Raw genomic sequence first — 57281 nt, 5'->3', positions numbered from 1 at the left:
GCAAGGCGTGCTGCTGCTTAATACCGTATTAACCGTCGAGGCGGGCCGGGCGCACTCTCATGCCAATCTGGGCTGGGAAACCTTTACTGATAAGGTGATTGCCGCGCTGAATGAACACCGTGAGGGATTGGTGTTCCTGTTGTGGGGTTCGCATGCGCAGAAGAAAGGGAATTTTATCGATCGCCAGCGCCATCACGTGCTGAAAGCCCCTCATCCATCACCGCTTTCTGCACATCGTGGTTTTCTCGGCTGCCGCCATTTCTCACAGGCCAACCAGTTGCTTGAACAGCAAGGCTCAGCCCCTATCGACTGGACTCCACGCTTGCCGCAGGAATAAAACTACGTTGCCTATGCCCCTGGCTGGGGCATAGGGAGATCCATGAGCGTCACCACGGCCTAGGTTATCTCCGCTCTTCCCGCTCCACATCAGTGCGCCTGAGCCCGATGTCCCGCAGTTGCGCATCGCTTATTGCCGCCAGAACGTTCCTTGCCGCATGCCTATTCCACCAAGCCCGCTAGCGCAATAACTGCCAAGCACCTTATCTTCTGATTCTGGCAGCACCGAGCCGTTCACTGGGCTCTTCCAATAAGTTATCCATTTCTCCCTTCCCTTCCCTTCCCTTCCCTTCCCTTCGTTTCTCTCACTGCCCATCAGTGTGCCGCTCGGCCCAAAAGGAATACAGATGTAGAGTTTCAATTTTTAAAGCATACAGATAGGAAAAATAGGAAGCTGTATCACAAATAAAGGTGACATCTGTAATGGATTAGCCAAGAAGAGGAAAAAACTTGTAATGAGGTAGGGAAATTGTTGCCGCTAAACAACAAAGGCACCTTGCGGTGCCCTCACTTATCGCCAAAAACTTACGCCTTGGCTTTAGCCACCGCGACCATTGCCGGGCGCAGCAGGCGGCCATTCAGCGTATAGCCTTTCTGCATCACCATCATCACATGGTTCGGTTGATGTTCGTCGGACTCCATCATGCTCATCGCCTGATGCACGTCTGGGTTGAACGGCACATTGGTATCGCCCACCACTTCAATGCCGTACTTGCGTACCGCGTCCAGCAGTGACTTCAGCGTCAGTTCGATACCTTCGATCATCGCAGCCAAATCTGGGTTGTTCTTGTCTGCCAGCTCCAGCGCACGCTCAAGGTTATCGATCACCGGCAGCAGATCGCCTGCAAATTTCTCTAACGCGAATTTGTGTGCTTTTTCAATGTCCAGTTCGGTGCGGCGACGGACGTTTTCCATCTCAGCCTTGGCACGTAACAGGCTGTCACGCTCACGTTGCTGGGCTCCTGCCAGTTGGGCTTCCAGCTCAGTAATGCGTTCGTCGCGCAGATCGACACCTTCCATCATCTCCGGCAGGGTTTCCTCGTGCTGGGCTTGCTGTTCCATCTCTTCCGAGACTTGCTCGTTTGGCGTCTTCTGTTCTTTACTACTCATGGATATCTCCGCGTTTTAGCATTAATCTCGCAACTTGGCTTATTATGGGGATCAAAACCGGGGTTTCAAGTCAGCCGGTCACAATGTGGGGCATAATCCGGCCCCGGTGAGGAAAATCACAACAATGAATAAAAAATTTACCTGTATTGGCATTGTTGGCCACCCGCGTCACCCTTCTGCTTTGGCAACACATGAGATGTTGTTTCACTGGCTGGTCGCCCGTGGCTATTCGGTAATCCTTGAGCGCCAGATCGCCCACGATCTCGGGCTGAAAGACGTGATTACCGGCAGCCTGGCAGATATTGGCCAGCAGGCCGATCTGGCGGTGGTGGTGGGTGGCGATGGCAACATGCTGGGGGCGGCGCGTGTACTGGCGCGTTACGATATCAAGGTGATCGGGGTTAACCGCGGCAATCTGGGCTTCCTGACCGATCTCGATCCTGATAACGCACTGCAGCAACTGGCCGACGTGCTGGAAGGCGAGTATATCGACGAACAGCGGTTCCTGCTGGAAACCATCGTGCATAAAGAGCACCAGCAATGCCGTGTCAGCACCGCGATTAACGAGGTGGTGCTGCACCCGGGCAAAGTGGCGCATATGATCGAGTTTGAAGTGTATATCGATGACCGCTTTGCGTTTTCCCAGCGTTCCGACGGCCTGATCATCGCCACGCCAACCGGCTCTACCGCCTATTCACTTTCCGCCGGTGGGCCAATACTCACGCCTTCTCTGGAAGCCATTGCGCTGGTTCCGATGTTCCCGCACACGCTTTCTGCCCGGCCATTGGTCATCAATGGCAGCAGCACCATCCGGCTGAAGTTTTCCCAGACCGGGCGCGATCTGGAAATCAGTTGCGACAGCCAGATCGCCCTGCCCATACAGGAGGGTGAAGAGGTGCTGATTCGCCGTAGTGACTTCCATCTGAATCTTATTCATCCAAAGGATTACAGCTATTTCAATACATTGAGCACCAAGTTGGGGTGGTCAAAAAAATTGTTCTAAAAATAGCGCCAGCTACTTTACTGTATATAAAACCAGTTTATACTGTATGAAATAACAGTTGTGTTTTTATACACAGGAAGGTCCCTATGCTGGCACAATTAACCATCAGCAATTTTGCTATCGTTCGTGAGTTGGAGATCGACTTTCAACCGGGTATGACGGCGATTACCGGTGAAACCGGTGCCGGTAAGTCGATCGCCATCGATGCGCTTGGCCTGTGTCTCGGCAATCGTGCCGACGGCAAAGTGGTGCGTTTGGGGGCCACCCGTGCCGATATCTGCGCGCGCTTTTCTCTGGCAGATACCCCCTCCGCCCGCGAATGGCTGGAGCAGAATCAGCTTGATGACAGTAACGAATGCCTGCTGCGCCGCGTGATTGGTGCCGATGGCCGTTCACGCGGTTTTATCAACGGCACTGCCGTCCCGCTTTCGCAATTGCGCGAACTGGGCCAACGGCTGATCCAGATCCACGGCCAACATGCACACCAGTTGCTGTTAAAGCCCGAACACCAGAAACAGCTGCTGGATGCCTATGCCAGCGAACCTGCGTTGCAAACGGCCATGCGTCAGGCTTACCACCAGTGGCACCAAAGCTGCCGCGAACTGGCACATCATCAGCAGCAATCCCTCGAACGTGATGCCCGCAAACAACTGCTGCAATATCAACTGAAAGAGCTGAATGAATTTGCCCCGCAGGCGGGTGAATTCGAGCAGATCGATACCGAATACAAACGCCTGGCTAACAGCGGCCAGTTGCTGACGCTAAGCCAGCAGGCATTGCAGCTGCTGGCGGATGATGAAGAGCACAATATGCTCAGCCAGCTTTATAGCACCAAACATCTGTTGACCGAGTTGGCAAGTATGGACGAAAAGCTCAGCGGGCTGTTGGACATGCTCGAAGAAGCGTCGATCCAAATCAGCGAGGCCAGTGACGAACTGCGTCATTACACCGATCGCATGGATCTCGATCCCAACCGGCTGTATGAGCTGGAGCAACGCCTTTCCCGGCAAATCAGCCTGGCGCGCAAACACCATGTTTCGCCAGAAGAGCTCCCCAACCTGCATCAGCAGTTGCTCGATGAACAACAACTGCTCTCCCAGCAGGAAAGCGATCACCAACATCTCAGTGCAGCGGTTGCCCAGCATCACCAGCAAGCGCTGGCACTGGCTGAACAACTGCACCAAAAACGCCAACATTATGCCGCTGAGCTGACCACATTGATTACCGACAGCATGAATACGCTCTCAATGCCGCACGGTAAATTCCAGATTGATGTCCGCTTTGAGCCTGAGTATCTCAGTAGCGAAGGGGCAAGCCGCATCGAGTTTTACGTTTCCACCAACCCGGGGCAACCGTTGCAGCCGTTGGCCAAGGTGGCATCTGGCGGTGAACTTTCCCGTATCGCATTAGCAATTCAGGTGATCACCGCGCGTAAAATGGAAACCCCGGCCTTGATCTTTGATGAAGTTGATGTGGGGATCAGCGGCCCAACCGCTGCCATCGTTGGCCGCCTGCTGCGCCAATTGGGTGAATCAACACAGGTGATGTGCGTCACCCACCTGCCGCAGGTTGCCGGTTGTGGCCATCAGCATTTCTTTGTCAGCAAACAAACCGACGGCACAGAAACCGAAACCCAGATGTCCTCCTTGGACAAACGGGCTCGCTTGCAAGAGCTGGCGCGCCTTCTTGGTGGCAGTGAAGTCACTAAAAATACGCTGGCAAACGCAAAAGAATTGCTGGCTGCATAACTTTTTTACTTTCCTGAGGTCATATTGGAGCCCTGTAAAGGTTTCCAACTGCTGCAAGGTCTATTATCATCGGCATCCTATGCCCTAAAGGAATGTGATTACTATGCGCTGTAAAACGCTGACAGCTGCCGCTGTGGTTCTTGTGATGCTGACTGCAGGCTGTTCTACTTTCGAGAAGGTGGTTTACCGGCCTGATATCAACCAGGGTAACTACCTGACACCTACCGATGTGGCGAAAGTCCACAAAGGAATGACACAACAACAGGTTGCTTATACATTGGGCACACCAATGATGCAGGATCCGTTTGGTTCTCAGACGTGGTTCTACGTGTTCCGCCAGCAACCTGGCCATGAAAAAATTACCCAGCAAACGCTGACGCTGACCTTCGACAGCGCAGGCGTATTGACTGATATACAGAATAAAACCGCGCTGACGGCACAGTAAGCCAAGCCGGAGCTGTCATCCGGCCCGTGAGGGAGTGCAGAACCCGTCACGACAGTTCAGGCTGCAACTCGGAAGATAATATTCTGATAAAAAATAAGGCGCTGAGTGCGCCTTATTTTTTTGCTTTTTCCGCCCGCTGGCGACGTAGTTCTTTAGGATCGGCAATCAATGGCCGATAAATCTCCACCCGGTCACCGTCATTCAGCACATCACCCAATTTTGCGGGGCGGCTGTAGATCCCGACTTTATTGCTGTTTAAATCGATATCACTACGCAGCTCAAGCAACCCAGAGGCCAGGATTGCCTGTTCGACGTTACTGCCCGGCGCTAATTTCACCTGGCGCACATACTGGCGCTCTGGCAGCGCATACACCACCTCGACCTGTATATCAGACACTGTAAATCTCTTTTGCACGCTGAGTGAACGCCTGCACCATATTGCCTGCCAGTTCTTTAAACACTTTGCCGAAAGCCAACTCAATCAGCTTGTTGGTGAATTCAAAATCCAGATGTAATTCAACCTTACAAGCCTCTGGGCTCAACGCGGTGAACTGCCAGCCCCCCATCAGCTTACGGAACGGGCCATCAACCAATTGCATATTGATACGTTGGTTATCATGCAACGTATTACGCGTGGTAAACGTCTTGCTGATACCGGCTTTCGCAACGTCAACCGCCGCGGTCATCTCATTAGGGGAAGCGGCAATCACCCGGCTACCGATGCAACCTGGCAGAAAATCGGGATAAGAATGAACATCATTAACCAACTGATACATCTGCTCGGCGCTGAACGGCACCAATGCAGATCGACTGATCTGGGGCATATCATTTCCTGTGAGGCATAAAACGTACAGATAATACCATTTATCTATCGTCAGACAAAAAATCCGCGGCACATTTAATGGTTCAAAAATCTATGAAATTGCGCAGGTACCGACCGGGAAAGGATTTCTTTCGCTGTCGCATCCAGTATAATGCTTACACTATGACAAAGAAAAAAGCATACAAACCCGGTTCCGCTACCATTGCGCAAAATAAGCGAGCACGTTTTGAATACTTCATCGAAGAAGAGATCGAAGCGGGCTTGGCTCTGCAAGGTTGGGAAGTAAAATCACTGCGTGCTGGCAAAGCTAACATCAGCGACAGCTACGTGATGTTTCGTGACGGTGAAGCCTATCTGTTTGGTGCTACCATCTCGCCACTGAACGTTGCTTCGACTCATGTAGTATGCGATCCCACACGTTCCCGCAAACTGCTGCTGAAAAAGCGTGAGCTTGACTCACTGATTGGCCTCGTTAACCGCGATGGTTACACCCTCGTTGCTTTATCCATGTATTGGAAAAATGCTTGGAGCAAAGTGAAGATCGGTGTTGCCAAAGGTAAGAAAGAACACGATAAGCGCGATGACATCAAAGATCGTGAATGGCAGACGGCGAAAGCCCGTATCATGAAGCATGCCAATCGTTAAGCCGCTGGCTTAACAGGGTAAACTTCTGTTATACTGCTCACAGTTACTTGGGGCTGATTCTGGATTCGACGGGATTTGCGAAGCCCTAGGAGCATGCCGAGGGGCGGTTGGCCTCGTAAAAAGCCGCAAAAAAATAGTCGCAAACGACGAAAACTACGCACTAGCAGCTTAATACCCTGCTTAGAGCCCTCTCTCCCTAGCTTCCGCTCTTAAGACGGGGATCAAGAGAGGTCAAACCCAAAAGAGATCGCGTGGATGTCCTGCCTGGGGCTGAAGCGTTAAATCCAATCAGGCTAGTTTGTTAGTGGCGTGTCCATCCGCAGCTGACCGGCGAATGTAAAGATTGGACTAAGCATGTAGTGCCGACGGTGTAGTAATTTCGGACGGGGGTTCAAATCCCCCCAGCTCCACCAAAATTCTCCATCGGTGATTACCAGAGTCATCCGATGAAGTCCTAAGAGCCCGCACGGCGCAAGCCCTGCGGGCTTTTTTGTGTCTGCAATTTGTCCCGCGAAGTCTGATGCCAACTAATTAAATCCAAACCTTTTAGGCACCTTGTTAGGCACCTCATAAAGCATTATTGTTTTTGAGGTGCCTAAAACTATGGAAACCCGGCAATGGCAAGACAAACCAAACCTCTCTCCGTTAAGGAAATCGAATCTGCCAAACCTAAGGAAGCGGACTATGTGCTCTATGATGGCGATGGCCTTGAGCTACTGATCAAATCCAGCGGGAGTAAAATCTGGCAATTTCGCTACATTCGCCCCGTCACCAAGAAGCGAGCGAAAAAGAGCATTGGCCCCTACCCGTCAGTTACGCTTATATGTTTGAACGCCGGGCCCTTCAACGCCAGAACAACAAAGGACAGGCATACCGTCCACTCACATTTGAGGCGTTGATGGCAATCAAGCACGACGAGCCACCGCGCACAGGAGCTGATTTGTTGGCCTTTATGCTCGAACAACTGGATGTTGTGCAGCAACGGATTAAGAATGATGAGCTCAATTCTTGGAAACTTTTTTACAAGGACGATGGTAGTACGCCACAGGGAGAAGAATGTTGCCGAGATCGTTTGATTGGTATGCTTGAAAATACAGGGGGAAGTATCCGATACGTTCCCGAAAGTCGCGTTGTAGATCAAAAACGCGTGGATATCATGTGTGAAACCATGGATTTCAACCTCCCTATAGAAATCAAAAGTTCCTGGAATCGGCAACTTTGGAGCGCAGCAGACCAGCAGCTCCATGACGGATATGTCAGCTTTCATAAAGGCTCAAAGTTAGGCATATACTTGGTATTGTGGTTTGGCGATCAACCCAAGAAACCTCCCCGCCCAGCAGATAAAAGTCCGCTCCCCAGCTCCCCGGAGCAACTAAAGACGATGCTCGAAGAACGTAGCGAGGCCGTTAAGACGGGACGCGTAAAGGTGATGGTAATGGATATGACGCGCAGCCATTAAAGTTACAAGTACTCTCTAAACCTATATTACCAACTGATCGTTCGATCTAACACTGGGGATAGCTCACAGCAATTAAGAGCATTAGTGTAATTACCAGCTTCTTGTAGATACAATGCTCCCCCCAAGCAAGAGCACAAAATTATCACTTAAACCATTGTTAAATAGATAAAAAATGTTGTATAACTAGCTTAATGAATTTATGAACAGGCTTACTGGAAAGCCTTGGAAGTGATTCCTTGGGTGTGGGTTAAATTCCCATCCTGTTCACCCATTTTTCTGGAGTAATGATGAAATATTGCGTCAGACTTGAATGGTTAGTTATCACAAAATTACCATATTCAAATATCTACAACTCTGGCGATAATAAGATATTATTCAACCCTAAAAGTGGTAGGAATTTCCTCAGAGGGATCGGTGGAAATATTTGCTCTCAGTATTCTCCTATAGTATTAGAGCCAACAGCACTTTTTCATTCCACGCTATCAACCTTCAGAGAACAGTATGAGTTTACAGGGAAAAGATTTCCATATGTATCAAGCACTTTACTCCCCGGAATTTCAGCGCGAGTAAACATCAATCTTCATCTATTTGATAATGTCTTGTGTGTTAAAGTGTCTATTAATGACACAGAGATAGACGTGGATAAAAACTTTTCATTTAAGAATATTCAGGATCTCAATAAAAATAATAACATAGCAAAATTAATTAAAAAGATTATTGCAATGATTCTTGATGGGAATCGCAACGCAGTACCTATTGGAACATTACCTAAAATATACCCAGCAATTAGAATTGTTCCACAAGAAAAAGAACACCATAATTGGAAGCTAGAAATGGTGGAATTAGTAACACGTCATGAAAAATTACTTAATTCTGTTGCGGATTTAGTTTTAGAAAAAAACAACGCTCATCAAGTTGATCAATCGCTTATATTGATCGACAAGCAAGGAATTGTTTCATATGTACCTTATGCTGCACCTGAAACAGCCTCAGGAAATCTTCAGAGATATAAAAACTCGGTATCCATATTAGAGCTTGCAGCTATATTAAAAGCACAAATTGAATCATATCAAGTATTGGGTGAAAGAGAAAGTCAGTTAATTAACAATCCTGATGAAGCTATTCCTGACAGTGTTTCCTCACAAAAAGTTTGGACTTTAGTTAATAAAGAGTTGAAGCTTGCAGCCACTTTACAAAGAAATAATAAAAAAATGAATAATTCGCCTATAAAACGTAAGATACTTTTAGTTACTGTAACAGGTATAGAGAGTAAAGCTATTATAAATAATGTATTCCAAATTACCCAGAAAAAATATACATCTTTTACTATTAAGGATACTTCTTATCAGGCTCTTGGGATCATTGGTCAGTCCGAATGCTTTTTATGCATGTCTGAAATGGGGAGTAGTGGTGTTGGGGGGTCCCATACCTCCGTTGATAAAGCAATTCAGAATCTTAATCCAGATGCAGTTATCATGGTAGGTATTGCTTTTGGAGTTGATGAGAATTCACAGTCTGTCGGAGACATACTAGTTTCGCAACAACTTCAATTGTATGATTTACAGAGAATTAATGCAGACAGCTCAATAACGCTCAGGGGCGATAAACCGCATGCATCGTCTAAAATCATAGGCTGGGTTCGTAATGCAATGCTTAGCTGGCCGGATAGCAATGCAAAAGTTGATGTCGGTTTGATTTTGAGTGGGGAAAAATTAGTAGATAATTTCAACTATCGTGATGAGTTGAAGAGATTGGTACCCACCGCCTTAGGTGGTGAAATGGAAGGGACTGGAGTATATTCAGCATGTTTAAATGAAAAGAAAGACTGGATTTTAATCAAAGCAATCTGCGATTGGGCTGACGGAAATAAAAGCGAGAATAAAAAATCACAACAAAACTTAGCTGCAAATAATGCTGCCGAATTTGTTGTTCATTTACTAAACTCCTTGGAAAGCTAGCCTTAGCGAAAGAAAAGAGTCTACAGTTTCCGCACATGGCACAGAACAAACTATGGCATATATTACTTTGATAAAACCACTGATTCTCTGCTAATACTGCAAATAATTTCAGACAGATATCATCTCAATGAGTTCCCCGCATCCTTACCGGATCGCGGGGATTTTTTATTTTCACTCTGAGATATCTGTATGAGCAAATCTGACGGCCTTCAGGCCATCGAGAAGCCGCTGGCTTCCCTCCCTGCCACTGTTCGAAATCTTATTCTCGACCACTTTCACACACTCACCAGATACGAACCTGTGATTGGCATCATGGGGAAAACGGGAGCGAGAAAAAGCAGTCTCTGTAACGCACTATTTGCTGCCAACATTACTTCAGTGAGTGATGTCACCACCTGTACCCGAGAGGCACTACGCTTTCGTCTTTACAGCGGCGAGCACAGCCTGATACTGGTCGACTTGCCCAGCGTTGGCGAGAGTCAAATGCACGATGAGGATTACGAAGCTCTGTACCGCAATATTCTTCCTGAGCTGGATCTGATCCTGTGGGTTATCAAAGATGGGTACACGATTATGGAAGAAAGCTAGTTATGGCATGCCTAGCACGCCCTCTATCCCACAATGAAATCCTCAAAGCCAAGCCTCAAGACAAATACTACACGCTGGCGATGGCCTGTTTCTACTGATCAGAGCAACGGCAAAAAACTTTGGTGGCGAAGCCGATTAGCTGCCCGAATGCGAAGCAAACTGAGTGAAAGCGATCACGAATCGCTTTCGTCTATCAATTAGCGGTTATCGATCTTTATAACCTATTGCAAGCTGACGCAACAGGGCATTTATAGTTTCAGGGTATAAACCGCATACAATCCAAAGCAAGGGAAATTGTATTTGTTCTCCTTCCGGCCTGCTTGCGAGCCTCATCTTTCACATCGTTTAATCAAACTGCGAAACCGGCTCGGCCGGTTTTTTGTGCGGGCTGGCTACCACTGCTATCGGATAACTCAACACTCACTAATATACTAATTTATATATAAAAAAATCAAAAAGTGTGATCGACTTTCCTATGAATCTTTTTTTCTTGGCAGCTTTACCGTAACGTAATGCCTATGCCCCACACCACAGGATTGATGATGACCGCACGAATACCAACCACTGTTTTTACTATATGCGTCTCTATGAGTGACTGGACATATTGCACTGATGAGCACGGCCCTTTTTTCCCCAATGCAGATTTAAAAGCAACGCTGGAGGCCATACACATCAATCTCAATCTCTGTGGTCTATGCGATTACTATTTTGACGATATTGCGGTAGGGACGGGTGACATTCTGGTGTTCAAATCATCAAAACTTACAGATACCTACTTCATCGCAGATCTGTATCGTGGAATGACCGATCAGGTGGATAGTGTCACTTTTTACATCAAGTGCCCTCACCAAGAGGTTATGGAGCAAATAAAATATTATCTACGATGCTTCTTCGATAAGGCTGATTGTCAATTAGCCTATGAGGAAAACAGCGCATCAATAGTGGTCAATAACATTGTTAAGAGCAAATCAGGTGGTGTTTACTGTGTCATAGAAGAAACGGATTACAGGCAAAAAGTTATTTTCAATCTGGATGTTTTATTAATTAAACGATAATCATCAGCATGGAAGGGTTACCACTGCCCTCACAATTCATTGGTCGTGGCCAAGGTGACGATGCTTTATTTGAAATACTGGATGGAAGCGGCCACCGTGGCCAATCACCATTTTTATTCGAGCCTTCATGAATGGGCTGAGAAGCGCATGCAACCAGAACATGAGGAATGGAAAAATTGATAAGGTACTTCGTAATTATCAATGACCGATTTGGCCGTGAAGTGAGAATTAAAACCGCGCTCACAAATTCCCCCAGCCAGGTAATTTTTTCACTTTCCTTAGCCAGTAGTAATATAAAGCCATCCACAAACCAAAAAACAGCCCAGCAAAGCAACTCGTCTGCAACGCCATTAATGCGCCACAACCTTCACTTTTCCAGAGTGTAAACCACATAAATGTGCCCCACAGAGAGCCAAAAAAGCCACCAAAGCAAAGTACATTCAGCCAGAACGGCGCAAAAGGTGGCGGTGGAACGTTGATCCCCAATTTCCACAACAAGCGCGTGAGCAGTGGCGCGCAGCTGCTCCGCCACATTTTTTTCTCTTCCATCAATGCCAATGCACGTCTTTTCTTTTCATCAAAGGTCATAATCGGAACTCCCGTCACTTCGCCGCCCCAAAAGATGCCTGTAAAATACCCTTTTTGGTTATGTGTATTTATACAAGGAGCATTAATTAAATGAAGAAAATGATAATAGTTGCCGCCACTCTTTCCTTGGGCCTTACCCACTTTATCGCGGCTGCTGAGCCCCTGTCCATTGAGCCGGGCTTGTGGCGCGACGGCGGTACCATAATGATCAACGGGCAAGCCCTAACTAACTCACCCGAGGATGATGAAGATGAAGAGTGCGTGTCAGCCGAGCAAGCTAAAGATTTGCGTGCTGCAATGGCGTCAAGCTATAAAGATTCTGGCTGCGAAATCACCTCATGGGACAGGGCTCCGGGAGATAAGCTGGAGATTGGGCTGGCGTGCGTTAACGAAGAGGGGAAATCCAAAGGCAAACTCAGCGGTGTATACACCAGCACCAGCTACGATCTCAAAGGGCGCCTGGATGGCACTCATATCCATGCAGGCCCATATTTTCTCGATATGCATATGTATGGAAAACGAATTGGCGAATGTCATTAATCCGTATTCGCACTAAAAGACGTTCCCCCTTTTGAGACTCAGAGTTGTTGGCTGCGCCAGTCAATCTGGCGCACTGTTCCCACAACGCCCCCATCCCTTTAACACACCAACCCACACAGGGAAAAACAGTCTTATGCAAATTTAGGGTTTATGGCACCCAAAGTCGCAAACAGTGAAGTTAAGCAGGACTTTTCGAGCAGATCTCGCTATAACGAAACGGTATTTCATTTTTCTTTTAAAAGGGATGTTTTGTGGAACGCAGTCCGCTTCTTTTCACCAACAAAAAATTTGTCTTCTTCGGTGCCACCTTCTGCTGTCTCCTGTGGGGAAGCGCCTACCCGGCGATCAAAAACGGTTATGAGCTATTTAATATCTCGCCAGATGATATCCCCAGCAAAATGGTGTTTGCCGGTTATCGCTTTTTGCTGGCTGGGCTCGTACTGTTGATGTTTGCCGTTGCCAGCGGCAAATCAATCACCAACATGAAACCGCTGCATTACAAGCAGATGACTATCTTGGGCTTAACCCAAACGTCGCTGCAGTACGTGTTCTTCTACATTGGCTTGGCGTATACCACCGGGGTCGCGGGTTCTATCATGAATGCGACCAGCACCTTCTTCAGCGTGCTGCTGGCGCATTACCTCTACCAAAACGATCGGTTAAGCTTCAATAAAATCATTGGCTGCGTGCTGGGTTTTGTGGGGGTGATGGTGGTCAATTTCAGCCCCGACCTCACCTTCACCTTCACGCTGATGGGCGAAGGTTGCGTGGTGCTGGCCGCCTTTATCCTCTCGGCGGCGACGATTTACGGCAAACGCATCTCTCAACATATCGACAGCACGGTGATGACCGGCTATCAGCTTGCTATCGGCGGCCTGGTGCTGACGCTGGGCGGCTATCTCTTTGGCGGTAAATTGACAGAATTCGGTTGGCAGGCGTTGCTGCTATTAGGCTATCTGGTTCTGCTGTCATCGGTGGCGTTTGCCCTGTGGAGCTTGCTGTTAAAGTACAACCGTGTCGGCATGGTCGCCCCCTTTAACTTCCTGATCCCGGTGTCGGGTGCCGTCCTTTCCGCTATCTTCCTCAATGAAAGCATTATGGAGTGGCGCAACGTTCTGGCTCTGCTGCTGGTGTGCAGCGGTATTTGGCTGGTAAACCGGATTAAACAGGTCTAAGCCACCGCTTTGCGCGGTAAGCCTGCAAACTTGCCGCGTTGCTTCCTTTCTCCACGAACAGCGCCTTTTGCCGATAACGCAAAAACCCCGCGGCAAAATCCTTGTTGCAACGGGGGAGGGTTGTCAATGTAATGCTTGGGGTCGGTGATAACGCGGGTCATGAACCCGCGTTATTGGCTCTTAATGGCTCACCCTTATAACTTGCGGCGGTTCACTCAGTTCTTGTGTCATCAACAGAAATAAACCTACCCGCCACTATTTTCGCAATATTTTCTGCAAACGCTCCTGCTGCCAGCGGGTCAACCAGTCTTGCAAGAAAAAGACCTTTGCTCCTTGGAGCAGAATAAACATCCCCCAGATGGCCAACGGCCAGATAAACCAGACGCTGGCCGGGGTGATGAAACGGTTGATGGCGTACAGGAACAGGTTCACCACCATATAAACCAGCAGGTTACGGTAGAAGCCGCTCTCTGCGGCAACCCTGGCCTTGGCTCTTTCAATCTGCTGATCCAGGGCATTATCGCGCTGCTCAATATAGGGCTGCTCACCGTTGCCAGAAATCTCTGTCACGCTGATGTTAAAAACGGCAGCAATCGCGCTGAGTGTCTCTAGGCTGGCCTGCTCACCATTCTCGATACGCTGTATGGTGCGCACGCTGAGGGACGAAAGCTCCGCTAGTTGTTCCTGTGACCAGGCTCTGGAAAGCCGCAGTTGTTTAATGCAATTCTGGCTCATGGACATCATCCTTTATAGGCGAATAGAAACTGTGCGCACTATGCAATGAAGCCACGCGCAACAACAGGTCAGCAACCCGACAGTAACCTGACACCTTGCCGACAGCATGAGTAAAGCACAATTCAGCCGCTTGGATAATACGTAGGAAGGCCCGTTTACCATGCAAAGAGCAAGCAGAAGTGATTTGTCACAACGGGCACTGGTAAAATTTTTACCTGCGCGTTATCGCCACCGTTGGCAGGTTGCGTGCATGATCGCTCCCCCTTACCGCGAGGAGCGATTTTCCACACAAACGCTTAACTGGCCGTTAGCGGTTCTGCCCGCCGTGGTTTAACCACCAGCGGCAACAGCAAAAACGCAGAAGCCAAGGTCGTTGCCGACAGCACCACAAAGAAGCCATCCCAACTCCAGGTTTCGAGCACTTCAGCCAGCGGCCAACCAGATAGCCCTGCGCCCAGGTAACCAAAAATACCGACAAACCCGGTTGCCGCCCCGGCAGAATCTTTATGTGCAGATTCTGCCGCCGCGATACCAATCAGCATCTGCGGGCCAAAGATAAAAAAGCCGATAAAGAAGAAACAGGTGGCATTAAACAGATAGCTATCGATGCGCAACAGCCAAATTAACAGCACGCTGACAAAAATGCCGAGCATAAAAATGATATTCATCGGCACCCGGTTACCGGCAAACAGCTTATCCGAGCCCCAACCGGCCACGATGGTGCCGATAAAGCCACCAATCTCTAGCATGGTCAGCGAAGAGTTGGCTTTCACCAGCGAATAGCCGTGATTCTGTATCAGATACAGGTTCCCCCAGTCGTTAATGCCGATGCGCACCACATAGACAAACACATAGGAGATCGCCAACAGCCAGATATATTTATTGGTGAAAATATAGCGTTTTAAGATCGCCATCAGCGGCAGTTTGGCGCTGGCCTGCTCCTGATCGAGCTCTTGCGCATCCTGCCGCCACTGCCCCACGGTCGGCAGGCCCATGGCTACCGGGCGATCGCGCAGGCGAAAGCAAAGGAAGCAACCGCCCACAATCGCAATAAACCCTGGCACGATCATCCCGTAGCGCCAGCCGTAATTCACCGCCAATACCCCTGCCAGCAGAGGGATCACCGCCCCGCCGACGTTGTGCGACGTATTACAGATGGCCCACCAGAATCCCCGTTCATTACGCGAATACCAGGTCGTGAGCAGTTTGGAGCAAGGAGCCCATCCAAAGCCTTGGAAAAACGCATTGGCGATCCAGAACACCGTCAGGGCAAACAGCGAAGAACTGAAGCCAAACAGGATGTTGATCACCCCTGTCAGGATCAGCCCGATGCCCATAAAATAGCGCGGGTTAGCGGCGTCGCTCAGCACTCCCGAGATAAAACGTGAGGCGCCGTACATAAAGTAGAACAGCGTCCCCATCAGGCCAACATCCGCCACGGTCAGCCCCAGATCTTTCAGCATCTCGGGCATCACGTAGTTAAAGCTTTTGCGGGTGAAGTAATACACCGCATAGCCGACGTACATACCGAGCATGATATGAATACGCCAGTAACGGTAGGTGCGGTTAACCTGCTCGGTCTCGGCGATTGCTGGCTGCTCCGGTGCTGATTTCATCCATTTGATCATCATATTCACCTGTCATGCGAGAGAGTTAGGCTGTGAACTGCTGTGATGGGTGAGCGCCGCCAGCACCTGCGCATGCAGTTGCGGATCGCCCGCGGCAACAACGGTGGATTTGGAATACAGGGTGAGCGGCTCGCCGTACCAATCGGTGATTTTGCCGCCTGCCCCTTCGATGATCGGCACCATGGCGCAGTAATCGACCTCGCGCATACCGCCGCTGTCGACGCTGAGATCGATACGGCCTGAGGCCAGGCAACCATAGGCATAACAAGCGGCTCCGTAGATCCGCCATTTGCTGGCTTTGAGCAGATGGTTGTAGCCCGCCCGATGTTCAGGCAGCACAAACTCGGTATTGCTGGTGGACATCAGGGCATCAGCCAGATGTTTACAGGGGCGGGTGGTGATCACACGGCCATTCAGCGTGCTGGGCTGCCCGGCAACGCCGACCCAGCGTTCATCCAGCGCCGGGATATCAATGATCCCAACCACCGGCCGGCCATGGTGGCACAGCGCCAGCAGCGTGCCGTAAACCGGAACGCCCGCGATAAACTGTTTGGTGCCATCGATGGGATCGATCACCCATACCCACTCTTCGTTTTGCGCTTCGGCACCGAACTCTTCCCCCAAAATGCCATGGGTAGGAAATGCCTGGTTTAACTGCTCGCGAATTAACTGCTCGGTTTGCTGATCAATGAGGGTGACCGGGCTGAGATCGTCTTTGGTAGCAAATTCGCGGCCGCCGTAAAGGTAGCGCTGGCGTTCTTGTTTCAGTAACTGACGAGTCCGATCGGCGATGGATTCAGCTACCTGAGTGAAATGCTTCAGTTCCATATTGATGCTCCCAGTTGCAGGTTCTTGTGAACAACGTTGCGGCTGACAGACTCTGTTTAACGGAAGGGAAAAGCCGCCGATGAGTGAAACATCTAACGTTTATATGTATGTTTTTTGTTTGTTTTTTGTTAAACAGAATCATCACTATGGTATTGAAGGGGGTCAGATGCTTGAGGGATTTCTTTAGCGAAGATGGCGAAATTGGCATAACGGTGGGCAAAAACCGCTTCAGGCCAGTATTAACCCGGGGTTAAAAACTCTGCGTGCATTTAACGGATAAATAATTTAGAATTTTCTAAATTTAGAGTTTACTAAAATAATGATGACAACAAACCAAGACCTGCAAGCACTGCTCGCCAGCGCCGATGCTGCATCAAAACTGCTTAAAGCCATGAGCAATCCTCACCGCCTACTGATCCTTTGTATGCTGGTGGATTCCCCTGGCACGGGCGCGGGCGAATTGGCCGCCATCACGGGGTTGAGCCCGTCGGCAACCTCGCAGCATCTGGCCAGAATGCGTGATGAAGGGTTGATTGAAAACGCCAGAGATGGGCAACGCATTAACTACTTCATCAAAAACACCGCCGTGCAGGAAATTATCAGCACGCTAAAAGCCATCTATTGCCCATGAGGATGATATGAACGTAGAAACGATAACGTCACAAGACGCGCAACAGCGGCTAAAGCAAGGGGCACGCTTATTCGACATCCGCGATGCCGATGAATATGCCCATGAGCATATTGCCCAAGCCTGTCTGCTCTCTCTGTCGATGATTGAAAAAGGTGAAAAACCGCAGCCGCTCTGCGAGCAGGATGTGGTTATTTTCCACTGCCAGTCCGGCAAGCGCACCGCGCAGAATGCGGCAGTGCTGGCAACCGCCGCGTCACCGGCCAAGGTTTATCTGCTCGAAGGCGGCATCAACGGCTGGAAACAGCAAGGATTGGAGGTAGTGAAAGATAAAAATCAGCCGCTGCCGCTGATGCGCCAGGTGCAGATTGCCGCAGGCTCGCTGATTCTGCTGGGTGCGGCCTTAGGCTACACGCTCACCCCGCTGTTCTTCCTGCTGCCCAGCTTTGTTGGCGCAGGGTTGCTGTTTGCCGGGCTCAGCGGCTTTTGCGGCATGGCGACGTTGTTAGCCAAGATGCCCTGGAACCAGCAGCGCACCTAGCCTGCCGCCAAGTGGCCCCTTTGGTCACCTTATGCTGCCGGTTTCAAAAATCGTATCTCTCTGCCCACACTAGAAAAAGTGTGAACTTGTTCTAGTCTTTACTAGGTACAACCACATCATTCCGTAGTGGCTAAGGGGTTCACGATGAGCGAAAGTTTAAAAGACAGCACCATTCTGTTGTCCAGAATACTGCTGATGGTTTTGTTTATTGTTTTCGGTTGGATGAAGCTGACCAACTTTGGTGCCACGGTAACGGCGATGGAGGGCTACGGCACCCCGCTGCCCTATCTGGCTGCGATCATTTCTGTGGTGGTTGAGTTTATTTTCGGTATTGCCATTGTCCTGGGGGCTTTTACCCGGCCGCTGGCCATTATTTATGCGGTCTATGTGCTGGGCACGGCTCTGATCGGCCATCCATTCTGGCGGATGACCGGGCCAGAAATGCTCGGCAACGAGATTAATTTCTTTAAAAACATCAGTATTATCGCTGGGTTACTGCTGCTCTCGGTCACCGGCGCGGGCCGTTTCTCACTGGACCATAAGTGGTTTAAACAGTAATTTTTTACTGCCAACGGCGTTTAACCGCGCCGTTGGCTTTGCCTTTTAACGTGGCTTCAGGCAGTTCTGCTCTTTCCATCCGTACAACCACGCCAACGCCCGATAAAACTCCTGCTGCGATTTGCCTTGCCACAACAGGTTGCGCACCGAACGCTCAACATCTTTGGCATGATACAGCCGCCCCATTTCACGGGTAGACCAAACGATGCGTGTTCTGGCGCAAAAACGACATTCCTTCCGGTGTGCGACAACGCTTTCTCAATCAGCCGATCGGCAATTTCGCCGGAGAAAACGCTTAACGGCTGCGTTTGGCGTGGCGTTCGAAGTTATCGGCCTTCGCCGCAGCAGATTTGCGCAGCGTCACATAGCAGGCACCGTCACCACCGTCGCGCGGCAGCGCCCGGCAAAAGGCCTGCACCTGCTCAAACTGTGCCAGCCATTTGGCCACGTAGCTGCGCACGATATTCGCGTGGCTCTGCTCTTCCCGCCCGCGGCCATGTACGATCAGCAGCGAACGCAAGCTCGCCTGCTGCGCCTGCATAATAAAGCGGAACAGCTCCTGGCGGCAGGTTTCTACCGGGCGCTTCAGCAGATTCAGGCTGGCCTGTGGCGGGTAGTGCCCGCTGCGCAGTTTGTCCAGCACGCCCTGCTGAATGCCTTCCCCCTTGTATTCCAACGGGATATCGCACGCAATAATGTCGAGAAAGCCGGTACTGAGGAAGTTTTCCAACTGTAACGCCTGCGCTTCGCGGCGGGCGCGTTTGTCGATGGGATCTTGCGGTTTAAAATACAGCGTCTGCTGCCCCTCGGCTAACGGGGTTACATCGGCCATGGCCTGCTCAAAAAAACCTTTGTCTTCGTTGCTCATTTCGCGTCACTCTCGGGGGAAGTTATGCCAACCAATAAACGACCTGAGGATCCTTGTGATGGGGAGAATAAAGAGGATTGTAAAACGCCCCGCACAGGTTGCAAGCCAGGAATTACCCGCAACGGGTGAGCTTCTGAGCCATTTTCGTTATACTGCAGGCCATCATCGAGTGCCGCAAAGGGAAAAAACCATGACAATGCGTGAACTGGATATCCAGTTTCAGAATGCAATGAATGAGTTGCAGGCCAGCTTTGAAAAACAGCACCGCGAATGGCAGCAAAGCTATCAGGCTTTGCAACAACAATTAGAAGCAGCCCAACAGCGAGAAATGGCACTGCGGATGCAGAATGAGCAACTGATGCGCAAACTGAGCACCGCCAGTTCCGTGCCGGAGCAACATGCGCTGATCAAGCAGATCAAAATGCTGGGGGCGCACCTGGATGCCCTGGCAAAAGACGCCGCCACCTTCAATCGCTATGCCCATAATCAGCAACACGCCAGCGGCAATTTCAGCGGCGAGCAACACGGATAATTTCAGGCGCTGTTTGCAGCGTCTCCTGCCAACTGCTGGCGCTCCAAAACGGTAAGACATCATCAATGACGTGGATCATCATCGCCGCCCTGATCGTAGTATTTATTATTGGTTACCGCATTCTGACTTCCGACACCCGCAAAGCGGTAGATTCGCTGGCACACCTGCTGAAAGTCAAACCGATGCTGATTGAGTCGATGCTGCAAGAAATGGGCAACCGCAACAGCCAGACGTTTATCCGCATGCTGAACAACGGCTACACCGAAGAGATGCATCAGGCCGCCTATCTTCTGTTTATCTATCTGACGTTTATCAAGCAGGCAGACGACGAACAGATTGGCCTGTGGCGCGAAGCGCTGTTGCGCGCCGGGCTGTCGCCAGAGCTGCATGCCGAGCACACGGAGGCCGCGCTGTTTTATTTCGCCGATCTGGATTTGGATGCGTTCGAACTGGCACAGTTCCGCCGCGCCTATAACGAGCGCTATAACCGCGAAGCCTTGGCTAATTGGTAAGTTTTCCCCGGTAAACGATGGGGATAGACAGCAGAAATAACAAAGAAAACCCGACGTCACCCAACCTCAAAGACTGCTGGTCAGGAACAGTTCCCAGGCAGTGGCCAGGCCACACAGCGTTACGGCACTGAAGATCACTTCAAACAGATAGCGGTTAATCATGATGACGTAACCTCAAAAGAAGACACCCGGAGAACCGGGTGTCAGGATATTTCACTGATGACGCGGAACCGTTAGCGGCTCCGCAGTCTTCACTTACTTAGCGGCTGGAGCAGCGGCTTTTTTGCTGGCTTTGTGGTGCTTTTTAGCTGCCTGAGCTTTTTGCTCTGGGGCTTTCTTGCTGTGTTTCTTGGCTTTAGCGGCCTGAGCTTTCTGATCTACAGCGGCTTTTTTGGTAGCTTTCTTGTGTTCTTTCTTATGATGAGTCGCTTTTGCAGGCGCTTTGTCACCACTTGCAGGAGCGGCCATGGTATCAGTCGCCGCTGGGGCAGCCGCCGGTGCTGCAGTATCAGCAGCGAAAGCAATTGAAGACAGACCCATAGTGGCAGCAACGATCAGCGCTAATACTTTTTTCATCTTTAATTCCTCAGAGAGTGTTTTTTCGGTAAGCCCCGTTTGGGCCGTTGAACAGATAATAAAGGAATCAATTCAGTACTTCCGTGAGTGATTGGTTTCGCCGAGTAACCAAATGTACAGAGCTCGTGAACCCTGTAGGCAAAGTTTGTTTAGTTCCATGATCCCAATCGCTGCCAACGGTGACTTTATCGCTGCCGGTTGCTGAAGATGGCCGATAGCGTGCCGAGATAATGACGAACTTTCCGCGCTCGCGCGCACAGGTCAAAAAATGGTCTATACTGAGGAGATATATGCGAAACGGAGAATCGAATGTTCAAGAAAGCCGAAAAAGTCGAACGAGACATCGATGAGGACGTAGCCCTGCTGGCCGATACGCTGGATGAGGTACTACGCGATTCCGCCAGCAAAACCAAAGAGGAGATAAGCGAACTGCACCGCAAGGCAAAAGGCGTTTTACGTGATGCCCGTGCGCGCTTCAACGACTCCAGCAGCCTGACGCAGCATGCACGTGACATGGCAGATCATGCCAATAGCTATGTGCGAGACAAACCCTGGCAGGGTGTCGGTATCGGTGCCGCCGTTGGCATCGTCATCGGCCTCCTGCTCGCCCGGCGTTAAACACCCCCTGTAGCTAAAAAGATGAAATAGATGTGCGTCTGGCCCACGGGAAACCGTGGGCCGTTTAGTTTTATACCCTTCATACTTCAAGTTGCTTGGGTATAGTAATACCCCAATTCTCTCTGGCTGCGGATCGCCAGCACAAGCGCCGTGTCGATATTGGGAATATAGCGGTAAAGTGCCACATAACCTCTGGCTTGATAACCAATCACCAGTTCACGCATCCCTTTATTTACCACTCGGCCGATCAGAGGGTTATGTTCCAGGACGGAAATAGCCTGAATAATCTCCTGGATCCTCAATATTCCCTTAAAAAACCCCGCCGGAAGGCAGGGTAATTCACACATCAGAAGAAATGTGCCAACGCCAGCAGCGACAACGAAACGTTAATCGCACCACCGATACGCGTGGCGATCTGGGCGAATGGCATCAGTGACATACGGTTACCCGCAGTCAGGATCGCCACATCCCCCGTTCCTCCCTGCCCGCTCTGGCAACAGGAAACGATGGCCACATCGATCGGGTACATACCAATCTTCTTGCCGACCAAGAAACCAGTGCCCACCAGCGCGCACACCGTTGTCACAATCACAATCAAGTTCTGCACGGTGAAGGCATTGACCAGTTCCTGCCACGGTGTGATCGCCACCCCCACGGCAAACAGAATGGGATAAGTCACCGCCGTACGGAAAAACTTATATACCACCTGCGAACCTTGCTGAATGCGCGGAGAGACCCCGTGCGCCAGCTTCACCGCCACGGCGGCAAACAGCATACCAACCGGCGCAGGCAGGCCAATCAGCCGGTTCAGCAACATCCCGACCATATACAGCAGGATCGCCAGCAGGGCACCACAGGCAATGGTGCTCACATCCACGCTCTTAGCGCTGGCCTGCTCGGCCACCGGCATCTCGCTCTCCCCCTGTTTGCTTGGCATCAGGCTGCCTTCGCCAGTTAAATGCGGGTAACGTTTCCCCATCTGGTTGAGCAAACCCGCGATCACAATGGCGGTCAGGCCGCCCAACATCACGATCGGCAGAATGCGCCCCAGTGCCACACCCTGCTCCATATGCAAGATAGCGGCATAGCCCATCGACAACGGAATCGCCCCTTCCCCGACGCCACCGGCCATGATCGGCAGGATCAGGAAGAAGAAAATCTGGAACGGATCCAGGCCAAGCACCATACCGACCCCCATCCCAACCAGCATGCCGACAACTTCGCCACACAGCATAGGCACAAAGATCCGCAAGAACCCCTGAATCAGCACCTGGCGATTCATACTCATAATACTGCCGACGATAATGCAGCAGATGTAGAGATAAAGAATATTGGTCGACTTATAGAATTTGGTGGTGGACTCCACCACCACATCCGGCAGCAGACCATAATGCACCAGCGCGGAAGGAATAAAGGTGGCACAGATGGCTGCGGCCCCCATTTTCCCCACCAGCGGTAAACGCTTACCGAACTCACCACAGGCAAAACCGAAGAAGGCCAGCGTGGCCACCATCACCACGATATCGCTGGGTAATTTACCTGCCAGACAGTCCAGTAAAATAAGCACCCCAGCCAGAATAAAGAATGGCAGCGGAATAATGCCTATTTGGTAATTATCCAGAATATGCCACCACTTTTCGCGCAGCGAACGCGGGGGCGTTTTATCTTTGGCAACGAGGTAGGAATCATCGGTTGTGCTCATAATCTGGCCTCTTATTTATTTGTCCGGCCATCATAGAGAAATGCACAGATTAACCGCTGTGATTATGTTCAAAGTTAAACAGGGTTTTTAATGGTGGTTATGGTTTCTATGGTGTTAATAGGCTTTATGTAAAATAACGCGTGGAGTTAATGGTGTTAACAATACTGCCATTTTAAATTTTACTGGCTTTATTGCACGACGATGCACTCATTAACCCGCACTATAAAGCTGCGCAGGCAGTCACAACGTGATCAGGGGCAAGATTACTTTAACGATGTCTCATGATAGGGTAAGTGCTCAAACAGACTTCAGGGCCAGCAGCAAACCATGTGGATAAAACTCTCATTTCAGATCAAACTGTTTCTCTGCCTGGTGGCCTTTTCCTCCCTGCTGTTGACGTTAATTGGCGCTTACACCTACTACCAACTGGATGCCCAGTTGCACCGCGATCTCGGGGCTCGCGCCCAGGTACAGGCACGGGAAATTGCCCTGATCCCGACGCTGGTCGATACGGTAAAGAATAATGATACCGACGGTATTGCCGCGCTGATGAATAAAATCCGTGCCAGCAGCGATGCCAGTTATATTGTGATCGGTGATAATCACACCATGCACCTTTACCATTCCGAACACAGTAACTTGCTGGGCACGCCGATGATCGGGGGGGATAATAAAGAGGTATTGGAAGGAAAAAGCATTATTTCTATCCGCAAGGGGGGAATTGGCGTTTCATTACGCAGCAAAGCCCCGATTATGGATGAAAATAACCAGGTAATTGGCATTGTCTCGGTGGGCTATCTGAAATCCCATATCGACAGTTTAAATGCCCGCACCCTGACGCAAATTGTCGGATCCATTGTCCTGCTATTAATCGCTTTATTTATTTTCTCCTGGTTATTATCCAAAAATTTAAAACGTCAGATGTTTTCCCTGGAGCCCAAAGAGATTGCGCTGCTGGTGCGTCAGCAAAAAGCCCTGCTGGAGGCCATTTATGAAGGGGTGATCGCCGTTGATCCACAGTTGCGTATCATCACCATCAACCACGCCGCCCGCGAGCTGCTGGATCTGCGCCAGCCCGCCAGCAGCCTGATGGGGCGCGAAATCAGCGAAGTGATCCAATCACAACCCGATTTCTTCAGCATGACGCAGTTAGAGCAAGATACGCACGACGAAGTGTGCCGTTTCAACCACGCTCGGGTGATCGCCAGCCGGATCAGGATCATGCAGGAAGAGGAATTGCAGGGCTGGGTGATCAGTTTCCGCGACAAAAATGATATCAACACCCTCAGCAGCCAGCTCAGCCAGGTGAAACGCTATGCCGATAATCTGCGTATCATGCGCCATGAACAGCTGAACTGGACCGCTACCCTGGCCGGTTTGCTGCATATGCAGCGTTATGACGAAGCCGTGCGCTACGTGGAGGCCCAGTCTGAAGGCGCACAGGAGATCCTCGATTTTATCTCCCAACGCTTCAGCTCTGCCGCGTTATGCGGCCTGCTGCTGGGTAAGTATGCCAGCGCGCGTGAAAAAGGCATTGAACTGCGTTTTGATCCGGCCTGTCAGCTGCGCCAACTCCCGGCATCGCTCAACGAAACCGAACTGATGTCGATTATCGGCAACTTGCTGGATAATGCGGTGGATGCCACACTGCATTGCGCTGCGCCGCACGACGCGGTAGAACTCTATATTAATGACAGCAGTAATGAACTGGTGATTGAAGTGGCAGATCGCGGCCCCGGCATCGCCGCGCAGGTGCGTGATACGCTGTTTGAACAAGGCGTCACCACCAAAGACAAAGGCGATCACGGTATTGGCTTGCATCTGGTGGCCAGCCACGTTGCGCAGGCGCATGGCAGTATAGAAGTGTCGGACAACGATCCGCACGGTGCCATTTTCTCGCTGTTTATCCCAAAGGCTTAAGCCCCCGGACTCACCCTATGCAACATGAAACATTGGACGTTCTGATCGTGGAAGATGAGCCGCAGTTGGCCACACTGCATACCGAATTTCTTGAGAAGAACTTTAACCTGCGGGTGGTCGCCTATGCCGCCACGCTGGCGGAAGCCAAAGCCAAAGTTAACGCTCATCAACCGCGCCTGATCCTGCTGGATAATTTTCTGCCGGATGGCCAAGGGATCGCGCTGATGGAAGAAGCGGCGGTGAAAAACCCGGCCTGTTCAGTGATCTTCATCACCGCGGCCAGCGACATGCACACCTGCAGCCAGGCGATCCGCAACGGCGCGTTCGATTACATTATCAAACCGGTGTCTTACCATCGGCTGCGTAATTCACTGGAGCGCTTTATCCAGTTTGCTCAGACGCAGCGCACCTTCAAGGTGATCGATCAAAGCAGTGTCGATGCGCTGTATAACCTGCACGCCAAGCAGTTTGCCAACGAAACCGGTGCCAAAGGGATCGAGGCCAACACGCTGGAACTGGTAAAGGCGTTGTTCAATAATCAACCGGATGTCGCGCATGCGGTAGAAGACGTGGTTGAACAGGTCGGCATCAGCAAAACCACCGCACGCCGTTATCTGGAACACTGCGTTACCACCCAGTTCGTTCGCGTCGAAATGCGATACGGCAATATCGGCCATCCACGGCGCTTGTATCGTAAGGTTTAGCCGAGCGCAGGCTTCCATTGCCATTGAACTGTCATATTACGAAGATATTCTGCAATGGCGATATCCCCTTGATATCAGCTTGTGCCGTTTAATATTGATGTGTGTCTATTTTAACCCGGCACCAAAGCCGGGTTTTTTGTCGTTGTTGTTCAAAAGGTATAGCGCAGCCCCACACGGATACGATATTGCTCCGCATTATAATCCAGCCAGCGATCCAACCATTGCAGTTCTAAATAAGGCATCCAGTGCGCGTCTATTTTATAACTGAACTTGTTGGTGATCTCCCAGTGGTGGCCTTTACCGTTTTTACTGTGGAAATCATTGACCCGAATAAAGTAATGCGGCTCGAAGGTATAATTAAGCTCATCGGTGAGTTTAAAGTTCCAGTAACTGGCAAACTCATGGGTATCATTACGCGCTGGCTGGCCGTTAAAATCGATGGAGTCATAGTTACTGCGGTTATAACGGTAACGCACGGTCAGGTTAAACATGGGCAGGAACTTATAGTTGTTATCCAGATACAGTGCCCCACCAGAGCCAGCGCTGTTTGAGTTAACCAACCCACCGGAGGAAACTGTCCATTTATCCGTTGGACGGAACAGCGGATACCAGCCCTCCAGCTCGTTATAACTGTGCTTTAGCTGATCAAACTTGCCAATGTTATAAGCATTGGTAGCCATCACTCCGGCACCGCCATCAAAGTTGTAGCCCGCACGCAGAATAACCTCATTCAACTCCGAAGCGGTATTGTAAGCTTCGCGCGTTTCCAGATAAGCGCGCCCGGCCTGAGCACTGGCCGAGGTAATTAATGCCGTAATCAACAGTAATGATTTCACTTTATTCATCTTGATTCCCCAAATGGTCTGGATAAAAGAGCGTAGTCAACCTGCCACCATGCAATAGCGCATGGCGGCAGAGTGCTATTTTTAATAATTAAATTTCTTTGATGGCTTGCGTGTTAACCACAGGTTGAAAGGTGACTTCTTTACCTTGATGGCCTTTACGCATATTAATTTCATTTATAATCTGCATAAACAGTTGCTCATTTAATTTGTAGAATGCCCCCATCATAATTGCCGCAGCCATCGCCAACAGGCAGGGGTAAATAAAGATCAACTGGCGTAAGCCTTCCAACACCGCTGGCGACTGCTCAATATTGGGGATATAGCCAATTTGCGTCAGCATGATTCCCGGCAGTAACCCCGCCAGCGCAGCGGAAATTTTGCGTGAGAAGGTATAACCGGTGTAAACCGAGCCTTCTGCCCGGATGCCGGTTTTCCACTCGCCGTAATCGACGGTATCTGGCACCAGCGCCCAGTTCAGGCTGTTAACAAACGCCGTACCAAAAAAGGCCATGCAGGAGAAAGCCACAAAAGACACCGAACTACTGCCCCACGCGTAATTCAACAGATCGCCCAGGCACCACAGTAACAACCCGCCGAGATAAACGCGTTTCTTGCCAAAGCGTTTTACCGCCGCTGGCACCATCAGCACGCCAATCAGAATGCAACCCATGCTGAAAAAGCCCATATAGGACAATAAATGGATATCGTGCAGCACGTACTGCGTGTAATAAACCTGGATCGCCAGCTTGATATTAAACGCCGCCAGCGTACACAGGTTGGCGAGACACAGCACCAGCAGCGGTGGGTTCTTGAAGATGCCGCAGAAGGATTTGAAGATCCCCGGTTTATGGTGATCCGGCACTACCTCAACATAGCGCTCTTTCACCCCGGTATAGCACCACCACATACAGAATACGCCGCAGGTAGCAAACACCGTGGCCGCCACCAGATAGCCGATCTCCGGGCGGGCAGTAAATAGCACCTGGATCGGCACAAAGCCAACGGTACACAACAGCAGGCCAAGCGTGGCCCCCCCCTGCCGCCAGGCGGCCAATTGCGCACGCTCATTCGGGTTCTTGGTGATCGCAGGCACCATCGCCCCGTAGGCACAGTTCATCAGGCTATAAAACAGGCCAAACAACATAAACAATACGGTGGCCAGCACGGTTTTGGCATTCAGGCTAAAACCGCTATTGAGGAAGTTAGCCACCGCCAGCAGCGCCACCGGCAGTGAGGCATAGAAAATAAAGGGGCGAAACTTGCCTTTAGCGCCGATATTACGCCGCGAATCCAGCAGCACGCCGGTCAGCATATCGGTGAAGGCGGTAAAGAATTTGGCGATCAAGAAGATCACCCCGCCGTAGATCGCGGGCAGCCCCAGAATGTCGGTATAGAATTTCAGCAGATACAGCGTGCCAATGCACAGCATCAGGTTAGAACCGAAGTCCCCCATGCCGTAGGCAAGCTTTTCACGCAGCGGCAACCGCAGCGTGACGGGATCGTTGTAGGGTATCGAGTCGGCCATATAACAGGTCCTTATTATTTTTATACCCTGCGTCTTTCAAGCTACAGCGTTGTTGGCTACACGCACTTGCCGCCTAGCTGTAACTTGAAATCCTGTGGGTATAGCATCCATTAATTACTGATAGCACTTATGTATCTATCGAATTAGCAGGTTGCATCTGTTTACACTGCCGGGCTCATCGTGCGCTTACGGGTTTCCAGCTCATCCACAATCTTGAGGTAGTTTTTCTCCGTCAGATGGTAGAACAGGCCCATGGTCAAGGCCGTCAGCACGGCCAAGCCGCAAGGGTAGATAAAGATCAGTTGCCGCAACCCTTCCAGCGTGCTCGCCGCTTGCTGCACATTAGGCACATAGCCGATATAGGCCAGCATCACGCCGGGGAAGAACCCAGCCAGCCCTTGGGAAACCTTGCGGAAGAAGGTAAAGCCGGTATAGACCGTGCCTTCCGAACGCACGCCGGTTTTCCATTCACCGTACTCCACAGTGTCGGACACCAACGCCCAGTTCAGGCTGTTAACGAAGGCGGTGCCAAAGAATGCCAGGCAGGAGAACAGCACAAACAGCGTGGAGGTGCTGCCCCACAGGTAGTTCATCGCATCGCCGAGGATCCACAGCGACAGGCCGCCTAGGTAGACGTTTTTCTTACCAAAGCGTTTCACCACCGTCGGCACCAGCAACACGCCGAGCAGAATACAGCCCATGCTGAAGAACCCCATGTAAGACAGCAGTGTAATGTCATTAAGCACGTATTGGGTGTAGTAGATCTGGATCGCCAGCTTGATGTTGAAACCGGCCAGCGTGCACAGGTTGGCGACGCACAGCACGAACAGCGGTTTATTGCCGGTGATGGCTTTAAAAGATTGCAGCAGGCCCGGCTTTGGTGCGCCCGGTTTCGGCAGCTCGACGTAGCGCTCTTTCACACCGGAATAGCACCACCACATGCACAGCATGCCAGCAAACGCGAAGATCGCCGCCGCCACCAGATAACCCACCTGCGCCTGGCCTTCAAACAGCGACAGGATCGGCACAAACCCGACGGTGCACAGCAGCAGCCCAATCGTCGCCCCGCCCTGACGCCAGGCGGCCAGTTGCGCCCGCTCCTGCGGGTTTTTGGTCATCGCAGGCACCATTGCGCCGTAGGAACAGTTCATCATGCTGAAGAACAGCCCGAACGCCATAAAGATCAGCGTGGCAATCACCGTTTTCGCCAGCACGTCGAGCGACATCCCAACGCCGATAAAGTTGGCGACCACCAACAGCGCTACCGGCATCGAAGCATACAGGATAAACGGCCGGAACTTGCCTTTGGGGCCGATATTGCGCCGGGAGTCTAGAATCAGCCCGGTGCCGATATCAGTAAAGGCGGTAAAGAAGCGTGAGATCAGGAAGATCAGCCCGCCCCAGGCGGCCGGGATGCCCAACACGTCGGTATAAAATTTCAGCAGGTACAGCGTACCCACGCACAACAGTAAGTTAGATCCCACATCGCCCATACCGTAGGCAAACTTCTCGCGCAACGGCAGCGTTAATTTAACCGGATCCTGGTTGACTTCACTCATGGTGATTCTCCTTGGAACACACCCAATCCCGAGGTAGCCGCCATAGCCGCAGGGGCCAATGGCGGCGACAGTTTTTTTTATGCTTACAGCGCCTTTAACGAGGCAAACAGATCGGCCCACTCACTGTTGGCGCGGTAGAACACCGGCGGCTGGCCGATTGGTGCCGCTACCGTCACTTCACACCCGCCGCTGTGCGGCTCACCGGTCCACAGGTTGATCCAGCTATCCTGCGGCAGATAGAGCGTCCAATTACTGCGCCCTTCTTCATGCACCGGAGCCACCAGCAGATCGCGGCCAAACAGGTATTGGTATTTCAGGCTGTAGGTGTGCGCATCCTCTTCGTAATGCAGGAACAGCGGGCGCATCACCGGCAGGCCCGATTGCGCGTTCAGCGCCACCGCCTGCTTGATGTAGGGCTTCATGGCGCTGAACACCCGGCTCATACGGGCGAACTGGCGGATAGTTTCCACGTCATGATCGAACTGCCAGTTATCGTCCGGGCGGTTACCCTCGTGGGTACGCATCAGCGGCGTAAAGGCGCAGAATTCACACCAGCGCATCAACAGCTCTTTGCTGCGCTTCATGTCGAACAAGGTGGTGTAACCGCCGATATCGCTGTGGTGCAGGCCGTGGCCGGTCATGGCCAACGACAGCGCCGCCGGGATCACCGAGGCCAGGCCGTCGTCCAGGCTCCAGTCGACGTTCTGATCCCCCGCCCACATCATCACCGAATATTTCTGGCTGCCGGTGTAGCCTGCGCGCATAAAGAACAGGATCTCCCCCAGCTTGCCGCTTTCCACCAGCGCGTCGTAGTTGCACTTGGCCCATAGCGCAGGCCAAGCGTTATGCATGATCTCCGCATCCACGCCGTTGTGCATTACGGTGTCGGTTGGCAGGTATTCGCCAAAGTCCGCCATCCAGCCGTCGAGGCCGAACTCAATCAGGTTCTTTTTGATGACGTTTTTGTACCAGTCATAAGCCTCTGGTTTGGTGAGATCGACCACTCCGGCATAGAACTCACCGAATTCGACCTGATAGTCGTTACCGCTGTAGTCCTTAGTCAGATAGCCCTGCTCGGCGGCTTCGGCGTACAACTCTTTTTCGATCGCCACATAAGGGTTGATGTAACCGAGGAAACGCACGCCCTCTTTCTTCCACTGGGGAATACGCTTATCCAGCTCAGGGTACAGTTCGCTATCCCAGCGCCAGTTCCACATCAGGCGCTTGCCGAACGAGGTGATGCGGCGGCCTTCCCAGTCTTGTGCCCAGATGCCGCTGACCTTGACGCCGTGTTCGCGCATCAGATCCAGCTTCTGCTGGCAAACCTCTGTGCCGCCCTGAATGCCGAGGATCACGCCGTCATACACCCAGTCCGGCAGCTCCGGCTGGCGCCCCAGCAGCGCGGTGAGCTTCTCCAGCAGGCCGATGTAGCTGCTGGCGCAGTCAAAGCGCAGCACGGCCTGATCCTGCCAGATCGCCAGTTCGTGGAAATCAGGAGCAGAAAAATCAAAGTTCATGTAGCAGCTGTTTTCTACATGGCAGTAATACTTCTGGCTGCTGACAAAGGTCGGCTGCGGGAAGAACGTCCAGTAATAGTCGCCACCGGCGTTCTCTTTGCAGTCCGCCTGCCAGGTGACGTAGCTCTGCTTGTTGCGGCCCACGCCCTGCTCGCTGGTCCACAGTGGGAACGGCTTGCCGCGCAGATCAAAGTAGGAAAACTGCTCGCCGCAGCCGTAAACGTGATCGGCCTGCTGAGCCGCCAAACGCAGCCACATACGGTTGTTGGTCTGGTCGCTGTTGTGCAGCTGCATTTCCAGCCGCCCTTGCGCATCGGTGGTGATGTGCAGCGTGCTGTGCGCCACATCGCCACGGCTGAACCGGATGTGCCAGCCCTGCCCCTGCGGGGTGATGCTGACATCGGTCAGCGCCAGCTTTTCACTGAGCTGGTCTTTAATGCTGAAATTGCCGCGGAACATGTCGATATCCGCCTTGCCGCGCCCGATCCACAGGCAAGGGGCCTCCGGGGTGTGGCGCAGCAGCACGCGCTGCTGAAAAGTCAGGGTAAAGCCACCAGCCTGTTGCGTCAGTTCCAAGCCTTGCTGAGAAGTCATGTTCAATTCTCCAAAAGGTTAAATACGGTATATTGCGAAAGCGTTAGCGCCACGCTTAGGTCAGCTCAATCACGGCCAACCCAAGCAGATCGGCCACTTTGCGCAGCAGCGGGCGATGTTCGCCGTACACCAGCGAGGTGTGATGCTCCATCCCGGCAGCGATCAAGCGCTGGCGGTAGGTGTCGGCATCCACATCCAGCCGTGCGGTGCCGGCGGTGCCGGAAAACGCCAGCGGAGCCTTGATCATCTCGCCGCCGGCCAGCATCAGGCGCAGCTTGCCTTCCCCCTGGGTAATGCGGCACAGCGTGATGCGCCCCGGCTTGAGGGCAAATTCAGACAGCAGTGGCAACTTGCGGTTGGAGTGGATGGTGGCCTGCACCGGCCCATCGCGATCGGCCATTTCGATCGGTGCCTGGCCGCAGTGCCAGAACACCACGCTGTTGTCCTGCGGATCGATATCCACCAGATCGGTATTGAATGCGGCATTGCCAGACGCCCACTGCGCCATCAGCGAAGAAAGCACGCCAAACATGTCGGCTTCGCAGCCGCAGGGCACCTTGTCTTCGTTCATCAGCGCCAGCGCGCCGCAGGCGGCACAGCCGTAGTCGGTGAAGAAATCCGGCCAGCAGCGCACGGCAATGCCGGTGTAACCTTCTCGCTGCGCTTTTTCCCGCAGGGCCGAGTACACCTTGAGGGTTTTGCGGGTGGCGCACTGGTCCATTTCTGCCAGATTGGGGAAGTCTTTAGCGCGGCGGGCATAAGGCGCATCGGCCACGCTGTCCGGCAGCGCTTTCACTTCGTCGATAAACTCCAGCACCGGCTGGCGCGTCACTTCCACGCCAAAGTGCTGCTTCAACTGTTGCTGGTTGTAGTTACAGGCGTCAAAACCCAGCGGATGCTCGCCGATCACCATCACTTTGGCCTGCTTGAAGCGTTTGACGATCGCCGCCGCCTGCGCCAGTTGCTGTAATTCGTTGATGACACGGCTATCGCTCGGCAGGCCGTGCAGGGTCTGTACCTTGATCGCTTCACGGCTCAGCGCGTGGCAGGCCAGATTCACCCCGCAGAACGAGTTCAGGCGCAAACGGCCACCGGTACGCGCCTCTGGGAATGACCACAGCGCCGTTGGCACCGGGAAATCACGCACCACTTCGGTGGTCAACGAAGCATCGGTAAAGGTCACCTGCAGGATCAGCAGCAGATCGAGATTGGCCTGTTTGAGCGCGGGTAGCGCCTTCAGTGCCGATTCGGCATCGAACTGCAGCATCGGTTCCCCAACCAGTTCGATCTCCATACCGCTGAGCGCCTGCCAGGCCTGCGCCAGCATTTCCTGCGCATACGGCACGTCAAAGGTGTTGCGGCCTAACGCCAGCACGCCGACTTTTGCTTTATTTGTCATTATGTTGCTTCCAGTAATCGGTGAAGTTAATCAACAGCTATGCCAAGGTGCTGAAACGGTGCTCGGTACGGCTGAGATACTTTTCACCTGGGCGTAACACCACGTTGCTGAAGTGGGCGTGGTGGATGCTGTCGGGGAAGGCCTGCGTTTCGAGGCAGATGCCGGAAAACGCCTGATAACGATGCCCTTCCTTGCCGTTCCAGACTTTATTGGAGAGCTTGAAGGCGTTATAGAACTGCATGCCCGGCAGCGAGGTGTGTACCTCCATCACACGTCCGCTGTGCGGGCAAATCAGGCTGGCCGCCGGGCGCAGCGCGCCGTCACAGGGTTTGAGCACGTAGTTCATATCAAAGTCCTGCGCCGGGCGGTGCAGCATCGCATCCCCCAAACGGCGGGCGTTGCGGAAATCAAACGCCGTCCCCGCCACGCGGCGGATCTCGCCGGTGGGCAGCATGGTGCTCTCATCCACCGGCGTGATGAAATCCGCTTCGATCTTGAGTTGCTGATCGTGGATCAGGTGCGTATGGCCGCGCAGGTTGTAATGGCTGTGATTCACCAGATTGACCAGCGTCGGCTTATCCGTTTGCGCTTCAAAGCTCAACGTCATCACGTTGTCTTCGGTCAGGCCGATGCGGTGGCGCACCTGCAGGTTGCCCGGATAGCCTTCCTCGCCGTCGGCAGAAGTACGGCTAAAAATAATGCCGTCGCCGTCTTCCTGTGCCTGCCAGACATACTTGTCAAAACCGCGCACTCCGCCGTGCAGATGCTGGCCGGTGGTCAGTTCGTTGGTGGCTAACACGTATTCCTGGCCGTCAAGCTTAAAGCGCCCACCGGCGATGCGGTTGGCACAGCGCCCGGCGATCGCGCCAAAGAACGGGTGCCCGGCCTGGTAAGAGGCCAGATCGTCAAACCCCATCACAATATCTGCGGCCTGGCCGTGCCGATCCGGCACCCACAGTTGGGTGATGATGCAGCCGTAATCAGTCACACACAGCCGCATGCCGTTAGCGTTGTTCAACGTGAACAGGGAAACCGTCTGTCCTTGATGCTCACCAAAATGCTGGCGTTGAATGGTTGTCATAGTCTTTCCCTAATGGTTTAAAACTGTGCCGCCTTGCCGTTGCTGCCAAACAGCCGGATTTTTTCCACCACTTTCTCTTTCATCACGTCGCGGCCATGCCCAAGCGAAACCGCCAGCACAAACTCTTCCGGGTCTTTGTTCAGCACTTCCGCCACGCCTTGGGTGAAAGCCTGACGCAGTTCGGTATCCACGTTGATCTTGGCCACGCCCAGCGCCACCGCTTTACGGATCTGCTCATCCGGCACGCCGGAACCGCCGTGCAGCACGATGGGCTTACGGACGATTTCGCGGATCTCATGCAGGCGGTCAAACGCCAGCTTAGGTTCCTGCTTGTACAGGCCGTGGGCGGTGCCGATCGACACCGCCAGATAGTCCACGGTGGTCAGTTCGGAAAACTTCAGCGCTTCATCACTGCTGGTGATCAGGGCGTCTTTTTCATCGACCGAGATGTCGTCTTCGGTGCCGCCGATCTTGCCGATCTCCCCTTCCACGCCGATATTCAACGCGTGGGCCACATCCGCTACCGCACGGGTGATACGCACGTTTTCGTCGAACGACAGATGCGATCCGTCAAACATCACCGACTGGAACCCTGCCTGCACCGCCTGCATGGTTTGCGCAAAGCTGCGGCTGTGATCGAGGTGAATACATACCGGCACGGTAATGTCCTGCATAAAGGCATCGATCATCGCTTTCATCGGCTCCAGGCCCATCACGCTGATCACTTTCTGGCCCACCTGAATCATAATCGGCGCCTGTTCCTGCTCGGCGGCCAGCAAAATGGCGCGAATGGTTTCAGCGTTATGGGCGCTGAAGGCACCGATGGCGTAGCCGTTTTTCCACGCGTGCTGAACCATGGTGTAACCGGATAAATAAGGCATTTTCTCTCCCCTGTGCGCGCTGAATATCAGGCGCTTGTCATCTCAATTAATGTTTGCCAGCCAAGCCGGAAGCCGCGCGAACCTGCTCCAGAATGGCGCTCCAATCCTGACGCCCGCGCCCGCTGGCGCGTGCCTGGCTATATACTTCGCGCGCCGCCGCGCCCAACGGCATGGCAACGTGCAACTGGTTGGCGACATCCAGCGCGATCCCTAAATCCTTGTGCGCCAGGTCGATCATGAATGCCGGGCTGAGATCGCCCTTCAGCACCTTGTTCGGCCAGGTGGTGGTGAAATGCCCTTTGCCTGCTGGCGTGCCGCTCATCACTTGCAGCGCCACGTCGAACGACAGCCCCAAGGCTTCACACAGCACCGCCGCTTCGGCCGACAGCGCGTTGAGGGCAATGCTCATGTAGTTGTTGATCAGCTTCACGCGGATGCCCATGCCCGGCCCACCGGCGTTGATCAACTCCGAGCCCATCGCCATCAGCACTGGCGTAGCACGCTGTACCTGTTCGGCGGTACCACCGGCCAGGATCAGCAAGGTGCCTGCTTGAGCGTGATCGGAAGTGCGCCCTACCGGGGCGTCCATCAGGCTGAAACCGCGCGCCTGCATGTCGGCAATCAGCCGGTCGGTTTGCAGCGGATGAATGGTGGACATGTCGATCACCAGCGCCGCAGGCGACAGCGTGCTGCACACCCCTTCGGCACCGAACAGCACCTCACGCACCAGATCGCCGTTTGGCAGCATGGTGATCACGAATTCTGCATCCAGCGTCGCCTGCGCCGGGCTGGCCGCCGCCGTTGCCCCCTGCGCCACCAAAGCGCTGACCGCCGCTGGGCTGATATCAAAAACGCTCAGCCGGTGGCCCTGTTTAATCAGGTTGCTAGCCATCGGCGCTCCCATTTGCCCTAGCCCGATAAATGCGATCTGTGCCATGGTTCTCTCCTGTTTGTTACGGTTGTCCGCTTTGTGTCAACTTATGCGTCACAATACAGACCGTTTTTGTCTGTTTTTGATCGTATTTGTAATTTATAGTCAAAAAATTGACATGCGTCACTCTTTTAACATTTGAGAAAATTAAAATGGTGGCATCGTGATCGGCCGCCACTTTTTGGCGCAAACCGTTTTGGCAACAACAGAGGACCCAGACCATGACTCGCATTGCCTGTGTAGGTATTACGGTGCAAGACCGTTTGTATTACGTGGAAAAGCTGCCACAAGGGGGCGGGAAATATGTCGCCAATGACTACCGTGAAATCGGCGGCGGCCCGGCGGCAACCGCCGCTGTCGCCGCGGCCAGACTGGGAGCAAAAGTCGACTTTATTGGCCGCGTTGGTGACGATGCTACCGGGCAAACGCTGCTGGCTGAATTAGCCAGCTATGGCGTCAACGTCGGCTACACTCGCCGTTACCCGCAGGCGCGTTCGTCACAGTCGGCGGTGCTGGTGGATGCTCAGGGTGAGCGGATCATCATCAATCACCCGAGCCCGGATCTGCCAGAAGAGGCCGACTGGTTGAGCGAAATAGACTTTAGCCAGTACGACGTGGTGCTGGCGGATGTGCGCTGGCATCAGGGGGCCCTGGCGGCTTTTACGCTGGCGCGCCGCGCCGGAGTGACCACGCTGCTGGATGCCGATGTGACACCGCAGGATATCCGCCCGCTGGTGGCGTTAGCCGATCACGCCGCCTTTTCCGAACCAGGCCTGGCACGCATGACGGGGGAGACGGGAGCAGAAAAAGGATTGCGGTTAGCAAAAAATGACAAAAACGGACAAGTTTATGTCACTCAAGGCAAGCAAGGGTGTTTCTGGCTGGAAAACGATCGGCTAAAACATCAGCCGGGCTTTAAGGTCGAGGTGGTGGATACCACCGGCGCTGGCGACGTTTTTCACGGTGCACTGGCGGTCGCGCTGGGTTCGCAGCCGGATACCGCACAGGCGGTACGCTTCGCCAATGCAGTTGCCGCACTGAAGTGTACCCGCCCCGGCGGGCGGGCGGGCATCCCCAACTGTGATCAAATAGACTCTTTCCTGGCCAGTTTTGTATAAAATGATCAACTGATGACAATATTGAAGAGAACTGAACATGAGTCTGACTGAACTTACCGGCAACCCGCGCCACGATCAGCTGATTCAGTTGATCGCCAAACGCGGCTACATGAATATCGACGAACTGGCCCAGTTGCTGGCGGTTTCAACCCAGACGGTACGGCGCGATATCCGCAAGCTGAGTGAACAAGGGCTGATCACCCGCCATCACGGCGGGGCGGGGCGCGCCTCCAGCGTGGTCAACACTGCGTTTGAGCAGCGCGAGCTCTCTTATACCGAAGAAAAAATCGCCATCGCGGAGGCGATCGCCGATTACATTCCCGATCGCTCAACGGTGTTTGTCACCATTGGCACCACGGTTGAGCATATCGCCCGGGCGCTGATGAATCACAGCCACCTGCGGATTATCACCAATAGCCTGCGGGTGGCGCATATTCTGTATAAAAATACCGAGTTTGAAGTGATGGTGCCAGGCGGCACGTTGCGCCCCAATAACGGCGGCATTATCGGCCCCAGCGCGGTGACGTTTGTTGAAGGCTTTCGCGCCGATTATCTGATCACCAGCGTGGGGGCGATCGAGGCCAATGGCGATCTGTTGGAATTCGATGTTAACGAGTCCAGCATAGTGAAAGCGATGATGGCCCATTCGCGCCATATTCTGCTGGCGGCGGATCACACCAAATTCCACGCTTCTGCGGCGGTAGAGATTGGCAATACCCGCCAGGTCACGGCTCTTTTTACCGACGCACCACCGCCGCTGCCGCTGGAAACGCTGCTGCAACAACAGCAGGTGGAACTGGTGGTCACCTCAGCCACCGCTGAAGAACCGACGCTTTGATTTCTGGCGGTCAATCCGCCGGATTTTCAGTTAATCATTAATGCGCGCATAGCCTTATTCTGCGTGCATTAATTGGCCCATATTATCCATCAATTACAGCGACTCATTATCCACGAAATACACCCATAATTAGGCATTATCAACACGCCTGAAACAGCCTAATTAACCCATCGCATAATCCCTCAACCGACCATTATATTGACATTAAGGGTTGTCTCAGATTGTCAGTATGTTAGGGTATATAGCACTCTTATTTTCTATTAGGAAATTTTTATCGCTCGATAATACATCACAGGAAAAAGATATTTGCATGGCAATTAAACTCGAAGTAAAGAATTTATATAAGATATTTGGTGAGCACCCGGAACGGGCATTTAAGCTGATAAAAAGAGGCCTGACAAAAGATCAGCTACTGGAAAAAACAGGGTTATCATTAGGCGTAAAGAACGCCTCTCTGGCCATTGAAGAAGGCGAGATATTTGTCATCATGGGGCTTTCCGGTTCCGGTAAATCCACCCTGGTACGCCTTCTCAATCGTCTGATAGAACCCACGCGCGGTCAGGTGTTGATTGACGGTGAAGATATCGCCCAAATATCTGATACCGCGCTACGTACGGTGCGGCGAAATAAGATCAGCATGGTGTTCCAATCATTCGCGTTAATGCCACATATGAACGTATTAAATAATACCGCTTTCGGCATGGAATTAGCGGGAATACCGTTACAGGAACGCCAAGAAAAAGCGCTGGATGCCTTGCACCAGGTTGGGCTGGAAAATTATGCCCACGCTTACCCTGATGAACTCTCTGGCGGTATGCGCCAGCGAGTGGGATTAGCCCGCGCGCTGGCAAATAACCCGGATATATTGTTAATGGATGAGGCCTTCTCTGCGCTTGATCCGTTAATTCGTGCCGAAATGCAGGATGAACTCGTCAAATTACAGGCTAAACATCAGCGTACTATCGTGTTTATTTCCCACGATCTGGATGAAGCTATGCGTATTGGCGATCGTATTGCCATTATGCAAGGCGGCGAAGTGATTCAGGTGGGAACACCGGATGAAATATTAAATAATCCGGCCAATGATTACGTGCGCACGTTCTTCCGCGGCGTGGATATCAGCCACGTTTTCAGCGCCAAAGATATTGCCCAACGCCGCCCGGTTACGCTGATCCGTAAAACCCCCGGTTTCGGCCCGCGCTCGGCGCTGCAGCTGCTGCGCGAGGAAGACCGTGACTATGGTTATGTGGTTGAACGCGGTGAGAAATTTATCGGCGTGGTGTCGATAGACTCGCTCAAGCAGGCGCTGGCGGCCAAGCAAACGCTGGACGATGCGCTGCTGGATACCCCGTTCCCCGTGCCTGCGGATATGCCGCTGAGTGAGTTGATCTCACTGGTAGCGCAAGCCCCCTGTGCCGTGCCGGTGGTAGGGGAAAATAACAACTATATCGGAATCATTTCCAAGGCCATGCTGTTGCAGGCTTTAGATAAAGAGGGCCCAACGAATGAGTAATCAACAGGATCCGTGGGCAACCGCTTCCACAACCGTCAACGATGCCAGCGCCGCCGTCAGCAGCGATCCCTGGTCAAGCAGCGCACCGGCCGCCCATGATGCCGTCAACCAGGCCGCACAAGGCGCCGACTGGCTGAACAGCGCTCCGGTTCAGCCGGAACACTTTAGCCTGCTCGACCCTTTCCATAACACCTGGATCCCCTTGGATTCGTGGGTCACCGAAGGCATCGGCTGGCTGGTGCTGCATTTCCGCCCGCTGTTCCAAGGTATTCGCGTACCGGTAGATTTCATCCTTAGCGGTTTCCAGCAACTGCTGTTGGGCATGCCAGCCCCGATCGCTATTGTGCTGTTCTCGCTGATAGCCTGGCAAATCACCAGCCTGGGGATGGGGGTGGCAACGCTGGTGTCGCTGGTCGCCATCGGCGCGATCGGTGCCTGGTCGCAAGCGATGGTTACGCTGGCGCTGGTGCTCACCGCACTGTTTTTCTGCATCCTCATCGGCTTGCCGTTGGGCATTTGGCTGGCGCGCAGCAAACACGCCGCCAAAGTGATACGGCCGCTGCTCGACGCCATGCAGACCACGCCCGCTTTCGTCTATCTGGTGCCGATCGTCATGCTGTTCGGTATCGGCAACGTGCCGGGAGTGGTAGTGACCATTATCTTCGCGCTGCCGCCGATTGTGCGCCTGACCATTCTGGGCATCAACCAGGTGCCGGAAGATCTGATCGAAGCCGCCGAATCTTTTGGTGCCAGCCCACGTCAGTTGCTGTTTAAAGTGCAACTGCCGCTGGCGATGCCAACCATTATGGCCGGCGTTAACCAGACGCTGATGCTGGCGCTGTCGATGGTGGTGATCGCTTCAATGATTGCCGTCGGTGGCTTGGGCCAGATGGTACTGCGCGGGATTGGCCGCCTGGATATGGGGCTGGCCGCCGTCGGTGGGGTGGGTATTGTCATTCTGGCGATTATCCTCGATCGCCTTACCCAGTCGCTGGGGCGCGATCGCCGCAGCAAAGGGATCGGCCGCTGGTACGCCCACGGCCCTATCGGGCTGATGACGCGTCCGTTTATCAAAAAAGCCTGACTCAACCGTCTGTCTTATTGTCTTTACCGTCGGTGGCGCTTTGCCCCGGCGGGCTATCAAAAAACGAGAGGAATAACTATGCGCACCACAGGAATCTGGGCCATTGCCCTTACCACACTGATTGGCTCACAGGTTGCCTCCGCTGCTGATTTGCCGGGAAAAGGTATTGTGGTACAACCGGTACAAAGCACCATTTCTGAAGAAACCTTCCAGACGTTGCTGGTCAGCAAAGCGCTGGAAAAACTCGGCTATGAGGTAAAAGAACCCCGTGAGGTGGATTACAACGTGGCTTACACCTCCATCGCGTCTGGCGATGCCACCTTTATCGCGGTGAACTGGGATCCGCTACAGGCCGATCAGTACCGTTCAGCCGGGGGCGACGACAAGTTCTATCGTGAAGGGGTTTACGTTAGCGGTGCCGCGCAGGGTTACCTGATCGACAAAAAAACCGCCGACCAGTATCACATCACCAACGTCGAGCAGCTAAAAGACGCGAAAATTGCCAAGCTGTTTGATACCAACGGTGACGGCAAGGCGGATCTGACCGGCTGTACACCAGGCTGGGGCTGTGAGGCAATGATTAACCATCATATTAAAGCTTATGGCCTGAGTAACACCGTTGAGCATAATCAGGGTAACTATGCCGCGATCATTGCCGATACCATTACCCGTTTTAAAGAAGGCAAACCGGTGCTGTACTACACCTGGACGCCTTACTGGGTCAGCGATGTGCTGGTGCCAGGCCGCGATGTGGTTTGGCTGCAGGTGCCCTTCTCGTCGCTGCCGGGTGAGCAGAAAAACATCGATACCAAGCTGCCTAACGGCGCCAACTATGGTTTCCCGGTCAATAACATGCGGATTGCGGCCAACAAGCCGTGGGCACAGGCCAACCCGGCGGCGGCTAAGCTGTTCTCCATCATGAAACTACCGATTGCCGACGTGAATGCGCAGAACTTGCGGATGCATGAAGGCCAGTCTTCACAGGCTGACATTCAGAATCACGTCAATGGCTGGATCAAGGCCCACCAGGCAACCTTCGATGGCTGGGTGAAAACCGCCGCAGAAGCGGCAAAGCCATAATATTACAGCGGGCGCAGCACGCTGCGCCCTTTCCACTGTAGATAAACAGCCCAAACCGTTATGCGGTTTTGGAATCAGCTAGAATTAAACATTGTTTTAACAACCTGCCTTGCACGATACTCTGCACCACTGAATATTCTTTTAACTGCATACTGATGAAGCCGCACACCGAAAATCAGGGCCTGAGCCCGGCATTAACCCTTATCATTGCCATGGCTACCGGCCTGGCCGTCGCCAGCAATTACTATGCTCAACCATTGCTGGAAACCATTGCGCAGAGCTTTAGCCTGTCGGTTAATCAGGCTGGGTTTATCGTTACCGCCGCACAGCTTGGCTATGCGGTCGGCCTGCTGTTTCTGGTACCGCTCGGTGATATGTTTGAACGCCGCGGGCTGATCGTATTTATGACGCTGCTGGCCGCCGGTGGCATGCTGATTACCGCGCTTTCCAGCACCTTATCCATGATGATCCTCGGCACCGCCCTCACCGGGCTATTCTCGGTGGTGGCGCAGTTGCTGGTGCCCCTGGCCGCCACGCTGGCCCGCCCGGAGAAACGCGGTAAAACCGTCGGCATTATCATGAGCGGCCTGTTACTGGGGATCCTGCTGGCGCGGACCGTTGCCGGAGCGCTGGCAGCCATCGGCGGTTGGCGCACCATTTACTGGGTTGCCAGCGTGCTGATGATCCTGATGGCGCTGATCCTATGGCGCGCCCTGCCGCGCTATAAACTGCATTCCGGCCTGAATTACCCGCAGTTGCTAAAATCCATCTTCTCGCTGTTCTGCTTCACACCGCTGTTGCGCACCCGCGCCATTATCGGTGCCCTGTCATTCGCCAACTTCAGCATCTTATGGACTTCCATGGCATTCCTGCTGGCCGCACCACCGTTCAATTATTCCGAAGGGGTGATTGGCTTGTTCGGCCTGGTCGGTGCCGCCGGTGCGCTGGCGGCGTCACGCGCCGGGCACCTGGCGGATAAAGGCAAGGCGGGGCTGACCACCAGCGTTGGCCTGATTCTGTTGCTGCTGTCCTGGATCCCGATTGCGCTGGCGAAGCACTCACTGTGGGCCTTGATTGTCGGTATTTTGGTGCTCGATCTGGCAGTACAGGCCGTGCATGTCACTAACCAGAGCGTGATTTACCGCATTATGCCGGAAGCGCGCAACCGCCTGACCGCAGGCTATATGACCAGCTATTTCATTGGTGGGGCTGTGGGTTCCGTACTTTCTGCCAGCGCTTACCAACATGCGGGCTGGAACGGCGTTGCGGCGATTGGTGGTATTTTATGCCTGCTGAACCTGCTGACCTGGTGGCAAGGTAAACGCCATGATCCACAGGGTTCGGTAATTTCTTAGTTAGCAAACATATAGTTTTTTTTGTTATCTATTAGAATGCGGAGAGTATAAACCCTACTAACTCTCTGGTATTGTTATCGGGATAAATGATTAGTATCCCTATACCCGATAACCTTCAAAATGCAGGTCGGTGGCAATTGAGTAAATCTCAATGAGTTTTCACTCCGTTAAATGGAGTGAAAACAAGCCCATCGGCGCATATTAAGGGATAACGGATATATTCTGTGACCCGAATACTCATGCAAAACTCTGTTATTACAGCTTTCTGTTCCTGTTTTACTCTCTCCGTCAATACAGATACAGATCGCTGCGGAACCAATCTACAGTAAGTAAATAAATCTTATGTATCTCAACCAAGCGAGAAAACTCAATATGTGTCGCCACACACAAAGCCATATAGTTTGTCATGTTATTCATTTACAAACGGCTTACAAATGACACGAATTGCTAAATTATTCCCCTTGCTGAAGATTTACATTATTAATCACTCTCGTTACTATACCGAACGAAATTAATGAGGCTAAAGATTATGGAAAGTTCGTTTGCTCCCATAGAACAAATGCTTAATTTCCGCGCCAAGCGCCAGGCAAACTTCCCTTATCAGGAAATTCTGCTGACCCGCCTTTGCATGCACATGCAAAGCAAATTGCTGGAAAATCGCAATAAAATGCTGAAAGCACAGGGAATCAACGAAACCTTGTTTATGGCACTCATTACGCTGGATGCGCAAGAAAACCACAGTATTCAGCCTTCTGAGCTAAGCTCAGCCTTGGGTTCTTCGCGCACTAATGCGACCCGCATTGCCGATGAACTGGAGAAACGCGGTTGGATTGAACGCCGGGAAAGCGACAATGACCGTCGGTGCCTGCACCTGCACCTGACCCCAGCCGGAGAGGCGTTTATCGCCCAGTTGCTGCCCCCGCAGCACCAATGTCTGCATTTCCTGTGGTCCACGCTGAATGACGAAGAGCAGCAGCAGCTTGAAAAACTGACGCGCAAACTCTTGGCCCGCCTGGATCAGATGGAAGTTTCAGAACAGTTATCACAATAATTTCTGTTCAGGTAATTTATCTATGCGATCCCCGTTAAACTGGAGATTCACCCCGCTGTGCGCTGTTTTACTGCTGGCGGGATGTGCATCTACCGAGAATATTGCCCCGCAATCCAAACTGATGGATCCGCAACACCTGCAGCTTGCGCAGCCTAAGGCCAGCTCACTGGCCGTTAGCCCGCAGTGGTGGCGCGCGCTGAACGATCCACAGCTTGATGCACTGATGGCCCAGACGCTGCAAAGCTCACCGTCGCTCAAGCAAGCGGCTGCCCGCGTGCGTGAAGCCCAGAGCCTGGTAGGTGAAGCCAGCGCTGCCAACGGCCCATATCTGGATCTCAAAGCCAGTAGCGATCGCATGCGCATTTCCCAAAACACCAACCAGGGCTTTGGCTACCCGACATCACCGATTTATGAAACCAATAATTCACTGGGCCTGAATCTAGCCTATGAATTCGACTGGTGGGGTAAATATCGCAATCAGGTGAACGCGGCAAAAGCTCAGGTTGATGCCGCACGCGCCGAACAGGCGCAGGCGGCACTGACGCTCACCAGTTCGGTAGCCTCGGCCTATTATCAGTTGCAGGCCAATTATGCACTGGAAAAAGTGCTGCAACAGGAAGTAGACAACCACCAGCGCTTGGCCGATCTGCGCCAGCAGCAATACAAAGCCGGGATCTACGGCGTTGATATTCCGCAACAGACCTTGGCGCAGGCCGAGGGTACCCGGCAGCAGATCATCCAGTTGCAGTCGCAGATTGAACAGTTGAAGCACCAACTGGCGGCCTTGGCCGGCCAGGGCCCGCACGCGATGCAGTCTCTGCATCCGGTCGCCCTACCCGCAGAACAACTGTTGGCGCCGCAAGGTGAACTGACCGCCGATTTGCTGGGTAAACGCCCGGACATTGCGGCACAGCGCCAACTGGTGGAGTCATACGACCAGCGCGTCAGTGCGGCGCGTAAAGAGTTTTACCCCAGCCTGTCGATTTCAGCCTTCGCCGGTTTGAATACCACCCATGTCGGTGGCACCAGCCCGAATCTGCTGGAAGCGGCAAGCCAGGCCTGGAGTGTGATTCCGGCGATCTCTTTGCCGATCTTCCACGCCGGTGCGCTGCGCAGCAAGCTGGGTGAGGAATCTGCACTCTATGATGAAGCAGTGGAATCCTATAACCAAACTATCCTGAATGCGGTACAGGAGACGGCCGATGCCATTACCGTCCAGCAAAGCAGTGCCAAGCAACTGCAGCAGGCGGCTTCGGCTTCCCAATCCATGCAGCAGGTGTACCGCGTCGCTAACGCCAAATACCAGGCAGGGATTATCGGGCGTGACGAACTGTTGACCAACCAGACGCAGCTATTACAGCAGCAGCAGGCGGAACTGAGTGCCAGCAGCAATCTGATGCAGGCGAAGATAGGGTTGGTTCGTGCGTTAGGAGGGGGTTATCAGGCCCCGGCGACGGATTCGAAAGCCTAGTAAATACCTATAAATAGAGAGCGTGGAGAACACCATGAGTGCAAGCGCGGAGATTCAACCCTCGCAGCAACCGAAAGGCAAAAAGAAGCAGCGTAAATTTTGGCTGCTGTTGCTGACGGTTATTTTTATCGTTATTGGAGCGGCCTATTTCGTGTATTGGTTCCTGGTGCTGCGTCACCATCAGGAAACGGATAACGCCTATGTCGCCGGTAACCAGGTACAAATCATGGCGCAGGTGTCCGGTAGCGTAAACAGCGTCACCTTCGACAACACCGATTTCGTGCAGAAAGGGGACGTGCTGCTGACGCTCGATCCTACCGATGCCGAACAGGCATTTGAGCGCGCCAAAACCGCGCTGGCCAACAGCGTGCGCCAGACGCATCAGTTGGTGGTTAACAGCAAGCAGTATCAGGCCAACATTGCGCTGCGCAAGTCTGAACTGAGCAAGGCAGAAAACGATCTCAAGCGCCGCGTGGTGCTGGGCAGCGTTGATGCGATTGGCCGGGAAGAGTTGCAGCACGCCCGCGAAGCCGTAGACAGCGCCAAAGCCACGCTGGAAGTGGCGGTACAGCAATATAACGCTAACCAGGCCATGGTGCTGAATACCCCACTGGCGAAGCAACCCGCGATTCTGCAAGCCGCCGCGCAGATGCGTGATGCCTGGATGGCGCTGCAACGCACCCGCGTGATCAGCCCGATTACCGGCTTTGTCTCACGCCGCAGCGTGCAGGTCGGCGCACAGATCTCACCAGGCACGCCGTTGATGGCGGTGGTTCCGGCCGATCACCTCTGGGTGGACGCCAACTTTAAAGAAACTCAAATCGCCAATATGCGCATTGGTCAACCGGCTACCGTGGTCAGCGACGTATACGGCAGTGACGTGGTGTTCAAGGGCAAAGTGGTGGGCATCGATATGGGCACCGGCAGCGCCTTCTCGCTGCTGCCCGCGCAAAACGCCACCGGTAACTGGATCAAGGTGGTACAGCGGTTACCGGTACGTATTGAGCTGGATCCCAAGCAGATTGCTGAGCATCCGCTGCGGATCGGCCTTTCGACCTTGGTCACCATTGATACCAGTAACCGCGATGGGCGGATACTCTCCAACGTGGTGCGTGAGCAGCCGCTGTATGAAACCAGCGCACTGATGCTGGACCTGGCACCGGTTAACCAAATGATCGCCGATGTGATCCATGCAAACGCAGGTTAAGCGCGCGGGAGGCTACCTTGGCACAAAAACCGCTTGAAGGTGCCCAGCTTGCCTGGATGACGATCGCCCTCGCCATGGCGACCTTTATGCAGGTGCTGGATTCCACCATTGCCAACGTTGCAATACCGACCATCGCCGGTAACCTCGGGTCTTCCACCTCACAGGGAACCTGGGTGATCACCTCGTTTGGGGTGGCAAACGCCATCTCCATTCCGATCACCGGTTGGTTGGCAAAGCGTATCGGCGAAGTGCGCCTGTTCCTGTGGTCCACGGCGCTGTTTGCCCTCGCCTCCTGGCTGTGTGGTATCTCCAACAGCCTGGGCATGCTGATCTTCTTCCGCGTGATCCAAGGGCTGGTGGCCGGGCCGTTGATCCCGCTGTCGCAAAGTTTGTTGCTGAACAACTACCCTCCCGCCAAGCGATCGATGGCCTTGGCGCTGTGGTCAATGACCGTGATCGTCGCGCCGATCTTCGGGCCGATTCTGGGTGGGTATATCAGTGATAACTATCACTGGGGCTGGATCTTCTTTATCAACATTCCCATCGGGCTGTTTGTCATCCTGGTGGCGATGTCAACGCTGAAAGGCCGGGAAACCAAAACCGAGATCAAGCCGATCGATACCGTCGGGCTGGTTCTGTTAGTGGTGGGGATCGGTTCGCTGCAAATTATGCTCGATCAGGGCAAAGAGCTGGACTGGTTTAGCTCGACGGAAATTATCGTCCTGACGGTGGTAGCCGTGGTTGCGCTGGTGTTCCTGGTGGTGTGGGAACTGACCGACGATCATCCGGTGGTGGATTTGTCATTGTTCAAATCGCGCAACTTTACCATTGGCTGTCTGTGTATCAGCCTGGCGTACATGCTGTATTTCGGCGCGATCGTACTGTTGCCACAGTTGCTGCAGGAGGTGTATGGCTACACCGCCACCTGGGCAGGTTTGGCCTCCGCGCCGGTGGGGCTTATCCCGGTGCTGCTGTCGCCGATTATTGGCCGTTTCGGTAACCGGTTGGACATGCGCCGCCTAGTGACCTTCAGCTTCATTATGTATGCCGTGTGCTTCTACTGGCGCGCCTATACGTTTGAACCGGGGATGGATTTTGGTGCATCGGCATGGCCACAGTTTGTGCAGGGCTTTGCCATTGCCTGCTTCTTTATGCCGCTGACCACCATCACCCTGTCTGGGTTGCCGCCCGATCGCATTGCTGCCGCGTCGAGCCTGTCGAACTTCCTCCGTACGCTGGCGGGTTCTATCGGTACTTCGATCACCACCACCTTGTGGACCCAGCGTGAATCGATGCACCATGCGCATCTGACGGAGTTTGTGAACCCGTTCAACCCACAGTCACAGGAGATGTATACCAAGCTTGAACAGCTCGGGATGAGTAAACAACAGGCTTCGGCGTATATCGCCAATGAGATCACTGCGCAGGGGCTGATTATCTCAGCCAACGAGATTTTCTGGCTGTCTGCCGGGGTGTTCCTGATCCTGCTGGCGCTGGTGTGGTTCGCTAAACCACCGTTCAGTTCCGGCGGTGGCGGTGGCGGCGCTCACTGATCGCACAAAACTAAACGGGCGCTTACAGGCGCCCGTTTTATCCTGCGTATTTAAATCACGCCTGATTCTGACGCCACCAATCGGCCAGCAGAATGCCGGTCGCTACCGAGACGTTCAGGCTTTCGACCTTACCCGTACCGCCAATCGATACGCTCATATCCCCCTGCTGCCAGGCGCTGTCACTCAGGCCATCGCGCTCCTGCCCTAATACCAGCACCATCTTGGCAGGCAGTTTGGCCTGTGCCAGTGCGGTGCCTTTATGACTGGAGGTGGTGACAATGGTGTAGCCCGCCTTGCGGAAGGTATCCAATACCGAGAGAAAATCGTCGGCGTTGATCGCCTTGATATGCTCTGCGCCGCCTTCAGCGGTACGCACCGCCGCGCCCGATTCCAGCAAAGCCGGATCCTGCAGCATCACCGCGTTAACACCGAAATGCGCACAGGAGCGCACGATCGCCCCCAGGTTATGCGGGTTGCCCACTTCTTCCAGCGCCAGCACACAATCTTTTGCCGGTGCATTTTGCAGATAGGTCTGCGCATCCAGGCCCTGACGTTTTTTGATCAGGAAGCACACGCCGCCGTGGTGTTCAGTACCGGAAGCTTTCGCCAGCTCTTCTTCGTCCACCACGTGGTAAGCCTTGCGGTTAGCTGCCATCCAGCGCAGCGCTTCGCGAAAACGCGGCGTAACCGACTGCACGAACCAGGCACGCACGATGGCGTCCGGGCGGCTGGCGAACAGCGCTTTACAGGCATTCTCACCGTAAACGCGGGTTTCTTCAGCACGCTGGCGGCGCAACTGCTCGGGATCGATAAAGCTTTTGCCGCTGATGCCACCGTGATCAAACGCCGGTTCGTCTTCCGGGCCACGGGACACGGTTTTCCACGGAGAATCATAACCACCCCGATCTTCAGTACGCGCCGGGCGACGAGGACGATCGCTTTCACTGCGGCGGGAATCAGCACCACGGCGGTCATTGCTACGTGATTTATCCTGAGCGGAGCGGCCACCCGTGCGTGCATTGTCAGGGCGGCCTTTGCCGTCCGGACGCTTATTCTTGTTACGGTTGTCGCCGCTGTCATCGTCACTGCGGACGTACATCACTTTGACCTTACCGTTCTTGCCACTAAATGAATCGTTCATTGTCTTCTCCACCAACGCGCAGGGCGCGAAGATTACCTGATGTTGGTACGCTAAGCCACCAACTTGCACAAAAGCCAGCAACTATCACACTCATCGAACAAATCACTTTGTTCAATGCGCCACTTTTACCGATAATAAGCAGCATTAAAGATACCTATATCCAACGTACTTGGAGCACCCGAGGTCACCATGAATACAGTTTGTGCAGCGTGTAATGCCATCAACCGCGTCCCTGAAGAGCGCCTGGCCGATGGCGCCAAATGTGGCCGCTGTGGCCATCAACTGTTTAGCGGCGAAGTGATTAACGCCACTGCCGCGACGCTTGACCACCTGTTACAGGATGATCTGCCAGTAGTGGTTGATTTCTGGGCCCCCTGGTGTGGCCCGTGCCGCAGTTTTGCGCCCATTTTTGAAACCGTGGCCAAAGAACGAGCCGGTAAGGTGCGCTTTGTGAAGATCAACACCGAGGCCGAACCCGAACTGGGCGCTCGTTTCCACATCCGCAGCATTCCCACCATCATGATGTTCCGTGAAGGCAAAATGGTCGACATGCTCAACGGCGCCATGCCAAAAGCGCCCTTTGATAACTGGCTCAACGACTTAGTTTAACGTAAAAAGCCTGGCTGCGCCGCCTCCCGTTTAGCGCACCTGTTAAAGCCCGAGCTGCTCTCCCGCCGGGCTTTTTTCTGCGCTACAATAGCGGTTTTTCTCAGGATCGTTATGACCGACAACGCCGTACTTCGCCTGCGCCAATTTCGTTTAGCCAATGCTACCCGCCCATTTCGCGCCCGTGGTTGTCGCGCGGTGCGTTGTCAACATTGCCTGTTACCACAGCAGAACTGCCTGTGTGCCACCATTAAACCCCAGTTGGCTGGCAGCCGCTTCTGCCTGATTATGTTCGGCACCGAGCCGCTCAAGCCCAGCAATACTGGCCGCCTGATCGCCGATATCCTGCCAGATACCCAGGCATTCCTCTGGTCACGTACCGACGTCGATCCCGGGTTACTTGAGGCGATTAACGATCCCGAACGCCAGCCTTACGTGGTATTCCCGGCCTCTTATGCCGATGCCGATCGCCCGGTATTCAGTGAATTGCCCCGCGGTGGAAAGCCCCCTTTATTTATCATGCTCGATGGAACCTGGGCAGAAGCACGCAAAATGTTCCGCAAAAGCCCGTATCTGAATCAGTTCCCGGTCTTCTCGCTGAACGTGCTGGCGGCCTCCGGTTATCAACTGCGTGAAGCCAGCCGCACCGAACAGCACTGCACCGCCGAAGTGGCGGCGGCGCTGCTGCAACAGGCAGGAGACGAACAGGCCGCTGCCGGGCTTGCTCAACATTTCAATTACTTCCGCGCGCAATATCTGGCGGGGAAAGCTTGCCGCTCAGAGGCACCGGTCACAGCAAACCTGCCACAAAGCGCCTAAAATCAGGCAATAAGTCGTCTATACGCAAAAAGCCAGGGGATATCGGGAGCCGCATATGAGCCAGCGAGGGTTAGAAGCACTGTTACGTCCCAAATCGATTGCCGTTATCGGCGCTTCACAACAGCCCAATCGCGCGGGTTATCTGATGATGCGCAACCTGTTAGCCGGTGGCTTTACCGGCCCGATTTTACCGGTGACGCCCCGTTACAAAGCCGTATGTGGCGTCATGGCCTATCCCGATGTCACCAGCCTGCCGCTCACACCCGATCTGGCCGTGCTGTGCGTTAACGCTCAGCGTAATCTGTCCTTGATCGAGGCGCTGGGTAAGCGCGGGTGCAAAGCCGCGATAGTGCTCTCGGCCCCGCATCAGCAATTTGCCGAACTCAAAGCCACCGCACAGCGTTATTCGATGCGGCTGCTCGGGCCAAACAGCCTGGGCCTGCTAGCACCCTGGCAAGGCATCAATGCCAGTTTCTCTCCGGTTCCGATTCAGAAAGGTAAACTGGCGTTTATCTCCCAGTCCGCCGCCGTGGCCAATACCGTTTTAGACTGGGCGCAACAGCGAGAGGTTGGCTTCTCTTATTTCATCGCGCTGGGTGACAGCCTGGATATCGACGTCGACGATCTGCTCGACTTTCTGGCGCGCGACAGCAAGACCAGCGCCATTTTGTTGTACCTGGAAAATATCAGCGATGCGCGGCGCTTCCTTTCGGCTTCGCGCAGTGCCTCGCGCAATAAGCCAATCCTGGTGATCAAGAGCGGCCGCAGCCAGCAGGCGCAGCAGCTGCTCAACAGCCAGCAAGGGCTGGATGCGGCCTATGATGCCGCGATCCAGCGCGCCGGTTTGCTGCGCGTGCAGGATACCCATGAACTGTTTTCCGCCGTGGAAACCCTAAGCCATATGCATCCACTGCGCGGCGAACGGCTGCTGGTTCTCAGTAATGGTGCCGCCCCCGCCGCCATGGCGCTGGACGAGTTGCTGAGCCGTAATGGCAAGCTGGCGGTGTTGACGGAAGAGACGCAGGAAAAACTCAAAGCAGCCCTGCCGGAATTTATCCAGGCCAGCAACCCGATCGACCTGCGTGATGACGCTACGCCGCAGCGTTATCTGGCAGCGCTGCAGCCATTACTTGATAGCCATGATTATGATGCGCTGCTGTTGATCCACGCCCCTAGTGCGGCGTCACCAGGCACTGAAACCGCCGAACGGCTGATCGAGGCCATACGCCAACACCCGCGCGGTAAACGCATTACGCTGCTGACCAACTGGTGTGGGGAGTATTCCTCGCAGGAAGCCCGCCGCCAGTTTACCGAAGCCGGGATCCCTACTTACCGTACCCCTGAAGGCGCCGTCACCGCTTTTATGCATATGGTGGAATACCGCCGCAACCAGAAACAGTTAAAAGAAACGCCGGCGCTGCCCGTGGGGCTCACCGCCAATACCGCTGATGCTCACCGCTTGATCGATCGGGCACTGGCAGAAGGCGCTACCCAGCTCGATACCCACGAGGTTCAGCCTATCCTGCAAGCTTACGGCCTCAGCACATTGCCAACCTGGATTGCCAGTGACAGCGCTGAAGCCGTGCACATTGCCGAGCAGATTGGTTATCCGGTAGCGCTGAAGCTGCGCTCGCCCGATATTCCACACAAATCCGAGGTGCAGGGCGTGATGCTTTATCTGCGCACCGCCATCGAAGTGCAGCGCGCGGCAGAAGCGATCCTCGATCGGGTAAAACGCACTTACCCGCAGGCGCGTATTCACGGGCTATTGGTGCAAAGCATGGCCAACCGGGCCGGAGCGCAGGAGCTACATATTGCCGTAGAACAAGACGCCATCTTTGGGCCGCTGATTATGCTCGGGGAAGGCGGGGTCGAATGGCGGCAGGAAAATCAGGTGGCCGTCGCACTGCCGCCGTTAAATATGGCGCTGGCGCGCTATCTGGTACTGCAGGCGGTGAAGGGCGGCAAAATCCGCAGCCGCAGTGCGTTGCGCCCACTCGACATCCCCGGCTTAAGCCGCCTGCTGGTGCAGGTTTCTAACCTGATCCTGGATTGCCCGCAGATCTCGCGCCTGGATATTCACCCGGTGCTGGCTTCCGGCCATGAATTCACCCTGCTGGATGTGTCAATGCAGCTCGCACCTTTCAGCGGCGATCCGCAGGCACGGCTGGCTATCCGCCCGTATCCTCATGAATTGGAAGAAACCATCACACTGAAAGATGGCTCACAATGCCTGTTCCGCCCGATCCTGCCGGAAGATGAACCTGCGCTGAAGCATTTTATCGATCATGTCACCAAAGAAGATCTCTACTACCGCTACTTCAGTGAGATCAACGAGTTTACCCACGACGATTTGGCTAATATGACGCAAATCGACTACGATCGTGAGATGGCTTTCGTTGCCGTGCGTAACGGTGAAGAGATTATCGGCGTCACCCGCGCGCTCTCCGATCCGGATAATACCGATGCTGAATTCGCCGTGCTGGTGCGTTCCGATCTGAAAGGATTGGGCCTTGGCAGGCAGTTGATGCTGAAGTTGATCGGCTATGCCCGCATGCGCGGTCTGACTCGCCTGATCGGGATTACAATGCCCAACAACCGTGGTATGGTCACGCTTGCGCAAAAGCTTGGCTTTGCGGTCGATATTCAAATTGACGAAGGCATTGTCAATTTAGCCCTGCCGCTACAGGCCGCTGTGACGCAGTGATCTCTGTCGCAATGCGCTACGAATCCACCACTTACCGCCAAAAAATACGCGCGGTTGGGCAAGTAGTGGTATTATCCCCGGTTATTCGAATGACGGTTTTAATACGAATGGCGTTCCGGCCATCCAAACATGAGAGAAGAAGCGCACTGTGATGTTGTCAAAATTCAAACGTAGTAAACATCAACAACACCTTGCACAACTGCCCAAACTCCCCCAGACGGTTGCTGATGTCCGTACCCTTTATGCGCCGTCTGATTTCCGCACGACGCTGCTGGAAGCGATCGCTAATGCCACAACGCGTATTTATCTGGTTGCGCTCTATCTGGAGCATGACGATGCAGGTCGCGATATCCTTGAGGCACTTTATCAGGCCAAGCAGCAGCGCCCGGAGCTGGAAATTTGCGTTCTGGTGGACTGGCATCGCGCTCAGCGTGGGCGTATCGGCGCAGAAGCCACCAATACCAATGCGGATTGGTATTGTGCGATGGCGGCGCAGCATCCACAGCTTTCAGTTCCGGTTTACGGCGTTCCGGTCAATACCCGTGAAGCCTTGGGCGTGTTGCATCTGAAAGGTTTCGTGATCGACGATACCGTCATTTACAGCGGTGCCAGCATTAATGATGTCTATCTGCATCAGCACGAGAAGTACCGTTACGATCGCTACCAGTTAATCACTAACGCCGTACTGGCTGATACCCTGATCGATTACATCAAGCAACACCTGCTGATCGCCGGTGCCGTACAGCGCCTTGACCGTGACGATCGCCCCAAAAGCCCGGAAATCAAGAACGAAACCCGCATGTTTCGCTTTGCGTTGCGCCGTGCCAGCTATGAGTTTCGTGGTAAAGCCGGCAATGATGAACTGGCGGTAACTCCGCTGGTCGGGCTGGGTAAACAGAGCATACTGAATAAAACGATCCACCATCTGATGGCCAGTGCCGATCAGAAGCTGACGCTGTGTACGCCTTACTTCAACCTGCCAGCCTTGTTAGTGCGCAATATCATCTATCTGTTACGCCAAGGGAAACAGGTTGAAATCATCGTGGGCGACAAAACCGCTAACGACTTCTACATTCCTGAAGATCAGCCGTTCAAGATTATCGGCGCATTGCCCTATCTGTATGAAATCAACCTGCGCCGCTTTCTGAGCCGCCTGCAGCGCTATGTCGATACCGGCCAGCTGATTGTGCGCCTGTGGAAAGACGGGGATAACAGTTATCACCTGAAGGGGATGTGGGTCGATGACCAATGGCAGTTGATCACGGGTAACAATCTTAATCCGCGCGCCTGGCGGCTGGATCTGGAGAATGCCATCCTGATCCACGATCCTAAGCAGGAAATGCGCGAGCAGCGTCACAAAGAGCTGGAAACGATCCGCACACATACCACAGTAGTCGATAACTATGCCGATCTACAGAGTATCCAGCAGTATCCGGTTAAAGTGCGCAAACTGATCCGCCGCTTGCGCCGTATCCGCATTGATAGATTGATTAGCCGTATACTCTAGCCTCGTTATAATGATTTTCAGCACAGCCCGGTATAGATGCCGGGCTTTTTTGTCCCCAGTGCAACAGGATGCTTTCACTATGCGCCTACTCCGTCTGCTTATTCTGCTCCCAGGGTTGCTATTCATCAGCGGCTGTACGCACATGGCCAATGATCGCTGGACCGGGAAAGACAAAGCTCAGCATTTTGTTGCCTCTGCCGCCCTGGCTGCTGCCGGAGCCGCCTATGGCGATCGTCAAAACTGGAATGAAGCCCGCAGCCGCAGCTTTGGTCTGACATTCTCTATCGGCATTGGCGCTGCCAAAGAACTGTATGATAGCCGCGCAGGCGGGACCGGCTGGAGCTGGAAAGATTTTGCCTGGGATGTGGCTGGCGCAGCCACTGGCTACAGCCTGTACCACATCGCCCGCTAACTTACAGCTCGATCTCTTTATCCTTACGGTGCAGTTTTAACGACACGAACAGTGCCAGCAAACACATCGCGGAGACATACCAAAAGAACGCATGCTCCACCCCAAAGGACTTCAGCGACAGCGCAACATATTCAGCTGAACCGCCAAACATGGCATTAGCTACCGCATAAGACAGGCCTACCCCTAATGCTCGCACTTCTGCAGGAAACATCTCTGCTTTCAATAGCCCGCTAATTGAGGTGTAGAAACTGACGATAAACAACGCCAGCACGATCAGGCCGAATGCCGCATAGGGGCTGGTAACACTTTTCAGGGTGAACAGAATTGGCACCGTCAGCAAAGTCGCCAGCGAGGTAAAAATCAGCATTGAGCTGCGGCGGCCAATCTTATCTGATAATGCCCCGATCAGCGGTTGCAGCAGCATGTAAATGAACAACGCGGCGGTCATGATGACGCTGGCTAATTTGGCGTCTAGGCCGGTAGTATTGACCAGGTATTTCTGCATGTAGGTGGTGAAGGTATAAAAGCTCAGCGAACCACCGGCGGTAAAACCCAGCACCATCAAGAATGCTTTACGGTTTTTCCACAGCCCTTTCAGCGAGCCGGCATCTTTATGACTACGGGTTTTCTCATTGGACGTTTCATTCAGCGAACGGCGCAGAAACAAAGCAACGACCGCCAACGCGGCCCCCAGAGCGAACGGAATGCGCCAACCCCAGGCTTTTAACTCTTCAGTGGAAAGGATCTGCTGCAATCCCACCAGAACCAACAACGCCAACAGTTGACCGCCAATCAGCGTTACATATTGGAAGGAAGCATAAAAACCTCGCTTCCCCTTCACCGCTACCTCACTCATATAAGTAGCGCTGGTTCCATATTCACCGCCAACTGACAGCCCCTGAAACAGTCTGGCAATCAACAACAAGGCCGGAGCCCAGCTACCGATCGCCTCATAGGTCGGCAAACAGGCGATCGCCAGCGAGCCGGCACACATCATGCAGACCGATATCAACATCGAGTTCTTTCGGCCGTGTCGATCGGCAATATAGCCAAACAGCCAACCTCCGATGGGCCGCATAAAGAAACCGGCAGCGAAAACGCCCGCAGTCTGCAACAGCTGTGTCGTGCTGTTGCCTGCAGGGAAGAATAAGGCAGCAAAATAGATTGAGCAAAAAGAGTAAACGTAAAAATCAAACCACTCCACCAGGTTCCCTGATGAAGCTCCAACAATAGCGAAAATCCGCTTCTTTTTATCTTGTGCCGCCAGATCGGCGTTTTCCTTATTATCAATAATCAAGGTGGTTTCTACCATTGTGTTTCTCCGCGCTAACTCAGCAATCTAAGCCGATGTATTGTCAGTTAATTGTTTCTTAATTGTTGGTTTTTAGTTAACAATAAATCCTGATAACAGGCTAAACATAACTGACAAAACAGGGAGTTAAACGTGAATTTTGTGACGGAGGCTAAATAGTAGGGTGTAACTAGATGAAACTACGTTAAATTTTCTTCATGATAAAACAAAAAGCCCCATGCTTTCGCATGAGGCTTTTTGTTTTGTTTGATGCCTGGCAGTGTCCTACTCTCGCATGGGGAGACCCCACACTACCATCGGCGCTACGGCGTTTCACTTCTGAGTTCGGCATGGGGTCAGGTGGGACCACCGC

53 protein-coding genes, 1 rRNA gene, 1 other RNA gene and 6 pseudogenes (1 of these 61 running past the window's edge) are annotated in these 57281 nt (G+C 53.2%); 37 read left to right on the top strand and 24 right to left on the bottom strand.

The genetic code is table 11. From position 1 onward, the window contains the following. Window positions 1-337, top strand: the final stretch of a protein-coding gene (gene ung / locus WG891_RS19345; protein WP_076942703.1) for a uracil-DNA glycosylase. Its footprint begins 347 nt before the window's first position; only the last 337 of its 684 coding nucleotides appear in the window; its start codon lies beyond the left edge, outside the window; its stop codon occupies window positions 335-337. Window positions 338-401: 64 nt separating this feature from the next. On the opposite strand, the pseudogene WG891_RS19340 reads toward ung, so the two are convergent. Further along, window positions 402-503 (bottom strand): annotated as a pseudogene (locus WG891_RS19340) (DUF1127 domain-containing protein); the annotation flags it as partial. A 358-nt stretch (window positions 504-861) separates the two neighbouring features. Continuing rightward, complete coding sequence (gene grpE / locus WG891_RS19335; protein ID WP_337264194.1) at window positions 862-1446, bottom strand: nucleotide exchange factor GrpE; 585 nt, start codon at window positions 1444-1446, stop codon at window positions 862-864. A 124-nt stretch (window positions 1447-1570) separates the two neighbouring features. Between grpE and nadK the strand changes: the two genes are divergently transcribed. The 3 genes from nadK to bamE all read left to right on the top strand — a co-directional run bounded on the left by nadK (window position 1571) and on the right by bamE (window position 4642). After that, window positions 1571-2449 carry an NAD(+) kinase gene (nadK, locus tag WG891_RS19330; RefSeq protein ID WP_076942701.1) on the top strand — a complete coding sequence of 293 codons (879 nt, stop codon included), beginning with the start codon at window positions 1571-1573 and terminating at the stop codon, window positions 2447-2449. Window positions 2450-2535: 86 nt separating this feature from the next. After that, window positions 2536-4197, top strand: a complete 1662-nt coding sequence (recN, locus tag WG891_RS19325) for a DNA repair protein RecN (protein ID WP_337264193.1) — start codon at window positions 2536-2538, stop codon at window positions 4195-4197. A gap of 103 nt (window positions 4198-4300) precedes the next feature. After that, complete coding sequence (bamE, locus tag WG891_RS19320; RefSeq protein ID WP_076942699.1) at window positions 4301-4642, top strand: outer membrane protein assembly factor BamE; 342 nt, start codon at window positions 4301-4303, stop codon at window positions 4640-4642. Window positions 4643-4754: 112 nt separating this feature from the next. On the opposite strand, the gene WG891_RS19315 is transcribed toward bamE, so the two are convergent. Continuing rightward, window positions 4755-5039 carry an RnfH family protein gene (locus WG891_RS19315; protein ID WP_076942698.1) on the bottom strand — a complete coding sequence of 95 codons (285 nt, stop codon included), beginning with the start codon at window positions 5037-5039 and terminating at the stop codon, window positions 4755-4757. Next, window positions 5032-5466, bottom strand: coding sequence for a type II toxin-antitoxin system RatA family toxin (locus WG891_RS19310; protein WP_208611208.1), 435 nt, complete (start codon window positions 5464-5466; stop codon window positions 5032-5034). Before WG891_RS19310 ends, WG891_RS19315 begins: the two co-directional genes overlap by 8 nt. Window positions 5467-5627: 161 nt before the next feature. On the opposite strand from WG891_RS19310, the gene smpB reads away from it, so the two are divergent. From smpB to WG891_RS19275, 8 genes and pseudogenes are all read left to right on the top strand, one after another. Next, on the top strand, window positions 5628-6110 hold the full coding sequence (gene smpB / locus WG891_RS19305; RefSeq protein WP_076942697.1) for an SsrA-binding protein SmpB: 483 nt from the start codon (window positions 5628-5630) through the stop codon (window positions 6108-6110). A 49-nt stretch (window positions 6111-6159) separates the two neighbouring features. Beyond that, window positions 6160-6523, top strand: a transfer-messenger RNA (tmRNA) gene (gene ssrA / locus WG891_RS19300). Between the two features lie 204 nt (window positions 6524-6727). Then, window positions 6728-6931 (top strand): annotated as a pseudogene (locus WG891_RS19295) (integrase arm-type DNA-binding domain-containing protein); the annotation flags it as partial. A 77-nt stretch (window positions 6932-7008) separates the two neighbouring features. Continuing rightward, complete coding sequence (locus WG891_RS19290; RefSeq protein WP_337264192.1) at window positions 7009-7569, top strand: hypothetical protein; 561 nt, start codon at window positions 7009-7011, stop codon at window positions 7567-7569. A gap of 284 nt (window positions 7570-7853) precedes the next feature. Beyond that, complete coding sequence (locus WG891_RS19285) at window positions 7854-9527, top strand: 5'-methylthioadenosine/S-adenosylhomocysteine nucleosidase family protein (RefSeq protein ID WP_337265224.1); 1674 nt, start codon at window positions 7854-7856, stop codon at window positions 9525-9527. 189 nt (window positions 9528-9716) lie between these two features. After that, window positions 9717-10085, top strand: a pseudogene (locus tag WG891_RS19280) (GTPase); the annotation flags it as partial. 32 nt (window positions 10086-10117) lie between these two features. Next, a pseudogene (locus tag WG891_RS27080) lies at window positions 10118-10238 on the top strand (integrase); the annotation flags it as partial. Window positions 10239-10702: 464 nt separating this feature from the next. Beyond that, on the top strand, window positions 10703-11170 hold the full coding sequence (locus WG891_RS19275) for a hypothetical protein (protein WP_337264190.1): 468 nt from the start codon (window positions 10703-10705) through the stop codon (window positions 11168-11170). 240 nt (window positions 11171-11410) lie between these two features. Here WG891_RS19275 and WG891_RS19270 read toward each other — a convergent pair whose 3' ends face one another. Continuing rightward, complete coding sequence (locus WG891_RS19270; protein WP_337264189.1) at window positions 11411-11758, bottom strand: DUF6404 family protein; 348 nt, start codon at window positions 11756-11758, stop codon at window positions 11411-11413. A gap of 90 nt (window positions 11759-11848) precedes the next feature. Between WG891_RS19270 and WG891_RS19265 the strand changes: the two genes are divergently transcribed. Further along, window positions 11849-12298: a DUF3617 domain-containing protein gene (locus tag WG891_RS19265; protein WP_337264188.1), complete on the top strand. Its 450-nt coding sequence runs from the start codon at window positions 11849-11851 to the stop codon at window positions 12296-12298. Between the two features lie 251 nt (window positions 12299-12549). After that, window positions 12550-13473, top strand: a complete 924-nt coding sequence (locus WG891_RS19260; protein WP_337264187.1) for a DMT family transporter — start codon at window positions 12550-12552, stop codon at window positions 13471-13473. 255 nt (window positions 13474-13728) lie between these two features. Here WG891_RS19260 and WG891_RS19255 read toward each other — a convergent pair whose 3' ends face one another. The 3 genes from WG891_RS19255 to WG891_RS19245 form a co-directional block, all read right to left on the bottom strand. Continuing rightward, window positions 13729-14208 (bottom strand): 2TM domain-containing protein, encoded by a 480-nt coding sequence (locus tag WG891_RS19255; protein ID WP_337264186.1) that lies wholly within the window; start codon window positions 14206-14208, stop codon window positions 13729-13731. 296 nt (window positions 14209-14504) lie between these two features. Next, a complete protein-coding gene (gene uhpC / locus WG891_RS19250; protein ID WP_337264215.1) occupies window positions 14505-15836 on the bottom strand; it encodes an MFS transporter family glucose-6-phosphate receptor UhpC in 1332 nt (443 codons plus the stop codon). A 12-nt stretch (window positions 15837-15848) separates the two neighbouring features. After that, window positions 15849-16664 (bottom strand): inositol monophosphatase family protein, encoded by an 816-nt coding sequence (locus WG891_RS19245; RefSeq protein WP_337264185.1) that lies wholly within the window; start codon window positions 16662-16664, stop codon window positions 15849-15851. 322 nt (window positions 16665-16986) lie between these two features. On the opposite strand from WG891_RS19245, the gene WG891_RS19240 reads away from it, so the two are divergent. The 3 genes from WG891_RS19240 (at window position 16987) to WG891_RS19230 (ending at window position 18391) form a co-directional block, all read left to right on the top strand. Then, entirely contained in the window at window positions 16987-17295 is a 309-nt protein-coding gene (locus tag WG891_RS19240; RefSeq protein WP_076944160.1) for an ArsR/SmtB family transcription factor, read from the top strand. A 7-nt stretch (window positions 17296-17302) separates the two neighbouring features. Beyond that, window positions 17303-17833: a rhodanese family protein gene (locus WG891_RS19235; RefSeq protein WP_337264184.1), complete on the top strand. Its 531-nt coding sequence runs from the start codon at window positions 17303-17305 to the stop codon at window positions 17831-17833. Between the two features lie 144 nt (window positions 17834-17977). Beyond that, complete coding sequence (locus WG891_RS19230; protein ID WP_076944151.1) at window positions 17978-18391, top strand: DoxX family protein; 414 nt, start codon at window positions 17978-17980, stop codon at window positions 18389-18391. Window positions 18392-18436: 45 nt separating this feature from the next. Here the strand turns inward: WG891_RS19230 and WG891_RS19225 are convergent. Together WG891_RS19225 and smrA are read right to left on the bottom strand one after the other, a co-directional pair. Continuing rightward, a pseudogene (locus WG891_RS19225) lies at window positions 18437-18601 on the bottom strand (3-hydroxybenzoate 6-monooxygenase); the annotation flags it as partial. 85 nt (window positions 18602-18686) lie between these two features. Further along, window positions 18687-19259, bottom strand: a complete 573-nt coding sequence (gene smrA, locus WG891_RS19220; RefSeq protein ID WP_337264183.1) for a DNA endonuclease SmrA — start codon at window positions 19257-19259, stop codon at window positions 18687-18689. Window positions 19260-19449: 190 nt separating this feature from the next. Here smrA and WG891_RS19215 point away from each other — a divergent pair, with 190 nt between their 5' ends. Both WG891_RS19215 and WG891_RS19210 read left to right on the top strand, forming a co-directional pair. After that, window positions 19450-19791, top strand: coding sequence for an MbeD/MobD family mobilization/exclusion protein (locus tag WG891_RS19215; protein WP_076944148.1), 342 nt, complete (start codon window positions 19450-19452; stop codon window positions 19789-19791). Between the two features lie 65 nt (window positions 19792-19856). After that, window positions 19857-20303: a DUF1198 family protein gene (locus tag WG891_RS19210; protein ID WP_076944147.1), complete on the top strand. Its 447-nt coding sequence runs from the start codon at window positions 19857-19859 to the stop codon at window positions 20301-20303. Between the two features lie 258 nt (window positions 20304-20561). Here the strand turns inward: WG891_RS19210 and asr are convergent. Continuing rightward, a pseudogene (asr, locus tag WG891_RS19205) lies at window positions 20562-20879 on the bottom strand (acid resistance repetitive basic protein Asr); the annotation flags it as partial. A 309-nt stretch (window positions 20880-21188) separates the two neighbouring features. Between asr and WG891_RS19200 the strand changes: the two are divergent. Further along, window positions 21189-21497, top strand: coding sequence for a DUF883 family protein (locus WG891_RS19200; protein ID WP_076944145.1), 309 nt, complete (start codon window positions 21189-21191; stop codon window positions 21495-21497). Window positions 21498-21583: 86 nt separating this feature from the next. On the opposite strand, the gene WG891_RS19195 is transcribed toward WG891_RS19200, so the two are convergent. Together WG891_RS19195 and WG891_RS19190 are read right to left on the bottom strand one after the other, a co-directional pair. Further along, window positions 21584-21799 (bottom strand): type II toxin-antitoxin system RelE/ParE family toxin, encoded by a 216-nt coding sequence (locus WG891_RS19195; protein ID WP_337264181.1) that lies wholly within the window; start codon window positions 21797-21799, stop codon window positions 21584-21586. Window positions 21800-21843: 44 nt separating this feature from the next. Beyond that, complete coding sequence (locus WG891_RS19190; RefSeq protein ID WP_337264180.1) at window positions 21844-23199, bottom strand: 2-hydroxycarboxylate transporter family protein; 1356 nt, start codon at window positions 23197-23199, stop codon at window positions 21844-21846. Window positions 23200-23526: 327 nt separating this feature from the next. Between WG891_RS19190 and WG891_RS19185 the strand changes: the two genes are divergently transcribed. Both WG891_RS19185 and WG891_RS19180 read left to right on the top strand, forming a co-directional pair. Then, window positions 23527-25119, top strand: a complete 1593-nt coding sequence (locus tag WG891_RS19185) for a sensor histidine kinase (protein ID WP_337264179.1) — start codon at window positions 23527-23529, stop codon at window positions 25117-25119. A gap of 17 nt (window positions 25120-25136) precedes the next feature. Beyond that, entirely contained in the window at window positions 25137-25823 is a 687-nt protein-coding gene (locus WG891_RS19180) for a response regulator (protein ID WP_337264178.1), read from the top strand. A gap of 149 nt (window positions 25824-25972) precedes the next feature. Here WG891_RS19180 and ompL read toward each other — a convergent pair whose 3' ends face one another. The 8 genes from ompL to yihU all read right to left on the bottom strand — a co-directional run bounded on the left by ompL (window position 25973) and on the right by yihU (window position 36161). Further along, complete coding sequence (gene ompL, locus WG891_RS19175; protein WP_337264177.1) at window positions 25973-26668, bottom strand: porin OmpL; 696 nt, start codon at window positions 26666-26668, stop codon at window positions 25973-25975. A gap of 88 nt (window positions 26669-26756) precedes the next feature. Further along, on the bottom strand, window positions 26757-28193 hold the full coding sequence (locus WG891_RS19170) for an MFS transporter (protein ID WP_443006191.1): 1437 nt from the start codon (window positions 28191-28193) through the stop codon (window positions 26757-26759). A gap of 161 nt (window positions 28194-28354) precedes the next feature. Further along, window positions 28355-29752: an MFS transporter gene (locus tag WG891_RS19165; protein WP_337264176.1), complete on the bottom strand. Its 1398-nt coding sequence runs from the start codon at window positions 29750-29752 to the stop codon at window positions 28355-28357. A gap of 83 nt (window positions 29753-29835) precedes the next feature. Then, entirely contained in the window at window positions 29836-31863 is a 2028-nt protein-coding gene (locus WG891_RS19160; protein ID WP_337264175.1) for an alpha-glucosidase, read from the bottom strand. 55 nt (window positions 31864-31918) lie between these two features. Continuing rightward, entirely contained in the window at window positions 31919-33262 is a 1344-nt protein-coding gene (locus WG891_RS19155) for an L-fucose/L-arabinose isomerase family protein (protein ID WP_337264174.1), read from the bottom strand. 37 nt (window positions 33263-33299) lie between these two features. Next, a complete protein-coding gene (locus WG891_RS19150) occupies window positions 33300-34343 on the bottom strand; it encodes an aldose epimerase family protein (RefSeq protein ID WP_337264173.1) in 1044 nt (347 codons plus the stop codon). A gap of 17 nt (window positions 34344-34360) precedes the next feature. Further along, window positions 34361-35224, bottom strand: a complete 864-nt coding sequence (locus tag WG891_RS19145) for a class II fructose-bisphosphate aldolase (RefSeq protein ID WP_076944134.1) — start codon at window positions 35222-35224, stop codon at window positions 34361-34363. Window positions 35225-35270: 46 nt separating this feature from the next. Further along, on the bottom strand, window positions 35271-36161 hold the full coding sequence (gene yihU / locus WG891_RS19140) for a sulfolactaldehyde 3-reductase (protein ID WP_337264172.1): 891 nt from the start codon (window positions 36159-36161) through the stop codon (window positions 35271-35273). A 215-nt stretch (window positions 36162-36376) separates the two neighbouring features. Between yihU and WG891_RS19135 the strand changes: the two genes are divergently transcribed. From WG891_RS19135 to emrB, 10 genes are all read left to right on the top strand, one after another. Then, window positions 36377-37273: a sugar kinase gene (locus tag WG891_RS19135; RefSeq protein WP_337264171.1), complete on the top strand. Its 897-nt coding sequence runs from the start codon at window positions 36377-36379 to the stop codon at window positions 37271-37273. Window positions 37274-37310: 37 nt separating this feature from the next. Continuing rightward, window positions 37311-38111 carry a DeoR/GlpR family DNA-binding transcription regulator gene (locus WG891_RS19130; RefSeq protein WP_337264170.1) on the top strand — a complete coding sequence of 267 codons (801 nt, stop codon included), beginning with the start codon at window positions 37311-37313 and terminating at the stop codon, window positions 38109-38111. A gap of 310 nt (window positions 38112-38421) precedes the next feature. After that, window positions 38422-39624, top strand: coding sequence for a glycine betaine/L-proline ABC transporter ATP-binding protein ProV (gene proV, locus WG891_RS19125; protein WP_337264169.1), 1203 nt, complete (start codon window positions 38422-38424; stop codon window positions 39622-39624). Beyond that, the gene (gene proW, locus WG891_RS19120; RefSeq protein ID WP_337264168.1) at window positions 39617-40708 is read left to right on the top strand and encodes a glycine betaine/L-proline ABC transporter permease ProW; all 1092 of its coding nucleotides are present in this window, start codon (window positions 39617-39619) and stop codon (window positions 40706-40708) included. Before proV ends, proW begins: the two co-directional genes overlap by 8 nt. A 78-nt stretch (window positions 40709-40786) precedes the next feature. After that, complete coding sequence (gene proX, locus WG891_RS19115) at window positions 40787-41788, top strand: glycine betaine/L-proline ABC transporter substrate-binding protein ProX (protein ID WP_337264167.1); 1002 nt, start codon at window positions 40787-40789, stop codon at window positions 41786-41788. 155 nt (window positions 41789-41943) lie between these two features. Continuing rightward, window positions 41944-43143, top strand: a complete 1200-nt coding sequence (locus WG891_RS19110) for an MFS transporter (RefSeq protein ID WP_337264166.1) — start codon at window positions 41944-41946, stop codon at window positions 43141-43143. 529 nt (window positions 43144-43672) lie between these two features. Further along, window positions 43673-44194: a transcriptional repressor MprA gene (gene mprA / locus WG891_RS19105; RefSeq protein ID WP_337264165.1), complete on the top strand. Its 522-nt coding sequence runs from the start codon at window positions 43673-43675 to the stop codon at window positions 44192-44194. A gap of 22 nt (window positions 44195-44216) precedes the next feature. Then, window positions 44217-45665: an efflux transporter outer membrane subunit gene (locus WG891_RS19100; protein ID WP_337264164.1), complete on the top strand. Its 1449-nt coding sequence runs from the start codon at window positions 44217-44219 to the stop codon at window positions 45663-45665. A gap of 34 nt (window positions 45666-45699) precedes the next feature. Beyond that, entirely contained in the window at window positions 45700-46872 is a 1173-nt protein-coding gene (gene emrA, locus WG891_RS19095) for a multidrug efflux MFS transporter periplasmic adaptor subunit EmrA (RefSeq protein ID WP_337264163.1), read from the top strand. Between the two features lie 17 nt (window positions 46873-46889). Continuing rightward, window positions 46890-48425 (top strand): multidrug efflux MFS transporter permease subunit EmrB, encoded by a 1536-nt coding sequence (emrB, locus tag WG891_RS19090; protein ID WP_337264162.1) that lies wholly within the window; start codon window positions 46890-46892, stop codon window positions 48423-48425. A gap of 55 nt (window positions 48426-48480) precedes the next feature. Here emrB and WG891_RS19085 read toward each other — a convergent pair whose 3' ends face one another. Continuing rightward, window positions 48481-49566 (bottom strand): tRNA/rRNA methyltransferase, encoded by a 1086-nt coding sequence (locus tag WG891_RS19085; RefSeq protein ID WP_337264161.1) that lies wholly within the window; start codon window positions 49564-49566, stop codon window positions 48481-48483. Window positions 49567-49755: 189 nt separating this feature from the next. Between WG891_RS19085 and trxC the strand changes: the two genes are divergently transcribed. The 5 genes from trxC to WG891_RS19060 all read left to right on the top strand — a co-directional run bounded on the left by trxC (window position 49756) and on the right by WG891_RS19060 (window position 55617). Next, window positions 49756-50175, top strand: coding sequence for a thioredoxin TrxC (trxC, locus tag WG891_RS19080; RefSeq protein WP_337264160.1), 420 nt, complete (start codon window positions 49756-49758; stop codon window positions 50173-50175). A 111-nt stretch (window positions 50176-50286) separates the two neighbouring features. Then, a complete protein-coding gene (locus WG891_RS19075) occupies window positions 50287-50991 on the top strand; it encodes a tRNA-uridine aminocarboxypropyltransferase (RefSeq protein WP_337264159.1) in 705 nt (234 codons plus the stop codon). A gap of 55 nt (window positions 50992-51046) precedes the next feature. Then, on the top strand, window positions 51047-53698 hold the full coding sequence (locus WG891_RS19070) for a bifunctional acetate--CoA ligase family protein/GNAT family N-acetyltransferase (RefSeq protein ID WP_337264158.1): 2652 nt from the start codon (window positions 51047-51049) through the stop codon (window positions 53696-53698). A gap of 154 nt (window positions 53699-53852) precedes the next feature. Beyond that, the gene (pssA, locus tag WG891_RS19065; RefSeq protein ID WP_443006196.1) at window positions 53853-55205 is read left to right on the top strand and encodes a CDP-diacylglycerol--serine O-phosphatidyltransferase; all 1353 of its coding nucleotides are present in this window, start codon (window positions 53853-53855) and stop codon (window positions 55203-55205) included. A gap of 79 nt (window positions 55206-55284) precedes the next feature. After that, a complete protein-coding gene (locus WG891_RS19060) occupies window positions 55285-55617 on the top strand; it encodes a YfiM family lipoprotein (protein WP_337264157.1) in 333 nt (110 codons plus the stop codon). A 1-nt stretch (window position 55618) separates the two neighbouring features. Here the strand turns inward: WG891_RS19060 and WG891_RS19055 are convergent, their stop codons facing one another. After that, the gene (locus tag WG891_RS19055; protein WP_337264156.1) at window positions 55619-56929 is read right to left on the bottom strand and encodes an MFS family transporter; all 1311 of its coding nucleotides are present in this window, start codon (window positions 56927-56929) and stop codon (window positions 55619-55621) included. A 251-nt stretch (window positions 56930-57180) separates the two neighbouring features. Continuing rightward, a 5S ribosomal RNA gene (gene rrf, locus WG891_RS19050) occupies window positions 57181-57281 on the bottom strand; the annotation flags it as partial.

This window comes from Serratia sp. MMO-28 (assembly GCF_037199905.1).
GTDB lineage: Bacteria > Pseudomonadota > Gammaproteobacteria > Enterobacterales > Enterobacteriaceae > Chania > Chania oryzae.
This window is presented reverse-complemented; position numbering and strand designations above follow the sequence as displayed.

Excerpts from the sequence above, each read along its gene's own strand:
- grpE (WP_337264194.1), bottom strand. The coding sequence starts at position 1,446 with ATGAGTAGTAAAGAACAGAAGACGCCAAACGAGCAAGTCTCGGAAGAG.
- nadK (WP_076942701.1), top strand. The coding sequence starts at position 1,571 with ATGAATAAAAAATTTACCTGTATTGGCATTGTTGGCCACCCGCGTCAC.
- recN (WP_337264193.1), top strand. The coding sequence starts at position 2,536 with ATGCTGGCACAATTAACCATCAGCAATTTTGCTATCGTTCGTGAGTTG.
- bamE (WP_076942699.1), top strand. The coding sequence starts at position 4,301 with ATGCGCTGTAAAACGCTGACAGCTGCCGCTGTGGTTCTTGTGATGCTG.
- WG891_RS19310 (WP_208611208.1), bottom strand. The coding sequence starts at position 5,466 with ATGCCCCAGATCAGTCGATCTGCATTGGTGCCGTTCAGCGCCGAGCAG.
- smpB (WP_076942697.1), top strand. The coding sequence starts at position 5,628 with ATGACAAAGAAAAAAGCATACAAACCCGGTTCCGCTACCATTGCGCAA.
- WG891_RS19290 (WP_337264192.1), top strand. The coding sequence starts at position 7,009 with ATGGCAATCAAGCACGACGAGCCACCGCGCACAGGAGCTGATTTGTTG.
- WG891_RS19285 (WP_337265224.1), top strand. The coding sequence starts at position 7,854 with ATGATGAAATATTGCGTCAGACTTGAATGGTTAGTTATCACAAAATTA.
- WG891_RS19275 (WP_337264190.1), top strand. The coding sequence starts at position 10,703 with ATGAGTGACTGGACATATTGCACTGATGAGCACGGCCCTTTTTTCCCC.
- WG891_RS19270 (WP_337264189.1), bottom strand. The coding sequence starts at position 11,758 with ATGACCTTTGATGAAAAGAAAAGACGTGCATTGGCATTGATGGAAGAG.
- WG891_RS19265 (WP_337264188.1), top strand. The coding sequence starts at position 11,849 with ATGAAGAAAATGATAATAGTTGCCGCCACTCTTTCCTTGGGCCTTACC.
- WG891_RS19255 (WP_337264186.1), bottom strand. The coding sequence starts at position 14,208 with ATGAGCCAGAATTGCATTAAACAACTGCGGCTTTCCAGAGCCTGGTCA.
- uhpC (WP_337264215.1), bottom strand. The coding sequence starts at position 15,836 with ATGATCAAATGGATGAAATCAGCACCGGAGCAGCCAGCAATCGCCGAG.
- WG891_RS19245 (WP_337264185.1), bottom strand. The coding sequence starts at position 16,664 with ATGGAACTGAAGCATTTCACTCAGGTAGCTGAATCCATCGCCGATCGG.
- WG891_RS19240 (WP_076944160.1), top strand. The coding sequence starts at position 16,987 with ATGACAACAAACCAAGACCTGCAAGCACTGCTCGCCAGCGCCGATGCT.
- WG891_RS19235 (WP_337264184.1), top strand. The coding sequence starts at position 17,303 with ATGAACGTAGAAACGATAACGTCACAAGACGCGCAACAGCGGCTAAAG.
- WG891_RS19230 (WP_076944151.1), top strand. The coding sequence starts at position 17,978 with ATGAGCGAAAGTTTAAAAGACAGCACCATTCTGTTGTCCAGAATACTG.
- smrA (WP_337264183.1), bottom strand. The coding sequence starts at position 19,259 with ATGAGCAACGAAGACAAAGGTTTTTTTGAGCAGGCCATGGCCGATGTA.
- WG891_RS19215 (WP_076944148.1), top strand. The coding sequence starts at position 19,450 with ATGACAATGCGTGAACTGGATATCCAGTTTCAGAATGCAATGAATGAG.
- WG891_RS19210 (WP_076944147.1), top strand. The coding sequence starts at position 19,857 with ATGACGTGGATCATCATCGCCGCCCTGATCGTAGTATTTATTATTGGT.
- WG891_RS19200 (WP_076944145.1), top strand. The coding sequence starts at position 21,189 with ATGTTCAAGAAAGCCGAAAAAGTCGAACGAGACATCGATGAGGACGTA.
- WG891_RS19190 (WP_337264180.1), bottom strand. The coding sequence starts at position 23,199 with ATGAGCACAACCGATGATTCCTACCTCGTTGCCAAAGATAAAACGCCC.
- WG891_RS19185 (WP_337264179.1), top strand. The coding sequence starts at position 23,527 with ATGTGGATAAAACTCTCATTTCAGATCAAACTGTTTCTCTGCCTGGTG.
- WG891_RS19180 (WP_337264178.1), top strand. The coding sequence starts at position 25,137 with ATGCAACATGAAACATTGGACGTTCTGATCGTGGAAGATGAGCCGCAG.
- ompL (WP_337264177.1), bottom strand. The coding sequence starts at position 26,668 with ATGAATAAAGTGAAATCATTACTGTTGATTACGGCATTAATTACCTCG.
- WG891_RS19170 (WP_443006191.1), bottom strand. The coding sequence starts at position 28,193 with ATGGCCGACTCGATACCCTACAACGATCCCGTCACGCTGCGGTTGCCG.
- WG891_RS19165 (WP_337264176.1), bottom strand. The coding sequence starts at position 29,752 with ATGAGTGAAGTCAACCAGGATCCGGTTAAATTAACGCTGCCGTTGCGC.
- WG891_RS19160 (WP_337264175.1), bottom strand. The coding sequence starts at position 31,863 with ATGACTTCTCAGCAAGGCTTGGAACTGACGCAACAGGCTGGTGGCTTT.
- WG891_RS19155 (WP_337264174.1), bottom strand. The coding sequence starts at position 33,262 with ATGACAAATAAAGCAAAAGTCGGCGTGCTGGCGTTAGGCCGCAACACC.
- WG891_RS19150 (WP_337264173.1), bottom strand. The coding sequence starts at position 34,343 with ATGACAACCATTCAACGCCAGCATTTTGGTGAGCATCAAGGACAGACG.
- WG891_RS19145 (WP_076944134.1), bottom strand. The coding sequence starts at position 35,224 with ATGCCTTATTTATCCGGTTACACCATGGTTCAGCACGCGTGGAAAAAC.
- yihU (WP_337264172.1), bottom strand. The coding sequence starts at position 36,161 with ATGGCACAGATCGCATTTATCGGGCTAGGGCAAATGGGAGCGCCGATG.
- WG891_RS19135 (WP_337264171.1), top strand. The coding sequence starts at position 36,377 with ATGACTCGCATTGCCTGTGTAGGTATTACGGTGCAAGACCGTTTGTAT.
- WG891_RS19130 (WP_337264170.1), top strand. The coding sequence starts at position 37,311 with ATGAGTCTGACTGAACTTACCGGCAACCCGCGCCACGATCAGCTGATT.
- proV (WP_337264169.1), top strand. The coding sequence starts at position 38,422 with ATGGCAATTAAACTCGAAGTAAAGAATTTATATAAGATATTTGGTGAG.
- proW (WP_337264168.1), top strand. The coding sequence starts at position 39,617 with ATGAGTAATCAACAGGATCCGTGGGCAACCGCTTCCACAACCGTCAAC.
- proX (WP_337264167.1), top strand. The coding sequence starts at position 40,787 with ATGCGCACCACAGGAATCTGGGCCATTGCCCTTACCACACTGATTGGC.
- WG891_RS19110 (WP_337264166.1), top strand. The coding sequence starts at position 41,944 with ATGAAGCCGCACACCGAAAATCAGGGCCTGAGCCCGGCATTAACCCTT.
- mprA (WP_337264165.1), top strand. The coding sequence starts at position 43,673 with ATGGAAAGTTCGTTTGCTCCCATAGAACAAATGCTTAATTTCCGCGCC.
- WG891_RS19100 (WP_337264164.1), top strand. The coding sequence starts at position 44,217 with ATGCGATCCCCGTTAAACTGGAGATTCACCCCGCTGTGCGCTGTTTTA.
- emrA (WP_337264163.1), top strand. The coding sequence starts at position 45,700 with ATGAGTGCAAGCGCGGAGATTCAACCCTCGCAGCAACCGAAAGGCAAA.
- WG891_RS19085 (WP_337264161.1), bottom strand. The coding sequence starts at position 49,566 with ATGAACGATTCATTTAGTGGCAAGAACGGTAAGGTCAAAGTGATGTAC.
- trxC (WP_337264160.1), top strand. The coding sequence starts at position 49,756 with ATGAATACAGTTTGTGCAGCGTGTAATGCCATCAACCGCGTCCCTGAA.
- WG891_RS19075 (WP_337264159.1), top strand. The coding sequence starts at position 50,287 with ATGACCGACAACGCCGTACTTCGCCTGCGCCAATTTCGTTTAGCCAAT.
- WG891_RS19070 (WP_337264158.1), top strand. The coding sequence starts at position 51,047 with ATGAGCCAGCGAGGGTTAGAAGCACTGTTACGTCCCAAATCGATTGCC.
- WG891_RS19060 (WP_337264157.1), top strand. The coding sequence starts at position 55,285 with ATGCGCCTACTCCGTCTGCTTATTCTGCTCCCAGGGTTGCTATTCATC.
- WG891_RS19055 (WP_337264156.1), bottom strand. The coding sequence starts at position 56,929 with ATGGTAGAAACCACCTTGATTATTGATAATAAGGAAAACGCCGATCTG.